Source organism: Agarivorans sp. 2_MG-2023 (assembly GCF_030548085.1).
GTDB lineage: Bacteria > Pseudomonadota > Gammaproteobacteria > Enterobacterales > Celerinatantimonadaceae > Agarivorans.
The window spans coordinates 57,672-115,342 of record NZ_JAUORQ010000002.1; the positions used below are offsets into that span (position 1 = coordinate 57,672).

Annotated in this window: 55 protein-coding genes and 1 other RNA gene (2 of these 56 cut by a window edge); 21 read left to right on the forward strand and 35 right to left on the reverse strand. The window is 44.0% G+C overall.

Features of this window, described 5'->3' with window-relative positions; all coding sequences use genetic code 11:
• Both Q4549_RS02970 and grpE read right to left on the reverse strand, forming a co-directional pair.
• Positions 1–200, reverse strand: the 5' portion of a protein-coding gene (locus Q4549_RS02970; RefSeq protein ID WP_137675254.1) for a DUF1289 domain-containing protein. It extends 52 nt beyond the left edge of the window; only the first 200 of its 252 coding nucleotides appear in the window; its start codon is at positions 198–200; its stop codon lies beyond the left edge, outside the window.
• 204 nt (positions 201–404) lie between these two features.
• Positions 405–1,028 (reverse strand): nucleotide exchange factor GrpE, encoded by a 624-nt coding sequence (gene grpE / locus Q4549_RS02975; RefSeq protein ID WP_303549645.1) that lies wholly within the window; start codon positions 1,026–1,028, stop codon positions 405–407.
• 153 nt (positions 1,029–1,181) lie between these two features.
• On the opposite strand from grpE, the gene nadK reads away from it, so the two are divergent.
• Positions 1,182–2,063 (forward strand): NAD(+) kinase, encoded by an 882-nt coding sequence (nadK, locus tag Q4549_RS02980; protein WP_137675271.1) that lies wholly within the window; start codon positions 1,182–1,184, stop codon positions 2,061–2,063.
• Positions 2,064–2,095: 32 nt separating this feature from the next.
• The gene (locus tag Q4549_RS02985) at positions 2,096–2,800 is read left to right on the forward strand and encodes a flagellar brake protein (protein WP_303549642.1); all 705 of its coding nucleotides are present in this window, start codon (positions 2,096–2,098) and stop codon (positions 2,798–2,800) included.
• A 15-nt stretch (positions 2,801–2,815) separates the two neighbouring features.
• Here the strand turns inward: Q4549_RS02985 and Q4549_RS02990 are convergent, their stop codons facing one another.
• The 7 genes from Q4549_RS02990 to Q4549_RS03020 form a co-directional block, all read right to left on the reverse strand.
• Positions 2,816–4,051, reverse strand: a complete 1,236-nt coding sequence (locus Q4549_RS02990) for a cysteine desulfurase-like protein (RefSeq protein ID WP_303549639.1) — start codon at positions 4,049–4,051, stop codon at positions 2,816–2,818.
• Entirely contained in the window at positions 4,051–4,689 is a 639-nt protein-coding gene (locus tag Q4549_RS02995) for a 2OG-Fe dioxygenase family protein (protein ID WP_303549636.1), read from the reverse strand. Before Q4549_RS02995 ends, Q4549_RS02990 begins: the two co-directional genes overlap by 1 nt.
• 287 nt (positions 4,690–4,976) lie before the next feature.
• On the reverse strand, positions 4,977–6,182 hold the full coding sequence (locus tag Q4549_RS03000) for a multidrug effflux MFS transporter (protein WP_303549633.1): 1,206 nt from the start codon (positions 6,180–6,182) through the stop codon (positions 4,977–4,979).
• 158 nt (positions 6,183–6,340) lie between these two features.
• On the reverse strand, positions 6,341–7,201 hold the full coding sequence (locus Q4549_RS03005; protein WP_303549630.1) for an ABC transporter permease: 861 nt from the start codon (positions 7,199–7,201) through the stop codon (positions 6,341–6,343).
• Between the two features lie 12 nt (positions 7,202–7,213).
• Complete coding sequence (locus Q4549_RS03010; RefSeq protein ID WP_303549627.1) at positions 7,214–8,071, reverse strand: ABC transporter permease; 858 nt, start codon at positions 8,069–8,071, stop codon at positions 7,214–7,216.
• A complete protein-coding gene (locus Q4549_RS03015) occupies positions 8,061–9,176 on the reverse strand; it encodes an ABC transporter ATP-binding protein (protein ID WP_303549624.1) in 1,116 nt (371 codons plus the stop codon). Before Q4549_RS03015 ends, Q4549_RS03010 begins: the two co-directional genes overlap by 11 nt.
• Before the next feature lie 59 nt (positions 9,177–9,235).
• Complete coding sequence (locus Q4549_RS03020; RefSeq protein WP_303549622.1) at positions 9,236–10,306, reverse strand: extracellular solute-binding protein; 1,071 nt, start codon at positions 10,304–10,306, stop codon at positions 9,236–9,238.
• A gap of 441 nt (positions 10,307–10,747) precedes the next feature.
• Between Q4549_RS03020 and recN the strand changes: the two genes are divergently transcribed.
• Positions 10,748–12,415, forward strand: a complete 1,668-nt coding sequence (gene recN / locus Q4549_RS03025; protein ID WP_303549619.1) for a DNA repair protein RecN — start codon at positions 10,748–10,750, stop codon at positions 12,413–12,415.
• Between the two features lie 76 nt (positions 12,416–12,491).
• Positions 12,492–12,851: an outer membrane protein assembly factor BamE gene (locus tag Q4549_RS03030; protein WP_137675265.1), complete on the forward strand. Its 360-nt coding sequence runs from the start codon at positions 12,492–12,494 to the stop codon at positions 12,849–12,851.
• A 52-nt stretch (positions 12,852–12,903) separates the two neighbouring features.
• Here Q4549_RS03030 and Q4549_RS03035 read toward each other — a convergent pair whose 3' ends face one another.
• Both Q4549_RS03035 and Q4549_RS03040 read right to left on the reverse strand, forming a co-directional pair.
• Complete coding sequence (locus Q4549_RS03035; RefSeq protein WP_137675266.1) at positions 12,904–13,248, reverse strand: RnfH family protein; 345 nt, start codon at positions 13,246–13,248, stop codon at positions 12,904–12,906.
• A gap of 2 nt (positions 13,249–13,250) precedes the next feature.
• Entirely contained in the window at positions 13,251–13,679 is a 429-nt protein-coding gene (locus Q4549_RS03040) for an SRPBCC family protein (protein ID WP_137675267.1), read from the reverse strand.
• A gap of 101 nt (positions 13,680–13,780) precedes the next feature.
• On the opposite strand from Q4549_RS03040, the gene smpB reads away from it, so the two are divergent.
• The 3 genes from smpB (at position 13,781) to Q4549_RS03055 (ending at position 15,988) form a co-directional block, all read left to right on the forward strand.
• A complete protein-coding gene (gene smpB, locus Q4549_RS03045; RefSeq protein ID WP_137675268.1) occupies positions 13,781–14,266 on the forward strand; it encodes an SsrA-binding protein SmpB in 486 nt (161 codons plus the stop codon).
• An 89-nt stretch (positions 14,267–14,355) separates the two neighbouring features.
• Positions 14,356–14,722: a transfer-messenger RNA gene (ssrA, locus tag Q4549_RS03050) on the forward strand.
• A 216-nt stretch (positions 14,723–14,938) separates the two neighbouring features.
• Entirely contained in the window at positions 14,939–15,988 is a 1,050-nt protein-coding gene (locus Q4549_RS03055; protein WP_303549616.1) for a CNNM domain-containing protein, read from the forward strand.
• 160 nt (positions 15,989–16,148) lie between these two features.
• Here Q4549_RS03055 and Q4549_RS03060 read toward each other — a convergent pair whose 3' ends face one another.
• The 4 genes from Q4549_RS03060 to Q4549_RS03075 all read right to left on the reverse strand — a co-directional run bounded on the left by Q4549_RS03060 (position 16,149) and on the right by Q4549_RS03075 (position 19,665).
• Positions 16,149–16,400 (reverse strand): DUF2999 family protein, encoded by a 252-nt coding sequence (locus Q4549_RS03060; protein WP_303510057.1) that lies wholly within the window; start codon positions 16,398–16,400, stop codon positions 16,149–16,151.
• Between the two features lie 174 nt (positions 16,401–16,574).
• On the reverse strand, positions 16,575–17,024 hold the full coding sequence (gene cynS, locus Q4549_RS03065; RefSeq protein ID WP_303549615.1) for a cyanase: 450 nt from the start codon (positions 17,022–17,024) through the stop codon (positions 16,575–16,577).
• 48 nt (positions 17,025–17,072) lie between these two features.
• Positions 17,073–18,794, reverse strand: a complete 1,722-nt coding sequence (locus Q4549_RS03070; protein WP_303549613.1) for a bifunctional protein-serine/threonine kinase/phosphatase — start codon at positions 18,792–18,794, stop codon at positions 17,073–17,075.
• Between the two features lie 13 nt (positions 18,795–18,807).
• On the reverse strand, positions 18,808–19,665 hold the full coding sequence (locus tag Q4549_RS03075; protein ID WP_137671959.1) for a formate/nitrite transporter family protein: 858 nt from the start codon (positions 19,663–19,665) through the stop codon (positions 18,808–18,810).
• A gap of 497 nt (positions 19,666–20,162) precedes the next feature.
• Between Q4549_RS03075 and Q4549_RS03080 the strand changes: the two genes are divergently transcribed.
• Positions 20,163–21,881: a sulfotransferase gene (locus Q4549_RS03080; RefSeq protein WP_303549611.1), complete on the forward strand. Its 1,719-nt coding sequence runs from the start codon at positions 20,163–20,165 to the stop codon at positions 21,879–21,881.
• 77 nt (positions 21,882–21,958) lie between these two features.
• Here Q4549_RS03080 and Q4549_RS03085 read toward each other — a convergent pair whose 3' ends face one another.
• Positions 21,959–22,978, reverse strand: coding sequence for an endonuclease/exonuclease/phosphatase family protein (locus Q4549_RS03085; RefSeq protein WP_303549609.1), 1,020 nt, complete (start codon positions 22,976–22,978; stop codon positions 21,959–21,961).
• A gap of 167 nt (positions 22,979–23,145) precedes the next feature.
• Positions 23,146–23,715, reverse strand: coding sequence for a phosphoribosyltransferase (locus Q4549_RS03090; protein ID WP_303549607.1), 570 nt, complete (start codon positions 23,713–23,715; stop codon positions 23,146–23,148).
• An 89-nt stretch (positions 23,716–23,804) separates the two neighbouring features.
• Between Q4549_RS03090 and Q4549_RS03095 the strand changes: the two genes are divergently transcribed.
• Positions 23,805–24,410, forward strand: coding sequence for a phosphoribosyltransferase (locus tag Q4549_RS03095; RefSeq protein WP_303549605.1), 606 nt, complete (start codon positions 23,805–23,807; stop codon positions 24,408–24,410).
• Between the two features lie 73 nt (positions 24,411–24,483).
• Here the strand turns inward: Q4549_RS03095 and Q4549_RS03100 are convergent, their stop codons facing one another.
• From Q4549_RS03100 to Q4549_RS03135, 8 genes are all read right to left on the reverse strand, one after another.
• Positions 24,484–25,575: a hypothetical protein gene (locus Q4549_RS03100; protein ID WP_303549603.1), complete on the reverse strand. Its 1,092-nt coding sequence runs from the start codon at positions 25,573–25,575 to the stop codon at positions 24,484–24,486.
• A 142-nt stretch (positions 25,576–25,717) separates the two neighbouring features.
• Positions 25,718–27,445 (reverse strand): DEAD/DEAH box helicase, encoded by a 1,728-nt coding sequence (locus Q4549_RS03105; protein ID WP_303549601.1) that lies wholly within the window; start codon positions 27,443–27,445, stop codon positions 25,718–25,720.
• Positions 27,446–27,598: 153 nt separating this feature from the next.
• The gene (locus Q4549_RS03110) at positions 27,599–30,421 is read right to left on the reverse strand and encodes a glycoside hydrolase family 9 protein (RefSeq protein WP_303549599.1); all 2,823 of its coding nucleotides are present in this window, start codon (positions 30,419–30,421) and stop codon (positions 27,599–27,601) included.
• Between the two features lie 447 nt (positions 30,422–30,868).
• A complete protein-coding gene (locus tag Q4549_RS03115; protein ID WP_303549597.1) occupies positions 30,869–33,031 on the reverse strand; it encodes a cellulase family glycosylhydrolase in 2,163 nt (720 codons plus the stop codon).
• Positions 33,032–33,093: 62 nt separating this feature from the next.
• The gene (locus Q4549_RS03120) at positions 33,094–36,027 is read right to left on the reverse strand and encodes a glycoside hydrolase family 9 protein (RefSeq protein ID WP_303549594.1); all 2,934 of its coding nucleotides are present in this window, start codon (positions 36,025–36,027) and stop codon (positions 33,094–33,096) included.
• Positions 36,028–36,317: 290 nt separating this feature from the next.
• The gene (locus Q4549_RS03125) at positions 36,318–36,506 is read right to left on the reverse strand and encodes a hypothetical protein (protein WP_137671968.1); all 189 of its coding nucleotides are present in this window, start codon (positions 36,504–36,506) and stop codon (positions 36,318–36,320) included.
• A 253-nt stretch (positions 36,507–36,759) separates the two neighbouring features.
• Complete coding sequence (locus tag Q4549_RS03130; RefSeq protein ID WP_303549590.1) at positions 36,760–37,725, reverse strand: sensor domain-containing diguanylate cyclase; 966 nt, start codon at positions 37,723–37,725, stop codon at positions 36,760–36,762.
• 264 nt (positions 37,726–37,989) lie between these two features.
• Positions 37,990–38,208, reverse strand: coding sequence for a hypothetical protein (locus tag Q4549_RS03135; protein WP_303549587.1), 219 nt, complete (start codon positions 38,206–38,208; stop codon positions 37,990–37,992).
• A gap of 244 nt (positions 38,209–38,452) precedes the next feature.
• On the opposite strand from Q4549_RS03135, the gene Q4549_RS03140 reads away from it, so the two are divergent.
• Positions 38,453–38,728: a nitrogen fixation protein NifW gene (locus Q4549_RS03140; RefSeq protein ID WP_137671971.1), complete on the forward strand. Its 276-nt coding sequence runs from the start codon at positions 38,453–38,455 to the stop codon at positions 38,726–38,728.
• Between the two features lie 21 nt (positions 38,729–38,749).
• Here the strand turns inward: Q4549_RS03140 and Q4549_RS03145 are convergent, their stop codons facing one another.
• Genes Q4549_RS03145 through Q4549_RS03155 form a run of 3 tightly spaced genes read right to left on the reverse strand, consistent with a single transcriptional unit; the run spans position 38,750 to position 40,184 of the window.
• Positions 38,750–38,899, reverse strand: a complete 150-nt coding sequence (locus tag Q4549_RS03145; RefSeq protein WP_154675869.1) for a hypothetical protein — start codon at positions 38,897–38,899, stop codon at positions 38,750–38,752.
• Positions 38,896–39,165 carry a hypothetical protein gene (locus tag Q4549_RS03150; protein WP_303549584.1) on the reverse strand — a complete coding sequence of 90 codons (270 nt, stop codon included), beginning with the start codon at positions 39,163–39,165 and terminating at the stop codon, positions 38,896–38,898. The genes Q4549_RS03145 and Q4549_RS03150 overlap by 4 nt, the downstream gene beginning before the upstream one ends.
• Entirely contained in the window at positions 39,162–40,184 is a 1,023-nt protein-coding gene (locus Q4549_RS03155; protein WP_303549581.1) for a pentapeptide repeat-containing protein, read from the reverse strand. Before Q4549_RS03155 ends, Q4549_RS03150 begins: the two co-directional genes overlap by 4 nt.
• 303 nt (positions 40,185–40,487) lie before the next feature.
• Here Q4549_RS03155 and malE point away from each other — a divergent pair, with 303 nt between their 5' ends.
• Positions 40,488–41,666 carry a maltose/maltodextrin ABC transporter substrate-binding protein MalE gene (gene malE, locus Q4549_RS03160; protein WP_303549580.1) on the forward strand — a complete coding sequence of 393 codons (1,179 nt, stop codon included), beginning with the start codon at positions 40,488–40,490 and terminating at the stop codon, positions 41,664–41,666.
• Positions 41,667–41,728: 62 nt separating this feature from the next.
• On the opposite strand, the gene Q4549_RS03165 is transcribed toward malE, so the two are convergent.
• The 4 genes from Q4549_RS03165 to Q4549_RS03180 form a co-directional block, all read right to left on the reverse strand.
• A complete protein-coding gene (locus Q4549_RS03165) occupies positions 41,729–42,742 on the reverse strand; it encodes a M48 family metallopeptidase (protein WP_303549578.1) in 1,014 nt (337 codons plus the stop codon).
• 5 nt (positions 42,743–42,747) lie between these two features.
• Positions 42,748–43,944: a YjgN family protein gene (locus tag Q4549_RS03170; protein ID WP_303549576.1), complete on the reverse strand. Its 1,197-nt coding sequence runs from the start codon at positions 43,942–43,944 to the stop codon at positions 42,748–42,750.
• 264 nt (positions 43,945–44,208) lie between these two features.
• Positions 44,209–45,027 carry a hypothetical protein gene (locus Q4549_RS03175; RefSeq protein ID WP_303549573.1) on the reverse strand — a complete coding sequence of 273 codons (819 nt, stop codon included), beginning with the start codon at positions 45,025–45,027 and terminating at the stop codon, positions 44,209–44,211.
• Positions 45,028–45,052: 25 nt separating this feature from the next.
• On the reverse strand, positions 45,053–46,069 hold the full coding sequence (locus Q4549_RS03180) for a DUF2860 family protein (protein WP_303549569.1): 1,017 nt from the start codon (positions 46,067–46,069) through the stop codon (positions 45,053–45,055).
• Between the two features lie 252 nt (positions 46,070–46,321).
• On the opposite strand from Q4549_RS03180, the gene Q4549_RS03185 reads away from it, so the two are divergent.
• The 4 genes from Q4549_RS03185 (at position 46,322) to Q4549_RS03200 (ending at position 49,511) form a co-directional block, all read left to right on the forward strand.
• Complete coding sequence (locus tag Q4549_RS03185; protein ID WP_303549567.1) at positions 46,322–47,071, forward strand: response regulator transcription factor; 750 nt, start codon at positions 46,322–46,324, stop codon at positions 47,069–47,071.
• Between the two features lie 15 nt (positions 47,072–47,086).
• Positions 47,087–48,409 (forward strand): cell wall metabolism sensor histidine kinase WalK, encoded by a 1,323-nt coding sequence (locus tag Q4549_RS03190; protein WP_303509993.1) that lies wholly within the window; start codon positions 47,087–47,089, stop codon positions 48,407–48,409.
• Between the two features lie 50 nt (positions 48,410–48,459).
• The gene (locus tag Q4549_RS03195) at positions 48,460–49,110 is read left to right on the forward strand and encodes a PolC-type DNA polymerase III (protein WP_303549730.1); all 651 of its coding nucleotides are present in this window, start codon (positions 48,460–48,462) and stop codon (positions 49,108–49,110) included.
• A gap of 110 nt (positions 49,111–49,220) precedes the next feature.
• On the forward strand, positions 49,221–49,511 hold the full coding sequence (locus Q4549_RS03200) for an RNA-binding protein (protein WP_303549564.1): 291 nt from the start codon (positions 49,221–49,223) through the stop codon (positions 49,509–49,511).
• Between the two features lie 29 nt (positions 49,512–49,540).
• Here the strand turns inward: Q4549_RS03200 and Q4549_RS03205 are convergent, their stop codons facing one another.
• The 3 genes from Q4549_RS03205 to Q4549_RS03215 are packed head-to-tail and all read right to left on the reverse strand — an operon-like array spanning position 49,541 to position 53,993.
• Positions 49,541–49,828 carry a hypothetical protein gene (locus Q4549_RS03205; protein ID WP_303557081.1) on the reverse strand — a complete coding sequence of 96 codons (288 nt, stop codon included), beginning with the start codon at positions 49,826–49,828 and terminating at the stop codon, positions 49,541–49,543.
• Positions 49,829–49,836: 8 nt separating this feature from the next.
• Positions 49,837–52,962: an efflux RND transporter permease subunit gene (locus Q4549_RS03210; protein ID WP_303549558.1), complete on the reverse strand. Its 3,126-nt coding sequence runs from the start codon at positions 52,960–52,962 to the stop codon at positions 49,837–49,839.
• On the reverse strand, positions 52,962–53,993 hold the full coding sequence (locus Q4549_RS03215; RefSeq protein ID WP_303549555.1) for an efflux RND transporter periplasmic adaptor subunit: 1,032 nt from the start codon (positions 53,991–53,993) through the stop codon (positions 52,962–52,964). Before Q4549_RS03215 ends, Q4549_RS03210 begins: the two co-directional genes overlap by 1 nt.
• A 405-nt stretch (positions 53,994–54,398) precedes the next feature.
• Between Q4549_RS03215 and gltS the strand changes: the two genes are divergently transcribed.
• From gltS to Q4549_RS03245, 6 genes are all read left to right on the forward strand, one after another.
• Positions 54,399–55,628 carry a sodium/glutamate symporter gene (gene gltS / locus Q4549_RS03220; RefSeq protein WP_201798686.1) on the forward strand — a complete coding sequence of 410 codons (1,230 nt, stop codon included), beginning with the start codon at positions 54,399–54,401 and terminating at the stop codon, positions 55,626–55,628.
• 182 nt (positions 55,629–55,810) lie between these two features.
• Positions 55,811–56,119: a hypothetical protein gene (locus tag Q4549_RS03225; RefSeq protein ID WP_137671985.1), complete on the forward strand. Its 309-nt coding sequence runs from the start codon at positions 55,811–55,813 to the stop codon at positions 56,117–56,119.
• Positions 56,120–56,231: 112 nt separating this feature from the next.
• Positions 56,232–56,663, forward strand: a complete 432-nt coding sequence (locus Q4549_RS03230) for a DUF3429 domain-containing protein (protein WP_303549552.1) — start codon at positions 56,232–56,234, stop codon at positions 56,661–56,663.
• A 12-nt stretch (positions 56,664–56,675) separates the two neighbouring features.
• Positions 56,676–57,077 (forward strand): thiol-disulfide oxidoreductase DCC family protein, encoded by a 402-nt coding sequence (locus Q4549_RS03235; protein ID WP_303549549.1) that lies wholly within the window; start codon positions 56,676–56,678, stop codon positions 57,075–57,077.
• A gap of 28 nt (positions 57,078–57,105) precedes the next feature.
• A complete protein-coding gene (locus Q4549_RS03240; RefSeq protein WP_303549546.1) occupies positions 57,106–57,360 on the forward strand; it encodes a DUF3081 family protein in 255 nt (84 codons plus the stop codon).
• Positions 57,361–57,491: 131 nt separating this feature from the next.
• Positions 57,492–57,671: the 5' end (the start) of a DUF962 domain-containing protein gene (locus Q4549_RS03245; protein WP_303549544.1), read on the forward strand. Its footprint extends 312 nt past the window's final position; only the first 180 of its 492 coding nucleotides appear in the window; it begins with the start codon at positions 57,492–57,494; the stop codon falls past the right edge of the window.

The window sequence follows — 57,671 nt, forward strand, 5'->3', positions numbered from 1 at the left end:
TTCTTACGTTGTAACCTAATAAAACGCATTCGACGCTGTTTCGTTAAGCGTAATATGTTTTGTTGTTCGGCAGGCTGAAGCGTTTGCCAAGCAAAGCGTTCGTCGCGATTTCGAAAACATCCCATGCACAAACCGCGGCTATTGGTTTGGCAAATTCCGCGACACGGATTGGGAATATCGAAAATCTCTAACTGTTCCATTTGCTCGCTTTGCTCACCCTTTGGTCAATACGAATAATTTTTATTCATAACTTAACAATGGCATAAGCAAACTAACTAGGTCAAAGATTTCAAACAAAACAGCAACAATTCTGCGCCTTAAGCCTGTCTGGCAAGCTGTACATTGCAAACCAAATTTGCGGCACAAAAAAAGGGCCGATCGGCCCTTTAAGAATAATGTGTTAACTAAGCGCTGGTATCTACTGATGCCGCTTTAGAAATCATCACCATTGCTGGACGCAATAAGCGACCATTTAATTCGTAGCCTTTTTGTAACACTGCAACTACCGTATTTGGCGCAACACCTTCTACTTCTTGCATACCCATTGCTTGATGCTTTTCTGGATCAAAGGCTTGGTCTTGCGGTGCAACAACCTCGATGCCGAACTTTTTCACTGCATCGATCAGTGTTTTTAGGGTTAACTCAACACCTTCAATCATTGATGCTAGCGCTTCGTCTTCACGGTTGGCATGTTGCAAAGCCATTTCCATGTTGTCGATAACCGGTAGCAACTCGTTTGCAAACTTCTCTAAAGCGAACTTGCGCGCTTTTTCTACTTCTTGTGCTGAACGACGACGAATATTTTCCATTTCAGCTTTAGCGCGTACTACACCGTCTTTTTGATCGGCAACGGTTTGCTCTGCAGTGGCTAGGCGCTCTAATAGCTCCGCCACGCTAATTTCTTCAGCTGCAGGTTCAGCTTGCTCAGCGGCCGCCTCTAACTCAGCTTCAATCGCGTCAACTTGCTGTTCTACTTCATTTTCTACTACAACTTCTTCAGGCTGCGCTTTATTTTGCTCACTGCTCATGCAGGGTCTCCGTAATTCTTCACAAATAACTCTAATCTGTTGCATATTATGGGGATCAAACAGCCGCTTTCAAGTGATACTCACGATAAAACTGGCTGAGTACTAAAAGCACACGTTATAATCATCGGTAACACAATGTTAAATCAACACATTATGACTCAAGTTTTCTCTACCATTGGTTTAATTGGCAAACCTCATCATGAAGGTGCCAACAACACACTTACTGCCCTATTTCATTGGCTGGCGGATCAATCTTATACCGTATTGGTAGAAGAACTCACCGGCCAACAACTGCAGATTGATAATCTCAACTTGGTGAGCATTAACGATTTAGGTGAGCAGGCTGATTTAGCCATTGTTGTGGGTGGTGATGGCAATATGTTGGGCGCAGCGCGAGTATTGTCGCGTTACGACATTGCGGTGCTGGGAGTCAACCGCGGTAATTTGGGGTTTTTGACCGACTTAGACCCGTTTAACTTTGAGCACCCACTGAAAGAAGTATTACAAGGCCACTACGTGACTGAGAAACGCGGCCTGTTAGAAGCTAAGGTTATGCGTCATAACGCGGTAAAAAGCCATAACAGCGCGGTGAATGAAGTTGTACTTCACCTCGATAAAGTCGCTACCATGCTTGAGTTTGAGGTGTATATCGATGATCACTTCATGCTAAGCCAACGCGCCGATGGCCTGATTGTCACCACTCCCACAGGCTCTACCGCCTATTCTTTATCTGCTGGCGGCCCTATTTTAACGCCAAATTTAGATGCGATAGCGTTAGTCCCAATGTTTCCACATACCTTGAGCTCTCGGCCGATAGTGGTTGATAGCCAAAGTGAGATTAAGCTTAAGCTATCTCATGAAAACAGCGACCACATGCACATTAGTTGCGACAGCCATGTATCACTGCCTGTATTGCCAGGTGACGAAGTGATTATTCGTAAGCAACAACATCCATTGCGCTTAGTTCATCCAAAGAGCTATGATTACTTTAAGATTTTACGAACAAAGTTAGGCTGGGGAAGCCGTTTGTTTTAAGTCTCGAGCAAACAATAACAAGGAAGCCTACATTGACAACAACGCCAAGCCCACTCGTAAAACAGCGTAAAGAAGTGGTAGATATTATGCGCCAAATGCGCTTTGGCGATGTACTAGACGTGCAATTTATCAAAGAAGGTAATGTACGGATTAAGTGCAAACTAATTGGTGTAGATGACGCAAACTTCCTTATTTTTGCAGTGCCTAAATCTGCTCAGCAAGGTCATCACGATGTATTAATTGAAGGTATGGCCTGTATTGTACGCTCAATTATTGAAGGTGAAGCGGGTCAATGCATCGCCTTTCGTAGCATCATCACCGACATATTCAAAAGCCCTAAACACTTACTGTTTGTAAAATATCCTACTGAAATAGAACGGTTTAGCTTACGTAAACAACAGCGAGCAACCACTCGTATTCCAGCAACAGTGACTCACCGTTCATCGGTTAGCGACCAACAAATAGAGAATGATTTAAGCTTCGACGGGGTCATTCTTGATTTATCAGCTGGCGGCTGTCGATTTAAATTAGCTTGGCCCGAGAGTTACGGTAAGTTTTTACTTAACGATGTATTTGTACATATTCGGGTTGCTGGTAAACCAGAAAGCGACACCATTATAGAAGGCACAGTGAAAAGCCAAAGCAAAGATGGCCACGATCAGCTAGCGATTGGCATTAAGTTTGATGGCCAAAGCGAGCTAGAGCAGCTGCTGGCTCATCTCGCTCTCGACGTCTAAAAAAGTAGCATCTAGCTACAAACAATATTGATCGAGTAAATCCCACAATTGGTCAATTTCTTGATGGGTGTTGTAGTGCATAAAACCAATACGCAATACGCCGCCCTTATCCAATATATCTAGCTGCTGCATCATACCTTGGGCATAAAAGTGACCATGCCAAGTCGCGATATTATGATCGGCTAGCATGCCCGCAATTTGCTCTGGTGCATGATTTGGCCAACGCGACGAAAACGTAGCGGTACGATTAGCTAAACGCTGATTACTGCTTTCCCCATAAAGCTGCGCATGCGGATGTTTTGAAAAACGCTCTAAAAAGTGGTGACTAAGTGCTTGCTCATGAGCATTAAATTGCTGATAGCTTTTCACCAAGGCACTGCGTAAATCGTCGCTATCGCTATTCCAATATGCTAAGTACTCAACGGCTGCACTCATTCCGGCAATAGCTTCAAAACTTTGGGTACCAGTTTCAAAACGCCCGGGGCCAATATTGGTGGCTGGCTCGACTTTATAGGGCGCTAGATGCTCTAACCAAGGGTCGGCTACATAAGCGATGCCTAGGTGCGGGCCAAAAAACTTGTAAGCCGAACACACTAAAAAATCACAACCAAGCGCTTGTACATCTACTAAGCCATGGGGCACGTAATGCACAGCATCAACATACACCATTGCACCTACAGATTTGGCCTTTGCTATAACCCGCTGCAAATCAACAATACTGCCACTGGTATTTGAGGCGTAAGTGATGGCAACAAGGCGGGTATTTGGGTTAATCAGTGATTCAAAATGCTGGTAGTCAAGGTTACAGTTTTGCGGATCAATATTCACATTATGAACCCGAGCGCCTTTATCTGCGGCTGCGTGTTGCCAGCTAGATACATTTGAATAATGATCGAGACGGCTAACAATCACTTCGTCATCACTTTTCCAATCGCGGCTAATAGCACGACTCAATTTGAAAGTCAGTGAAGTCATATTGGCGTCAAACACAATATTGTTTGCACTAGGAGCATTTAACAAGGCTTGCGCTGATTCTCTGCCTGTTTGCAAAACTTGCTCTGTGCGTTTACTAACACTAAAAGCGCCGCCTAAATTGGAGTTGCCACCCAGTAAATAGTCAGCCATAGCTTGAATCACTGAGCTGGGGACTTGTGAGCCACCTGGGCCGTCTAGAAATACCGGTGTGTGCCCTGCTCCATTAGCCGCTAGAGCAGGGAAAAGCAGGCGCGCTTGTTCAACAGAAAAACTCATTACTGATCCTTCGCGGTTAATACAAATACATCCATAAAGCCAGGCTCACTGGGGCGATGGGCTCGAATAGGCCGCGCGTAATGCCAAAGTTTACTGTCATCTAACAAAGCTACTTCACCACTGTCTAAAGCTAACGTCATAATCGGAGCCTGATGTTTATCTTTAAACACCATAAAGTCACCACCATCAATGTTATGCCGACGGATCCCCACCACCGCAATGTGATTAAAACCATCTTGATGGACACCTTCTGGCGCAACAGGAGTATCACTCTGCTGAGCAGCTATACGAATTTGGTGGATCTCGATATCTTGTTGTTCATCTAAGGAGTTAGCCTCAAGGAACAAAGAACACATTTCATACATGCCTTTTGAGGCAATAATCGCATCTTCAATATCTTCAAATTGGCGAACAACATCCCCTTGAAAATGGTTCACTTGTTCACTTTGTACAAAGGCCCTTCCCGCTAAACGCTGCACGCCTCCTTTGGCAAGCCTAACCACAGAGTAACGACGCAGGCGATACTGACCATCGGCATGTTGAGTATGCGGCAAGTTATCAAAAGAAGAGGACAAATCATGCACGGCAGAGCCGCTCAGGTGATTAAGTTGCAGTAAACAATCAGCGTGGGTATTCATAACTAAGGCCTAGTTAACAAAGTGATAACAACAACCTTAATACTGAAGTACTATAAAAACCAAGAAAAACAGCCGGATGATTCAACCCCAACTAAAAATTAAGAGTTAAATACCAATTTATATAATCAAAGCAGATCGTTAGCACCAAAAATTAACAAGCTAAAGACCATTTTAAGCAAGCTCAACCAACTTATCTATAAGCTGTTGATTTAATAAAAATTAATTTCGATATTTTATACTACAAGCAAAAATATCGGTACTTATCTCACTCAGTGAGGTGCTAGCACTTAAGCCTTGGTCTGCGCTAAAGGATCGAATATTTTAATCAGCGTTAAGCTACTTAAGCCAACAAATAAAAAGCCCAACACAATGGGATAACAAGTACCGTTAAAACTTAAGCCAATTAGGCTCCCAATCGGAATGGCGATTAAGGTAGAAAGGCAAGCGACAAAAGCTGAGCCCATACCAGCAATAGCACCAAGAGGCTCCATGGCGAGTGAGTTGAGGTTGCCAAATAAAATACCTATACAGAAAAACGCTGGTACCAAATACAACATCAACATCAATAGATGGGGCACACCATTACTAGCGAGCAATACCACACAAAACAAGCTAGTTAAAACAACGAGCCCCAGCAGAGCGTAAATAATCATTTTACGCATCCCCATTTTTAATACCATTCGTCCATTCACTAAAGACGCTACACCCACTGCACAGGCAGCAGCGGCAAACAATAATGCAAAGTTATCTTGTTGGTCATAAAGCTCAATAAACACCAAAGGTGCACTGTTCAAATAACCCAAAAAACTGCCAAACACTAGCCCGGAAATAACCGTATAAACCAGTGCTGCTTTCTCTGCCAATAAAAACCTTAAGCCTTCAATAAAGCTTTTCACTGTTAGTGGGCGACGCTGTTCTTCTTGTAAGGTTTCTTCTTGGTAACGCCAAAACCAAAACCCGGTTGATACAGCCATAATCAGCAGCATGCCAAAGATCCACCGCCAGTGAGCAACACTAATAATCAACTGACCAATGGCTGGCGCTAAAATTGGCACCACAATAAACACCGAAAAAACCACCGACATAATGCGCGCCATTTCTGCACCCTTTAGCTTGTCGCGTACTAACGCCATGGTAATGATTCGTGGTGCAGCTGCTCCCATGCCTTGTAAAACACGGCCAGCAATTAACCAACTAAATGATTCAGAAAACACGCATATTAAGGTGCCAACTATAAACAGCGAATAGCCCCAGTAGATAGGAGGTTTACGCCCTACAGCGTCTGACCATGGGCCGTAAATAAGCTGGCCAATAGATAGGCCGATAAACAAAGAGGTGATTGTCCATTGAGCTTGCGCGGTTTGCGCTAGGTCGAAGTCGTTAGCAATGGTAACCAGTGCTGGCAACATAGCATCTACTGAGAGAGCAACTAAAGACATCATGCCAGCCAACAGCAAAATAAAAGCTTTAGTTTCCGTGTTCGCTTTGTTCACCTGCTACTCCTTAATTCTACAGACAACAAAGCCTTATAACACGCACACCCAGCAATAGCGATAAGTAACTAAGTTCTGCCCATGTATCCGACATAGCACCTAATAACAGTAACTTAAATAGCGGTTAACACTAAGTAAACGCTTGTACTTCGAAGATACTATTTACTGGAAATATCTTTATCACCACTAAATAACATGGAGGTGAGAGCAATCACAGCAGAACCAAGCATCAATAATAACGAAACAGCATTTAGCACTGGCGTGGAGCCTTCACGTAAGCGGTCGTACATAGCAATGGTTAAGGGGGCATCAGAGCCCACTAACATTAAGGTAGTATTGAAGTTCTCAAAAGACATTAGAAAACTCACTACTGCTGCGCCAATCAAAGCTGGTGTGAGAAAAGGCAACACCACAGTAACAAAGGCGACCCATGGCCCGGCACCTAAATTTAGCGCGGCTTCTTCTAAACTAAAATCAAACTTTCTTAAGCGAGCTAATACCACCAAGGTTGATATCGTTGTAATAAATGCAACTTGACCAATAACCACCAAAATAAAGCCAGGGCGTAACCACTCCAACTCCCAGCCCCAAACATCCTCGACACTATTAGCTAAGCTGCTGCTTGCGACCAAAATTGCCACACCCAAAATGACGCCGGGGATCACCAAAGGTAATAACAAACCAATGTATAACCAGTTTTTCCCGGGGAAATCAAAACGAATAAACAGCCATGCGTTGGCAGTTGCTAATACCAAAGAAAGTAGTGTGACCAAGCAAGCAATTGAAGCGCTCACTCCAATACTAGAAAGCAGCCCTTCATCATAAAAAATACCTAGCTTTGGCTCGGTTTCGCCAACAAACCAATCCAAAGTGAATCCTTGCCAAGGCAAGGCTGCAAATAAGCTGTCGTTAAAGGCGAATACTGCAACAATACTTAGCGGCAGTGCTAAAAATACTAAAAAGCCCACCATATAAAATTGATACAGTGATTTGGCCGGTCCACGTAGTTGATGCAACATTATTCGGCTCCGTTAACGACCAAGCGTGCGGCTAAAAGACTGCCCGCTGAGTTTTAAGCCTAATGACACTACCAGTGAAGACACCACCAGTAACACCACCCCAAACGCTGCACCTAGCTCCCAATTAAAACGGGTAATAAACTGGGTAAAGATTTGTTCGGTAAACCATAAGCTGTCTTTACCGCCTAACAATCGCGGCGTAAGGTAGTTACCCAAGCACAGCATAAATACCATGATGCAACCGGAAACAATGCCTGGCATGGCATAAGGCACAATAATAGAATGAGTCACATTCCAACCATTGCCACCAAGATCGTAACCCGCCTCAATTAAACTTTGGTCAAGCCCTTCTAATGTGCTCACCAGAGGTACAACCATAAACAGCATTGAGGTATACACCAGTCCAATTAGCATACTGATATCGTTATACAAAAACTCTATGGGCTGGTCGGTAAGGCCTAAGGCTAATAAGCCTTGGCTAATCACTCCCGATTCGCGTAGCAGTATCATCCAACCGTAAGTACGTACTAACTCACTGACCCAAAATGGCAATAAACAACTGAGCAGTAACAAGCGTTTACTTTTACCTTTAGCGACTTTGGCAATAAAAAACGCGACAGGAAAACTCACTAACAGGGTAATAAAGGTCGCCAATAACGACATCCACACCGTTCGAACTAAGGTTCGCCAGTACAACGGCTCTTCAAAAAACTGTTGATATTGATACATTCCAATACTGTCGCCAGCGGCGGAATCACGCTTAATCAGCGACAGCTCAAACATTTGCAAGTGAGGTAACACAATCAGCAGCACAAACCACAAAACAAATGGCAGCAATAACAGATAAAAACCTAGGCCTTTAGCTTTCACTACTTACCTCGCTGTGTATGCACATAGCTTGCTTAGCGTCCCAAAAAATCCTTAAGGTGCTTCCTACCACAACATTGTGTAGCGAGAAGCTCGCTCCCGGGGCTACTCGGTATAGGTCATTATGGTGAATATCACGCACGACCAAGGTAGAGCTTGCGCCGTCAAACAAACACTCCTCTACTTTTACATCAAATTGGTTGTCGGCTTTTAGCTCTTGGCCAGCCTCAGCAATACCAATAGCCTCCGGCCGAACAAATACATCTACTGTGGACTTGGCCGACTGATTAATACTCGTTGCCACAATCAAATGCCTACCATGAGCCGTTTTTACCAAGGCTACATCTTGGCGTTGTTCGCATACCACTGCCGATAAAGCATTTGTTTGGCCAACAAACTTAGCCACAAAAGCACTACTTGGCTGATAGTAAAGTTGCTGGGGGCTGGCAAGTTGTTCAAAGCGACCATTATTCATCACCGCCACTTTATCTGACATTACCAAGGCTTCAGATTGGTCGTGAGTGATGTAAATAAATGTGGTACCAAACTCCCGCTGTAGGTGTTTTAGCTCCACTTTCATTTTCTCGCGAAGCTTTAAGTCTAATGCGCCCAAAGGTTCATCTAACAACAATAATCTGGGTTCTAATACTAAACTGCGGGCAATCGCAATTCGTTGTTTTTGCCCACCAGAAAGCTGAGCAATTTGCTTAGTTTGGCTGCCATCTAATCCTACCCGCTCTAATACATCTTTAATTTTACTGGCACGCTCTGGTCCTTTTATACCTCGGCGCTTTAAGCCATAAGCAATGTTTTCAGCCACATTCATATTTGGGAATAAGGCTAGGTGCTGAAACACCATGTTCACCGGGCGTTTATTCGGCGCTAATTCATTCACTCGCTTTTGATGAATTCTTATTTCTCCCTTTGAGGGCGATTCAAAGCCAGCCAACATGCGCAACAACGTAGTTTTGCCACAGCCTGATGGGCCAAGAATAGAGAAAAACGAGCCAGCTTCTACCGAAAAGTTAAGTTGGTCTACCGCAGTAAAGTCTGCAAAGTGCTTTGAGAGTTGTTCACATTCAAGATCAAAGTTAGCGTTAGCCGCCATATAGGGTCCAAGATTTTACGAAGAGGTAACAAGATTTGGGGCACAAGGCCCCATCTTAGCTATTTGGCCGCTTGAACGCGGTCGAGTACTTTGCCTTCCATGGCTTCTAGGCCGGCTGGAACAGCTGGATACCACTTAATATTATCGATATCGTCACTGCTAAAGCTGGTATTAAATTGGGCTTTAGCCAACTCATTTACGTAAGCATCAGAGCCTTTAGACGCAGTAAAATTACCTGCTGATTCAGTAATTTTAGCGGCAACTTCTGGGCGCATAACAAAGTTGATCCACTTGTAGGCTGCATCAATCGCTTTCGACTTTTTAGGAATAGCAAAGGTATCAATCCAACCTAATGCTCCAGATTTAGGCGCCACAAACTGAATGATTTGCTGCTCACGATTGAGTTTCCAACCGCCAGCATCCCAAGCCATAGCGGCTACCACTTCGTTAGAACGCATCAAGTTCATTAGCTCATCGCCGCCCGACCAGTACGTTTTTACCAGTGGCTTACAGTCAACCAAAGCTGTTTCAACTTTATTAAGTATTTGCTGGTATTTAACAGGGTCAGCATAAGCAGCAAATGGGTCTTCACCCAATGCAAAAGCAAAACCAATTAAGGTTGGGCGCTTCAAGCGGTAAGAGATCTTACCTTCATATTGCTTTTGGCAAAGGTCGGTGTAATCGGCCACATCTTTGGCCATTTCACCATTAACCACTAAACCACTGGTACCCCATACATGAGGAACTCCAAATACCTGGTCGCCTACCGCAGTATTTTTCTTGGTAGCATCAAGCATAGAGGTAATCATTTGTTGTTGCTCAATACGGCTCAAATCAATCGGCTGATAAATGCCAAACTGTTGCTGTACGCCAGTAATACGATCTTGGCTAGGTTGAGCTAAATCAAACCCCGAACCACCAGTGGCTCGAAGCTTCGAAATCATGTCTTCATTGTTTGATTTAGTCACTTTTACTTCAATGCCCGTTTCCTTTTCGAACATATCAATCACTTCCTGAGGCGCATAGCCACCCCACGTTAATAAGCGAAGCGTTTCAGCACTCGTTTGCGCACTAACCATTGCGCCCATACTAAGTACCAAAGCACTCAGTGTTAAACGTTTATTCAACATAATCTCTTCCATGTGGTTCAAGGTGAATTGGTCTACCGACTTATGCGGCACAGATACAACAACTGTTTGATAAACATGCACGAATTTAATGACACTAATGTGACAGCTAAAAGCGTAGTAGCTAATTCCGAGAGCGTGTAGTGAGTTGAAATATTTTTTTATTAGAAAGTATATGAAAAGCACAAACCAGCCAAAATAGACAGCATAAGCAGCGGCTTCAACTAGTTTACCAACTAAGTAAGCTCTACCTCTTGTTCCTTACCTAGACAAAAAGTTGCAGCTATCCAGTGGCTAAATAAATGCTGAACTAGCTCAGTAAACTAAGGCCAAAAAAACAATAGCTTCCTCATAATTTAGCAAAATCTTTAAAAATGTCGCTTGCTTGAATAAAACTTGCACTATATATTTACACAGTTACTGTATGAATAAACAGGTATTGAAATGCTCACTCAATTAAGCGTACAAAATTTTGCCATTGTTCGATTTCTTGAACTCGATTTGAATCAAGGAATGACCACGATAACGGGTGAAACCGGAGCGGGTAAATCTATTGCCATTGACGCCCTTGGTTTATGTTTGGGCAATCGAGCAGAAGCCTCAATGGTGCGACAAGAAGCCGATAAGGCTGAAATTAGCGCACAATTTGACGTAAGCAATAACCAACGGGCTCAATTGTGGTTGCAGCAAAATGAGTTACTGAGTGATGACGAATGCATACTGCGCCGAGTGGTAACAAAAGAAGGCCGTTCCAAGGCCTATATTAATGGCACAGCAGTACCGCTGGCTCAATTAAAAAGCCTTGGCCAATACTTAGTAAGTATTCATGGCCAACATGCTCATCAGCTATTATTAAAGCCCAACCAACAGCTATCAATTGTCGACCAATATGCTGCCCATCCTCAGCTAATCGGTGACGTAAAACAAGCTTACCAAGGCTGGAAAGCGCTCTGTAACGAGCTAGAACTTGCTGAACAACAGCAAAAAGAGCTAGCCGCTCAGCGCCAGTTGCTTGATTACCAAGTAAAAGAGCTGGATGCTTTCTCCCTTCAAGAAGGCGAGTATCAGGATATCGAGCAACAACATCAATGCTTATCACACAGTACTGAATTACAGCAAAGCAGCCACCAACTCACGCAATTACTGGGTCATGACGATCAAGTAAATGTTACGGATATGCTCAGCCAAGCTTGCAAAACAACCAGCCAACTACTTGAGCTAGACCCCAAATTAGAAACCATTAATAATCTCTTGCATGACGCGCAAATTCAGGTTGAAGAGGCAACTCAGCAGTTAGGACACTATAGTGAGCAACTAGACTACGATCCTGAGTTATTTGCAGAGCTAGAAGAAAGGATGAGCCTTGCTTTGGAGCTGGCAAGGAAGCACCATACTTCACCAGAGCAGCTTCCTGCTTTGCATCAAGATTTACTGGCGCAATTAACTCAGCTAAGCCAACAAAGTGAACGTTTTGAACACCTCGCGGATGAGATTGAAAGTGCTTGGCAGCATTATTTAAACAAAGCTAATAAGTTGTCGAAAAGTCGAGAACGTGCAGCCAATAGTTTAAGTAAGCAAATTACCAAAGAGATCCACAAGCTGAGCATGGCTAAAGCCCAGTGTGAGTTTTCACTGCAAAGTGATGCACAGCAATTTACCAACGCTAACGGCATTGACCGAGTTGAACTGCTAGTACGAACTAACCCAGGGCAACCTATGCAAGCCATTGAAAAAGTAGCCTCTGGTGGTGAGTTGTCACGTATAGGCTTAGCGATTCAAGTTATTTGCTCTGCCAGCATTCTCACCCCCACTCTAATTTTTGATGAAGTAGATGTAGGTATTAGCGGACCAACAGCAGCGGTTGTGGGTGGCATGCTTCGCCAGCTGGGTAAACAATGCCAAGTAATGTGTGTCACTCACTTACCGCAAGTAGCAGGCCATGGTCACCAGCAAATGTTAGTTAGTAAGCAGCAAAAGAAAAATGAAACGATCACCAACATGCAAACTCTCAACGGTAAACAACGCTTAGAAGAGCTGGCACGCTTACTGGCAGGTGATGCAATTACTCCTTCAGCACTGGCAAACGCACAAGAATTGTTGATTGAGGACTAATTTCTTAGTAATCGATACTTCTTTTTAGGGCGGGGCTTAGTTATGATGCTTGCCTTAACAAGGAGCTTCCATTCCCATGCGTTTTTCAGCAAAAATTTTCGTTTTACTGGCCAGCTTAGGCCTTAGTGCCTGTTCAGCCTTCGACTGGATGGTATATAAAATTGATATCCCCCAAGGCAACTACATTGATGATGCCAAAGTTGAGCAGCTCCGAATTAACATGAGTAAAGAACAAGTACGCTTTGTTCTTGGTACCCCAATGTTAATTGATGCTTTTGACAAAGAACGCTGGTATTACCTGTATAGCTATCAAAGCGGTAATGGCGATTTTGAGAAACGTAACTTAGTGATTCAGTTTGTTAACGATCATTTAGCCTTTGTGGAAGGTGATTACGAAGTGAGTGATGAATTTATGCAGCCACTAGACGCTGGGTAAGTACTCCAATAAATAGTAAAAAGCCAGATAATCACATCTGGCTTTTTTGTCTCTAACTTTCGCTCACTTTAGCTATTGGCCTACCACCCGTGACTTTACTGGCTCGCCCTTCCGCCTTTGCTCGCTCAGCACGAATTTTCCGTAACTCTTTGGGGTCGGCAATCAGTGGACGGTAAATTTCAATTCGATCACCATCTCTCAACGCTTGAGATAACTTAGCGGCTCTGCTAAATATGCCCACTGATGCGCTTTCTGGTTCAATTTCGGGAAAATGCTGCACAATACCAGATTGCTGAATGCCACTGAGAATGTCACAGCCCAGTTCAACTTTTAGCGCGAGTAATACTTGGTGATCAGGTAAGCCGTATACCACTTCAATATTAATTTGTTCAGCCACTACTAATATACCTGCTTTGCGCGTTCAACAAAGGCTTGTACCATGTTGCCCGCTAACTCATTAAATACCCGGCCAAAAGCTGCAGCAATTAACCGATTACTAAATTCAAAATTTAAATCTAGCATCACCTTACAAGCTTGTTCGTCCAGCGCAACAAAATGCCATACACCGGAGAGCGACTTAAATGGGCCATCAACTAAATTCATATGAATAGACTGGTCTTCGGTAAGAGTGTTCTCGGTAACAAACTTGTTTTTTATTCCAGCTTTTGCCACTCCTACTTCGGCCACCATTGATGATGGGCCTTCCTGTAAGATCTCGCTATTAACACAACCAGGCAAAAATTCTGGATAAGCATGTACATCGTTAACTAACTGGTACATTTGCTTGGCACTAAACATAACCAACGCACTACGGTTTACTTGCGGCATGAACCCACTCTTTCTTCAAATCTGCCAGCATTTTAACATTAGCTTGGCCTTTGCGCACATTATCAGTTTTAAAGCCCCGCAGCATGCGTATAATAGCCGCCATGAGCAAGAATAAATCAAAATCAAAAGTTGGTTCTAACACCATCGCGCAAAACAAAAAAGCGCGCCATGAGTACCGTATCGAAGACAAATTCGAATCGGGAATAGAACTACAAGGCTGGGAAGTAAAATCCATGCGGACCGGTAAGGTCAACATCGCAGAAAGTTATGTTTATGTTCGCGATGGTGAAGCCTTTATCTCGGGTCTAAATATTCAACCTTTGTTGTCAGCATCGACCCATGTTGTTGCTGACCCAACTCGAATTCGTAAGCTGCTGCTTAATCGTCGTGAACTCGACAAATTAATTGGAGCAGTAGAACGTCAAGGTTATACCATTGTGGCTACGGCCCTTTACTGGAAAGGCTCTTGGGCCAAACTAGAAATTGGCTTAGCCAAAGGTAAAAAAGACCAAGACAAACGAGAAGACGAAAAAGATCGTGAATGGCAACGCACTAAAGACCGAGTGATGAAGCATAGCTTTAGGTAAGCAAACTGCGATTGAGTAAATAAACAGCGTTTAAACACTCCTGTATATCAGTATGTATACGGCTTGTGTTAGAATGTTCTAGAAATTCCGGGGCTGAATTGGATTCGACAGGATCAGGAAGGCTTGTGGAGCATGTCGTGGGGCGGTTTGCCACGTAAAAAGCCGCAAAAAAATAGTCGCAAACGACGAAAACTACGCACTAGCAGCTTAATAACCTGTTAGAGCACTTCTACCCTAGCTTCCGCTTGTAAGACGGGGAATCATAGAAGTTCAAACCCAAACAAGATAGCGAGGGATGCTTTGACTAGAGAGCTGAACCGCGAAATAGAATTCTGGTGTGTTATTCAGTGGCGTGTTTGTTCGCAGCTGTCTAACGAGATTAAAGACAAACTAAGCATGTAGCGCCATTGGTTAGAATGGTTTTGGACGCGGGTTCGAAACCCGCCAGCTCCACCAATTCTACAAAAAGGACACCTTAGGGTGTCTTTTTTTGTGCCTAGCATTTATCGACGATAATCGCCCACACATCCAAGGCTTCAAGTCGTTTTAATATTCTGCTGCCCTTTTGTTGATATTAATTGGTAAACTGCAGCTAACTTAGCACTCATACCAATAGCGCTAGGTTTACTGAACGCCCAACAGTGTCTTTGGGTTAATATAATGGTGGATTACGTGTTTCTTTTAGTAAGTTTTCTATGTCTTGCTATTTTTGTTTCTTTTCTATGTTCAATTTTAGAGGCGGTGTTACTCAGTGTCTCCCCTAGTTATATTCACCTTCAGCAGCAACACAACCCAAATGCTGCTGCACGCTTAGCCAAATTAAAAGCCAGTATCGACAAACCACTGGCGGCCATTCTCACTCTTAATACCATTGCCCATACAGCTGGTGCTGCTGGCGTAGGGGCTCAAGTCGCGTCTCTTTATGGATCCCAGTATCTCGCCGTTTCTTCGGCCATTATGACGATACTAGTGCTGGTACTATCAGAGATTGTGCCAAAAACTCTAGGAGTTACCTACTGGCGAAAACTCGCCCCTTTTGCCTCTTGGTTATTGCCAATAATGATTAAGATTTTTTACCCTTTTGTGTGGTTAAGTGATCGCATTACCGCGCGTATTGGTAAACACGAAGAAGACTTTTCTAGCCTACGAGAAGAGATCAGTGCACTTGCCGAGTTAGGCCACCAGCAAGGTGTTATTGAACAAGGCGAATCTCAAGTACTGCGTAATTTGTTGCAATTAGAGAAGTTAAAAATAACTGAAGTGATGACACCACGCGCGGTGGTTCATCGCATTGAGCATAGCAGTAGCGTAGACGAGTTTATTGAGTCACATCTCGTCAAACCGTTTTCTAGGATCCCGGTTTATCAAGGTGATCGCGATAACATTGTGTCTTATGTACATAAACAAGACATTATGAGCGCAGCTCTTAAAAAAGAAGGTAGTCGGCAAGTTGGTGAGTTTTCTAGAGAATTACTCATGCTCCCCGCCAGCGTAAGCATACGCCATGCTTATCAACGCCTGCTGCAAGCTCGAGACTTAATTGCAGCAGTAGTCAATGAATACGGCGAGGTTCAGGGCTTGCTCACCATGGAAGACATCATTGAAACCCTGCTAGGCCAAGAAATTACTGATGAAAGCGATGCAATTGAAGATATGCAGCGTTTGGCGCGTTTTCAATGGATACGTCGATTGCGCAGTAAAAAACAACGTTATAGTCGTTAATTATTAGCCTAAAGTTATCATTCGAGTTGAGTCTAGTGTCTGATTACCCTGTAAGTGAATTTGGACCTTAGACTCACCCGTTTGTTAGCACTCAAACCACAATAAGAGCTGTCACACTTTAGTGCTTAGCATTGCCTGCTAACCTAGTCCATCGCTAGCGTTATTTCTTAAGCTGCTCTTTGGCTGCCTCTACTTTTGAAAAGTCTAAACCTAACTCATCTACGGCTTCTTTAATCAAAGCAGGATTTTGCATCACTTGCCCCATTAACATTTGAAGCTGTTCTTGTGGCAAACCTAATTGGCTAATGGTAGCCATAGCCGCAAGAGGGTTTTGCGTCAGCACTTCAAAAAGCTCGCTAATCTGTTGGTCGCTAATATTGTTCTCTCTCAACATCGCAAGAATCGGGTTCATCACACTACCTTTAAACTAAATAAAATAAGCCGACAGTTTAGCGTTTCAGATTGGGGATTGACTAGTGCTATCAGCAATAAGTGCATGGGAGGGCTGTTAAAGCATAAACTAGTCACGTAACACATGTAAAAAAGCCAGCAACTCGCTGGCTTTTTTAGTTATCTTACATAGCGCTTAGTAGGTTTTATAAGGTAAGAACTTACCCGATAACACCACGTTTACTCGGTCACCATTGGGGTTTTCTTCACGCTTAATATCCATAGAAAAATCAATCGCGCTCATAATGCCATCGCCAAACTCTTCGTGAATAAGTTCTTTAATGGTGCTGCCATACACATTGACCACTTCGTACCAACGATAGATAAGTGGATCAGTTGGCACCGCAGTAGGCAGTGAGCCTTTATAAGGCGCTATTTGTAGCCAAGCGATAGCTTCATCAGTTAACTCGAACATATCACCAACGGTCTCAGCTTGCGCTTTATCAAAAGTCATTTGCCCTAAACAAGCGGCAGTAGTCCACTCTTTAGATAAGCCAATAGCGGTCGCAACTTCACTCCACTTAATGCCTTTTCTTACCTTGGTTGCCACAATTAGCTGAGTGACGTCTTCTCTACTAGTAATCATTTGCGTTTCCTTCCCTTTTCAGTAAATGAAGTCTATTTGCACGACGCGCTAACGGCTTAACAAGTAAACCACTAGCGCAGCCAGAATGGCTGATATGCCCTGCCATACGGCCACTGGATTTCGCTCCACTAGCGGCGCGCGAGTTTTGTTTAAAAAAGCTTTATTGGGCTGGCGTAAATCGCACAAAAACTCGGTAATTTGCTCATACCGCTTAAGGCGATTCACCTGCAACGCTTTTTCTAAAGCATCATCAATCCAAACGGGTATTTCACTGTCGGTGTCGAGTACCGACTGATAAACCAAGCGCCTTTGCGCGGCCTGGCTTTTTGCGCCCGCCACTTTGGTGCCATAAGGGTAGCGCCCACACAGCATGAAATAGGTAATAACGGCTAATGAAAACAGCTCGGCACGCGTGCTACCGCCCTCACCTAAGAACAGTTCTGGTGCCGAGTAAAGTGCGGTGCCGAGTAAATGCTGCTGAGTTAAATCATGGGTTTGCTCAGCCAAACCTGCCGCCCACACTGAGCCAAAGTCGATAATTTTTATGGTGCCGGTGCTATCTATCATGATGTTGTCAGGTTTAAGATCTTGATGCAGCATATCCATGCGGTGAAAAGCGCGTAGCCCCTTAGCAATTTGCTCAACTATTTCTCTCACCCTGCTTAACTCAGGCTTTGGGTTGTCGGTTATCCACTGCGCTAGAGTTTGCCCTTCAACATACTCAAATACGGTATATAGGTAATTGCGCTCGCGCGGGTCGAGATTGGCTTTTAGTACATAGGCGCTATTAATGCGGCGAGCTATCCATTCTTCAGTGAGAAAGCGCTCTAAGTATTCAGGGTCATCGCGTAAATCTATTGAGGGGGCTTTTAGTATTACCTGTTGCCCCGATTGTTCGTCTAAGGCTAAGTAAACATGGCTGCGGCTGCTGGCATGAAGTTGGCGAACGATGGTGTAACCATCAAACTGCATTCGCGCTTCTAACATGGGCGGAAAGGGCAGCCTATCTACTTGCTGCTTTAAGTGCTGAGCACTATTTTCTGCCAATTGGTCAACGCGAATAATCTGTAAACTTAAATTATCGTCGCTGCCTGCTTCATAAGCTAACTCTACAATCTTGCTGGCTGCTGCTTCTAATTCATTGGGATACCGTTCAATAGTGCTGTTGACCAGTGCAGCATCAATAAACTCGTAAACGCCATCGGTGGCTAATAAAAAGATGTCACCGGATTCTACGCGCAAGCTTTGGTAGTCAAATTCACAATATTCATCTATGCCTAAAGCTCGGCTTAGGTAGCTTTTATTTTCATTCACCCATAGGCGGTGATCTTTAGTGAGTTGTTCTAAACCGTTTTGATTTAAACGGTAAACGCGGGTATCCCCCACATGAAAAATGTGTGCGGTATTGCCTTTTATAACTAAGGCACTAAAAGTACAAACGTAACCCTTGTCTTTGTCGTAATGGTAAGGGCTTTGCTGTGACTGGGAATACAGCCAAGCATTGGTGGCATCTAATACTTTTTCGGCTGAGTGCTGAACCGACCAAACTTCAGAGGTGCAGTAGTAATCATCTAGAAAGCTTTTCACTGCGGTTTCGCTGGCTACTTGGCTTACTTCGCTGCTGCTAATGCCGTCGGCCATCACAGCAGCAAAGCCTTTATGGTTTAACTGCGAGCCTCGCGGAGTGGATACACCGTAACAGTCTTGATTAATGGCCTTGCGGCCTTTATCAGAACATTGACCAATGGAAACACTCAGTTGGCTCGTCATATAATTTCCGTGATTAAGCGTTAGCCGAAGCGGTTTTACTTGGCGCTTCTACAGCAGATTTAGCCACTTTACGCTTAGGCGCGGTTCTCACGTGTGTGGTGTACAGTGTTAAACCAGTAAAGGCTAAACCACCCACTAGGTTACCTAATGCCGTTGGGATTTCATTCCATAGGAAGTAATCCATTACAGAGAAGTCACCACCCATAATTAAACCAAATGGGAATAAAAACATGTTCACTACCGAGTGTTCAAAACCCATGTAGAAGAACAAGAATATTGGCATCCACATAGCGATAACTTTACCGCTAACGTTGGTAGAAATCATCGCTCCTACTACACCCATAGATACCATCCAGTTACACAACATGCCGCGAACAAAAATAGTAAACCAACCTGCCACACCGTGTTCTGCATAACCTACGGTACGCGCTTCACCAATGGCTGCTGCTTTAGCACCCACCGCACCAGCTTCGATGTTAAAGCCGTAAGTGAAAATGAAGGCCATCATCACCGCAACGGTTAAGGCTCCACCAAAGTTACCTAAAAATACTAAGCCCCAGTTACGCAACAAGCCAGGTACATCTACGCCGGGCCGTTTATCTAACAGCGCTAATGGCACTAAAACAAACACTCCAGTTAATAAGTCAAAACCCATCAAATAAAGCATACAGAAACCCACAGGGAACAAGATTGCTCCAATTAAAAAGTTTCCGGTGTTTACAGCAATGGTAATAGCAAAAATAGCGGCTAGGGCCAAAATGGCACCGGCCATAAATGCACGAATTACCGTATCGCGGGTAGACATGAATACTTTAGATTCACCCGCATCCACCATTTTTGTAACAAACTCTGAAGGAGCTAGATATGACATAATATTTCCCTATATTGCTTAGTAGTAAATTGAATCCTACGGCTTGGAGCAGTGTTATCGGCGGTAACTACCGCAGCGTACCTTTCACAAGTAGAGCTCTAGGCTCTTTGTCAACTTGCTGCTTGGGTCTGTCCTTGACCATCAATAGGGAAATAGCAATTGTTGCGCCAAACGGCCCACAAAAACACACAAAGCCTTAACAATTGGGCAACTCAGCGTTATTTATCATTAATATTTGGCATGCTCTTTAACTGAGCCGGTTAAGGATTTGCACTGTATTAGTCTATAAATGCACCATTGCATAGCGCTTACAGTTATATGCATCAATTAGGGGCAACGACAAAGTGCCTAAGTAAAAAGGTAAATCCACCTTGCCTTAACGTTTTGTTATGAAACTACTGCGTTTTTTTGCAATGAGATAAATCACGCATCAAATCTCCCGGCCTTGCTATACAGTAAAGATTGGAAGAGGTATAAAGTGAGTAATAGGAAGTAGTATGAAGCCCGAGCAACGGCACAGCATTATGGAAAAAGCCGTAAAGGCCTTACAAGCTGGCAAGTTTAGCCAAGCTATTTCTACCGTAAGTAAAATTAACAAGCTTAAATCTCAACAAGACTATAAAAGCCTTGAGCTAGAAGCTTATGCGCTATTTCATATGCAAAAGTTAGAAAAATCACTAGAGAGTTACCAGCAACTGCTAGGGTTTTGCCAAGACAATGAACAGCGTAACAGCACCTATCGCAATATCGCTAAAACACAAAAAACACTGGGCTTAACTCGAGTTGCTATCAGCTCCTTTGAACAATGTTTTACACTAGATAACAGTATCAATAATGCGCCAATCGCGGCTCAGTTAGGTGAATGCTACCTAGATGAAGACTGCTATGGCGAACTCGATACGTTGACTACGCTTATGCAAGGCTGGCCAGGGTATTACGCCCCCGCTCAAGCCCTATTGATTTCAGCTGCGAAAAAACAAGGTAACAAACAGCTTACTCTAGAAAGAATTGACGCTTTTCTAGCGCATTCAAGCTTTATAGAAGAGTGGCAGCTGGAGTTTGCTATAGACACCTTGATGTTTATACGAGAACACCAGGGTGCAATTAAATTACTTAAACAAGCCGAAATAGACTTTGTTAACAAGCCTTGGATTCGTTACTACCAAGCAGAAGTAAAAGCGCGCCAAGGAGAACACGAGAGTGTAACGCTATTACTGAGTAATGAGCTTATAGAGCGCTTAGATTTTATGCGCCAAAAGGCCGCTTATAAGCTTCGAGCGGAAGCATTTGATAAACAACAGCGTTACTCCGACGCCTTTATTGATTTCACCGCTATGGCTAATTTGAATCACCAACGGGCAAAGGCGTCTAGTCATACAGACAATGTAGCCAGCTTACAAAAACTCGATTTGTCATTTCTACATAATGTAAAAAACACTCACGCGAAAGAGCATCAACCAGTGTTTATGATGGGCTTTAATCGCTCTGGCACCACCTTATTAGAGAACATACTCGATACCCAAGAACAGGTTATTGCACTTAGCGAAACCCGCTCACTGTTTAACGTTACCGAGGCCTTTAGCAACAAACTAAACAAACGCTATCCGCAAGACTTACCTAAATTAAACGAGCAAGACTTAAACATATTGCGCCAAGAGTACTTTGATTACTTTACGCGTAACGGGATTCAGCTAAAAGATAACAGTGTCGTCGTCGATAAGTTTCCTTTATACACCATAGACTTGCCCTTAATACTAAGCTTATTCCCTAAAACAAAAATCATTTTTTGCTTACGCCACCCAGCAGATACTTGTTTGAGTAACTTCCAGCAAAACTCAGCAAACAATCAACAACAAGCTAAGTTGAACCGCTTGGAAGACTGCTTTAAACGCTACCAACAAGTCTTCTCTCTATTTCAGCGCTACCAAACAGAGTTAGATTTAAATATTCATTTTGTACGGTATGAAGACTTAGTCAGCGATCTGGAAAAAGAAGCGAAGAAGGTATTTGAATTTTTAGAGATTGATGCCAACAACGATTATCTAAATTTTAATCAACATGCTCAACAAAAAGTGGTGCTATCTGCTTCCAGCAATCAAGTGGTTAAACCTATTTACACCGAGTCATGTTACAAATGGCGCAACTACCAAGAGTTTATAACGCCACACCTTGCTATGGTTGAGCCCTTTATCAAAGCCTTTGGCTACAGCGACTAATAACTTACCTGATGGTGGATAAGTGAGAGTGCCCACTCTCACTTATCCGTAACTCACAAGCTGCAATGCTGTTAGCTTTAATCAAAAGGCCGATAAACAAACTTCGCTTTAATAATGCCGTGATCAGTAGCACCCAACGACTCGTAGTGCTCATCGTTTAAATGGTCGTTAATCACCTCTAAGCCTTTAAAGGCCCAAACCCTATCTCGGCTTCTGTCGTAGAACTGCTCACTCACTAAAATGTGGTCTAACGACTCTAAATGGTTATTGTGAATATGGGTGTAATACACGTCGCGCCTGCTACGATATTGCTGCATCACTCCCGCAGAATATAAAGCGTTATCCGCCCCTCCTCTGGCATCGCCATCTAACAAAAAGCGCGGCTGCTCGGTAAGAATGTTTAAAGTATTACTGCCTTGTCCATCATTAAAATCACCCAATACAATCACAGGCGTATCAGTGTGCTTCATTTGTTCGGTGAGTATCATTCGCAATGCCACTGCCTCAGCGGTGCGGCGCAACGTGGAAATAGCATAACCCAGAGCATTTGCATGTACCTTATGTTGCGCTGGGTCGTACCAATCTTCTCGGCCGATCCAAGTGGGACGTTTTGATTTAAAATGACATACATAAACATGCACATTTTCTTCATCGGCATGAGGCTTGATTTGAAAATGTAAAATAGGTCGAGAGAAACTATCGATATCTAAGTCTAACGCGCCAGTTTGCGCGTCGTCACCTTGGCTAGCAAGCTTGAAACTACTGGGGAAATTTTTGATCCACTCAGGCTGCCCTACCATCAGCTCACTACGTACCGCAGCTGCACAAGCAATTTTACCTTGGTGGCCACTTGGCACTAACAATTGGTATTGATTGTCTAAGCCTGCGAGTTCAAACACATCATGCAAGGCTTGCTCATGCCAGAGCTCTTGAAAGCCCCACACATCGGCTTGTACTGCATTTAGTTGACTAACCAACCACTTTACTTTTTGATCGTATTCATTGGGTAGCCACCCTTCTCGATTACGATACATAGGCAAATTGGGTCGATTAAGATTGAGGGTGTTTGCTGTCGCAATCGAGAGTTTTACCGCCATAACTTGCTCCGCTTAATTATTGGTCACTCATTAAGCAAGTATGGTTCAAATTGACTATTTTATTATTGTAAATTTATGACTAGTCATCGCCCAGTTTATTTAAATGTTACCCAGTGGTGTTCACTCAAGTTACAGCATGCATATTAAAATGAGCGACCAACATCCACCTACTTAGGCAGGTGCGCTTTAATGATGTGGTAAAGCTCTGGTCTATGTTCAGCAATCTCTGCCGGACTTAGGCCTTCTAGTGAATGCGGATACTTTAACCACTGCGTCGTTTCATGCAAAAAGTAATCAGGCATCCGGCTGGTTTTGTTTCGCTCTGGTTTGAAATACGGCACAGCAACACGAATATCACTGGGCGTATTTAGTCTGGCCAGGCGACTTAACTCATTAATAATCGCTTCAATAGAGCGGCCAGTATCAAACACATCATCCACTATCAGTAAGCTATCGTGCTGCTGCACATGTTTAACTAAATAGTTAAGCCCGAAAACCTGTACCTGCTTGGCTTGCTGGTCAATGCCTGCGGCATAGGAGGCGGTGCGTATTGCAATGTTGTCGGTATCTATTCCGTGATAAGCCAAAAACTCCTGTACCGCAATACCAATAGGTGCGCCACCACGCCAAACAGCTATGATAAACGTAGGTTTAAAGCCGCTTACCAATATCTTTTCTGCGAGGCGAAATGAGTCTTCTAACAACTCCTGCCCAGTGATATAACGTTTATCACTCATTAATCCCCCCCTTAGCATTGCCGAGATCTTCATAATAGATATAGTATAAAATTAACACTGTAGAAGCCTTTAACTCAAGGATGTTGTTTATGCCAATGAGCCAGCCTACCGCACAACTTAAAAAGCACTATTTAGATGAAGATACGCTTATTCAAGACTCGTTTCGTTTAGCGGTAAATATTTTTGAAAGCGGCTTTCGCCCTACCTTTATTGTTGGGCTATGGCGTGGTGGCAGTGCAGTGGGTATTTATGTGCAAGAGTGTTTGCAAACCTTAGGCGTGAAAACCGACCATATCTCGCTGCGCACTTCTTACCAAGGACAAGCTAACTATCATCAAATACTCGAAGCACCAGAGTCAATTAGGGTACACGGCATTCAATATCTATTAGAAAACCTAAATGTCGATGACAGCCTGCTAATTGTTGATGACGTATTTAGTAGCGGCCACAACATTGAAGCGGTGTTAAATCGCTTACAAAGCAAGCTAAAACGAAACATGCCTAGCCAAGTAAAAATAGCCACTCTATGGCAGAGACCGGCGTTTAATCAAACTCAGCTAAAACCTGATTATTGCCTTCACCAAACCGAAAATTGGTTAGTATTCCCCTATGAGTTAACTGGCTTAAGTTATGAAGAAATACAGCAACATAAGAGCTTTGTAGCGCCGTTGGTCACACCGCCATCACAAGGCTAATTTCACTTAAAAGGTGAAATTAGAAAAGGCTTGTAACAATACAAGCCTTTTACAGTTTCGAATATGAAAAGCCTTAGTTTCTATCGAACATGTCGTAGTTTTCAGGCACTTCAAAATTACTATTATGTGCCAGTTTATTCTCTACCGTTTTCACTTCGTAGATATAACGTATACGAGCATCTTTCATCCACTCATCAACTTTTTCGTCAACCATATCATCAGCGGCATTTTTAACAATATTCCCCAACAAATTAGTTGCAGCGTCTTCTAAGCCACCAGAAAAGTCGATGCTAGTATCACGCTTTTCTTTCTTTTTGTTGTCAGCACATGCTTGCATGTTCTGAAACCATTCCAGCTTTATCGACAAAGGATAACCTTTAATTTTTGCCAGTTCTTGCTGAAACGCGTTTAAGCCTAGATGATCAGCTTGTTCAGTATCACCAGTAAATGCACTGATCGCTTTAAACCCTTCTCGCCCTAAAAGACGTACTAGAGGGTTATTCTCGCCAACCGAATCCAAGTATTTATTAGTTGCAATTTCATGCACACGCCATGCTTCTTTCATTTCAGCATTAGGATCGGCGGTCCAGAATACAAACTGAAGTAAGTTTAGATCTTTTTTGCCTTTCTCATCAGTGAATTCAGTTGACCATTTTACCTTATACTCTTCACTTGCTTGGCCACCAATTTGACGTTTATGACCTGTAGACAATACTTCAAACTCATTTTTGGTAAGCTCGACTTTACAACCTAAGTCTTCGTAGCTTTCATACTCTTCTGAACCTTCATCTGATTCAAGCATATCGGCATAGCCACTTACGCAGCCTGATAAAGCACATTCTTGGTATGTTTTATTTTTATGGTCCAGTTGCCATAGCAAATTTTTGTCCATACGAAAAATACCGCTAGCATCAATACTCGCCCACTTCATATAAAAGCTATCAGGCTTCAATCTGTCATGAATAGTTCGCATATTTTCACGAGTATATACAACTTGTTCACCTTGAGCATCTGGCACATACAGACCATTTAGGACAACTTTTGCCGTGACAACAGCGGTTTGCTCTTTAGGCGTTTCATCTATCGGGGTGGATGCGCATGCACCTAACAATAATGCGCTAGACAGCAAGGTTAACTTAGGGTTTATTGAATAACAGCGTTTCACAATGAATCCTTTCACCAAAAAACAAACGAGTCTATCAATAAAGTACCGCCATAGATATAAACAGAATTATAAATAATAACGGTAAGCCACTGTTTTTGATAAGTAGTTTCACCTTAATGAGCCTTCAGAACTTTCAGCCTAACTAATACTGCTGATTGGCTTTGCGGTAATGTCCTTGATAATCAAAAATACGATGCTCAACTTGCCAGTAGTGCTTTAGTTTTTTGGCAATTACAAAATCTGGAGCGACGATTTTCTGAAGTAGTTGTTCTGCTTGTTCAGCACTGGTAATCGTTTTGCTTTCCCCCTCCACTCTACGAGAAAACAAAGCATTAAATTGCTGCTTAGCTTTTGAATAAGCAAAGTTAAAATGTTCACTAAGCTCAGCACCATCTTCATCGTGGTAGATGAGCTTTAATTTGTCACCCTCACAGCTTGCCGACATGCCGCTACACCTCAGTACTTTTCGATCTTTTAGCTGCAAGGCATCTTTCAGTTGGTTGTCAGGGTCAATTAACTGAAAACCACAACTATGGCATTGGCGAGCCGCAATATCATTCTCAGCGTTACATTGTGAGCACTGCTTATATTTATAGCGGTAACTGCATTGCACTTGCTTGGTTTGGTCACTTGGGTCTTCAACCAAACCTTGGCAACGACGACCATAATGTTCGAGAATGTCACCGTCTTTATCGGTGATTCCCCAAAACATGTTGGCAAATTCACATTGCGGGCAACTCACTTGTACTAAAGTGCTATTGGGGTTGGGTTTAGTTTCGCCAATTTCTGGTTGGTACAGGTCGTAATTATTACCCGCGTAGTCAACAATTAAACAATCGCTTTTCCCTTCATACAGTCGTAGTCCACGGCCAGCAATTTGTTGATATAAACTGACCGAGGCAGTGCGTCGTAATATCGCAATTAAATCGACATGGGGAGCGTCAAAGCCAGTAGTTAATACCGATACATTCACCAAAAATTTAAGCTGTTGGCGCTTAAACTGTTCAATTAGCGAGTCACGCTGTTGGTTAGGCGTTTCAGCCGTCACTACTGCTGTTTGGTCCTCTGGTAAATAGTGAGCTATCTCTTGAGCGTGCTTTACTGTTGCTGCAAACACCATCACGCCTTTACGGTCTTCGGCTAGCTGAACTAACTGCTTACATATGGCCTGAGTCACTCGTGGGCAGCCCGCTAAAAATTGGTCTAGCTGCGCCTCACTGTACTGAGTCGGCAACTCATCAAACTGATATCGTGCCGCTGGAGCATCAACTAACAATGGCTGAGTGAGATAGCCTTTACTAATCAAGTGACGTAAAGGCAGCTCGTAAATACATTTTTTAAACCAAGCATTTTCATTACCTCGCGCATAACCGTGGTAATGCTGCTGATAAATCCACCCCTTATCTAAGCGATAAGGCGTGGCGGTTAAACCGAGTACTTTTAGCTGAGGGTTTTGCTGCTTTAGGTGATTAATAATTACCTGGTATTGGCTATCACTATCATCATTTACGCGGTGGCATTCATCAATTACCACCAAAGAATAGTAGCCCAAAAACTGGTCAAGATTACGGCTGAGCGATTGCACGCTAGCAAAGGTGACTGAATACTGGTTTTGTTTAAGCCCTAAGCCTGCAGCAAATACGCCTGACTCAAAGCCATAGGTGGTAAATTTACTTTGGTTTTGCTCCACTAACTCTTTTACATGGGCTAATACCAAAATGGGGTGTTTAGCTAAGCGCGCTAGTTCAGCAATGACTATGCTTTTACCCGCCCCTGTGGGTAATACAACTACTGCAGCGTCATCACTTTGTCGAAAGTGCGCTAGTACGGAATCAACCGAAGCTTGCTGGTAATCTCGCAGCTGTAACATGTTTTCTAAAAGCCCAGACCCTATTTATAAAGCTGCATTATGCCACAATTGCACAGAGGTAAATAAGCCAAGCACAATCCAAAACTCACTTTATGACTCGAATTTTGCCAATAAAAAAGGCGACCGAAGTCGCCTTAAATATTTATGGATTACTTATGGAAGCACTTCACACGTAGGTGCTTCAAAGTTGCCACTGTAGCCACCTTGCATACCAAACGAAGTACTCGCATTCGGACCTAAGTTGCCGTTATATACTTCATTTACAGCAGTAAGTCCTAAGCCATCACTAGCAGCTTGATACTTAGCGTTCCAACCGTTTACCAAACTAATCGGTTGAGGGAAGCTTAAATGAACCTTCCACCCACTTACATCTTCGCCACCAGCATTAGTCACTTTAATATTGCCTAATACAAAGCCGCTATTCCACACGTTAGCTTCACCTACGGTACAAGTAAGCTCAGATTCGCCACCAACTGGAGGCTGTTCACCCGCTTTAACGGTTAAGGCTAAAACAGCTTCAGCAGACAACTCTGCTGCTTGCTCATCTGTAGCAATAACCAGTACCACTACTTCACCTTCACTCTCCGGCATAGTGATACTGACATTACCGCTACCTACTCGGCTCGTCACTAAAGCACCATCAAGGTAAACATTTGCGCCATAAGCGTTGGCTAAGTCTAAGCGAACTTGTAGGTCGCTACCTGGGCTAACTTCACTGCCATTTGTAGGCGAACTGATCGCCACAGCAGGAACAATAGGCGCCGCTACATTCACGGTTACTTTTGCTTCAGTGGAGTTTGCACCTTGGTTATCTGTAGCAAAATAAGTGAAGCTATCAACACCAAACGAACCAGAATTAGGTACATAGTCCGCTACGCTGCCATTTAAGCTAACAATACCGTTAGCAGGCTGACTCGCAATAGTGAAACTAGTGACTTGACCGTCGGAATCTGTTGCGGTTAATTCAATAGATACGGGCGTATCAGAAGCCGTGTTTACACTTTTATTTTGCGCCACAGGTGCACAGTTTATGCCTGTATCTGCGCCACATGCCGCACTTGGCTCAGTTCCCCACACTAACTCGCCGTTATCGTATAATGCGATTTTACCCGCAAGCTTGTAGGCATTGTTGTAGTTATCCCACGACGGGTCGTTAGCATTATCCCAATCTGGATTGTTGGTATTAGTTGGTAGTGACAAACGGAACTGCACTTCCTTTTTAGAGGCCGATTGACCACCAGGATAAATATCTATGCCATCAAAACTAATTTCCGCGTAATAGATGTTATCCGCTTCGTCACCCCAAGCGTGTAAACCACTAAAACCGGAACCTTGGCTGTAAGCGGTTGATAGTTTTACATCATTTAGAGAGTAGCCTGCGTCAAACACTTCACTCAAATCAACCCAGTAACGGTAGCTTAATTGATCAGTTACGCGAGATGGCCAAGCCGTATGGTTATGCACTCTGGTCGCTAACTCAATATGACGCGTACCTTGCGAGTTGATTTTAGCTTCTACAAATAACTCCGTATCACGCTGCTCTTTAGCCGGGAAACTAGCCTCGGCAATAGGATCTCCACCATGATCGAGCCACAAGCGCGCTAACGCCGAAGTAAAGCCTGCGTTGTAGTCGGTAGCCACTTCGTTTTTAACGTAATCGCCGCGATCATCAACCCAAGAATCATCTAACCCAGGGCCGCCCACTAATGCGCCGACCAATAAGTGGCGGTTTTCTACAGGGTCACCCGAGTTATCATTCCATGTTCCGTGAGCGGTACGGTGGTGAGGCTTCGTTGGGTGGTAATCACCGTAGCCAATTTGGTAAGAAATATTTAGCGGATTATCTCCCAAAATATAATCTAACTGGCCTTTAGCAAAGTTATAGTAAATTTCGGCCTTAGCATCTTTATCGGTATTTTCTCTTAAGTAATCTGAGTATACCAAGGCTAAGAACGAGGTATTAGAACTGTAACGGGCTGCGCCCCATGTATCTAAAAAGGCTAAGCCACCAGGCGTATAACGAATTTTTTCACCGTTGTAACCTACCGTCCAGTAATCAAGCCAACGCTCTGCATCAGCTTGGTAGCTAGCTTCACCGGTAAGGCTAGCCATTAATACATAAGCGCCGTAAGACTTATCATCCCAGGCTTGGCCCCACTTGTAAGAGCGTGTATCCGTTTGTGGTTCGGTACCTAAAGAGCCATATTCCGTTTTAGCTTTATCTAAATAGCTAGCGTCTTCAGTGGCGCGGTACAACCAAATGGCGCCCCACACTAACTCATCTTGATAACCACTCCATGAGTTATAAAACGCTTTGGCATCGGTAATGGCGTCTGAATATTTACCACGGTATTTATCGGCAAATGAATATAGCTGTTTGGCGTGTTCAAGTAACATTGCTGCATAACTTGGATCGCTGTCTTTAAACACCATAGAGATAGCGGCTAAAGCTGCAGCAGTTTCACCAGCCAAATCAGAGCCTGGGTTAGCGGAATCAACCTTGTAAGAAGGGCGCTCCATTTGCATCACTTCAGCCGACCCCCACCAAGCATGGTCCACAGAGCCTTTACCTACTTGGCCATAAAGCTCGTTTGGCGCAGTATGAGCGCTAACAAAGTAGTCAGCCACAAAACGCAGGTTATTTTTGATGTGAGTGAGTTGGTTGGTTTGCTCGTAAGCTTGCGGGTAATCTACTACGCCCCACGCTAACATGGTGGCAGTGGCTGCCATTGGGAAGCCAAATTTAACGTGGTCGCCGGCATCATACCAACCGCCAGTTAAATCAACATTGTTGTCAGCGCCGTCTTGTAATGCCGAGTCACCTCGCCACTCATTTCGGTTCCAACTAGGAATTACGCCCGATTGTTGGGCTTCGTAAAAATAAATAGATTTTTGTAAGGCTTCGCCATAATTTGCGGCTTGCGCCGACATTGCACTGGTAATTACTGCGGTCGCGAGTAAAGTTTTCCTTAACATCTTTGCTGTCTCATCATTTAGTCAAAAGTATTAAGCCTTCTTCTGCCATTCTATGTAGCGGTAAGAAGTACTGCTGTTTACAGAAACAGACACCCTTTGCAAAAGATCCCAACCACGTTGTGCAAGTCCGCGTTGGTAACTTTCAAGCCTTTGCTTCCTGCGATGGCCGCTATAAATAACACATCCATCAGTAAACGAGCGCAAGCTTACCTTAGTTCTGATAAAACTGTTTATTAATAAATAAAAAATTAATAAAAAAGGACTTAACCTTTGATATACATAACAAAAATGGAATTATTTACTGAAGCAAACATCACCAATCGGCACTAACAGAGAAATAATCTAAATCGAAGTAGCAGATTGCCCCCAAAAACAAAAAGCCCTTAATAAAGTGTATTAAGGGCTTTACAGTTAAGCGCGTTCTTAGCGCGATGACTTATTTATACATTAGCGCATAGTACATGTAGGTGCGCCAAAGTTACCTGAATGCCCCCCTTGCAGACCAAACGACAGGCTGCTACCTGGGGCAATGTCGGTATTGTAAGCTTCATTGGTCACTTCAATACTCTGGGCAGTCGCTGTAAAAACGCCACCCCAACCACCCACTAAGCTAACCGCACTAGGAAAATCAAGTACTGCCGTCCAACCAGAGATAGTTTCGGTACCCGTATTGCTAACCGTAATGCTGTTAATCACAAAACCACTGCCCCATGAATCTGCAGGCCCAACCGTACAACTTAAGTTAGCTGCTGCCGGCTCAACAACATTAAGCGCCACACTGTCTGAGACACTCAGGTTTTGGCCTTGTTCGTCTTGCGCTGTCACTTTCAAGGTGTAGGCGCCTACAACACTAGGTGCTGTTAGTTCGGCACTGGTGCCAGTAAACGACAGCACTTGCCCCGCTAAATTGGTTTCAAAACCAGTGGCATCTTTAAGGTTCACGCTCACCGTAAAGGTACTCGCGGCTTCTATACGGCTACTGGCATTTGGCGAGCTTACGCTAATTTCAGGCTGTAACGGTACTTCGTTTAACGCACTGAGCGTAATACTATCGCTCACCGCCATTTCACTGCCGGCACTGTTTACTGCCACAAGTGAAACCGTAAAGTCGCCTTCAGCGCTTGGCGCGGTTAAGTTCACCCCACCAGAAACCGGCCCGGTTTTCACAAAACTACCATCTAGATAAACGTTCACCGATGCCGCTTTGTTCACCGAATAGCTCACGCTAAAGCTAGAGCCAGTTAGCACGATGCTGTTTGCAGCGGGTGAGCTAATACTTACCGACGGATTTAATCCTTGATAGTAATCATTCAAGCTAATACCGGTAGCACTGTTTGCGCCCCCTAAGGCTACTTCGTGATCCAAGCTAATAAATTTACCTGCATCATTAACCCAAAGAGATGGCAAAAATAAGGCGTATTTCTCTTCATCCCAAGTCGTCCAGTCGTGACCGAGTAAGCCACCAGTGTCTCCTGAGTTAGGATTAATACACCAGAAGGTGTGGTGAAGTTGGTGTTCGATAATTAAGTCACGAATCGCCACCATCCAGGCCTCATTAGGTCCGCCATCCATAAAGCCGCCCCACTCGCCAATCAGCAGCGGTGATATGCCTTCTTCATGAATAAACATCCAGTTATCTTTCCACACATCTTGGTACAAAGTGTCTTTATTAAAGCCTGGATAAAACCACTCTTGTTCAAATACCAATGGGCCGTAATCATGCGGTGAGTACATAAACTGCTGTTGCCGCGCCCCTAAATCAATAGGGAATTCGCGCACGCCGCGTAAGTTTCCGCCCCACCAGTTAAAGTGAAAATCGTCTTTGCCTTTGCTTTCCCAGTTTTTACCCTCTACCGGATAGGCTTCAATCCCTTCACACATCACCAACATATTGGGGTTAATATCTAACACGCGGTTAGACACCACCTCACAAGCATGTTTCCAGTTGTTCTCGTCGGTTGAATTATCCCATTTAGCAAACTCACCAGCAGCGCTTTGTTTAGGGTTGCCATGTGGTTCATTTTCTAAATCAAATGCGATAATAGTGTCATCGTTTTTGTAACGCTCAGTCACCCACTCCCAAGTAGAGAAGAAGTCTTCTGAGGTAATGTCGCCTTTGTACCAAAGCGGCGCGATGTGCCCCATGTTATCCGCTTCAGCGCCGTGCACATCTAGTAGGATTTTCATGCCACTGGCCTTGGCAGCAGCGATCATTGCATCAAATACTTCTAAGGAAGTGGCCGAGGCTAAATCAGGATTAGCCGAAGCATTCACTTGAATCGCCACAAACTGGCCATTTTTCCATTCTTTTAGCAGTTCGGTTGAAATCGGCACTCGCAGTAAGTTCACCCCACGTGAGGCGATATCTTGAATGGTATTTTCCAAATTCACCGACCACAAACCATGCAATACCCGCTCGGTAGTATTAAAGCCAAACCAATTTGCGCCGGTTAGCCACACGGTATTACCTTGCATATCTTTAATTTGGTTACCTTCAACATGTAACCAATCATCTCCCGGTAAGGGAGCGGCCATTAAACTAGCGCTTACCAGTGAAGCAGCGGTAAACCCTAAACATTTAGTGAGAAAGCTTTTTTTAGTATTCATCATAATTCTCCGTACATATTCCCTATGAAAAAAGCGGCCGAAGCCGCTTTAAATGGAGTTAAGTATTAAGGTAAAACCACACAAGTTGGTGCTACAAAGTTGCCTGAATGCTCGCCTTGCAAGCCAAACGAAGCACTAGCACTCGGCGCTAGCTGCCCGTTATGAGCCACATTGCTAGCACTAATACCTAAGCCGTCACTGGCAAGATTTAGCTCTGCATTCCAGCCATTGGCCAAAGATACTGCTTCGCTGAATACTAGGTTAACTTTCCAACCGGATACCGCTTCAGTCCCACCATTCGTCACCGTGATAGCGTTGATAACAAAACCGGTAGACCATGAGTCAGCTTTACCAACTTCACAAGTAAGGTCTCCAACAGGAGTCACCGCACCTTGCTTAACCACCAAGCTTAAGCTGGCTTCGGCACTTATTTCTGTACCTTGTTCATCAGTGGCAATCACCACGATGGCAACCGTGCCTTCGGTATCCGGCATGGTTAAGGTCACTGCTCCGCTACCGACACGGCTAGTGGCAAGCGCGCCATCTAAGTACACATTAGCACCATGAGCATTTGCTACATCGAGCTGCAAGTTCACATCACTCGATGGGCTCACTTCAGTGCCATTGGTTGGCGAACTAATGGTTACTGCGGGAATGATCGGCGCTGCTACTTCTACGGTTACTGTAGCCGCTTGCGATACTGCAGCTTGATCGTCACTGGCGGTAAAGCTAAAGCTGTCACTCCCAAAGTAACCAGCAGTAGGCACGTAACTGGCAACATCACCACTTAAGGTGACAGAGCCATGTGCTGGCTGGCTAGCAATGGCATAGCTGGCAATTGTGCCATCACTATCAGTTGCGGCAAGGGTAATTGAAGCTGGGGTATCAAACGGTGTAGCCACTGTTTGACTTTGCGCGATTGGCGCACAATTTATACCGGTTGCTCCGCCACACGCGGCACTAGGCTCCGCTCCCCATACCAATAAACCTGCGTCGTACATGGCAATTTTAGGTGCTAGTTCATGCGCATTACTGTAGCTATCCCAAGAAGGGTCGTTAGCATTATCCCAATCAGGATTGTTGGTATTGGTTGGCAAGGCTAAGCGGAACTGTACTTCTTTTTTCGACGGAGACTGGCCGCCAGGGTAAATGTCTACACCATCAAAGCTAATCTCCGCGTAGTAAATGTTATCGCCTTCATTGCCCCATTGGTGTAAACCACTAAAACCAGTACCTTGTGAGTACGCAGTGCTTACTGTTACGTCATTTGCGGTATAACCTGCAGCAACGACTTCTGTTAAATCAACCCAGTAACGTAGGCTTAGTTTATCGGTAACACGTGATGGCCAAGCAGTATGGTTATGCACTCGCGCGCTAATCTCTATATGGCGCGGCCCTTCGGAGTTAACTTTGGCGTCTATGTAGAGTTCGGTATCGCGCACTTCTTTAGGCGGGAAATCCGCTTCAGCAATCGGTGCACCGCCATGATCTAACCACAAGCGGGCCAAGGCTGAAGTAAAGCCCGCATTGTAATCGGTGGCCACTTCATTTTTGTAATAATCACCGCGATCGTCTGCGTATGAATCATCTTTACCTGGCCCACCCACTAGTGCGCCAATCAGTAAGTGACGATTCTCAACGGGGTGGCTGGATAAACTGTCTGCCCAAGCACCATGTGCGGTACGGTGATGCGGCTTAGTCGGGTGGTAAGAACCATAGCCAATTTGGTAAGAAATGTTGAGTGGGTTATCCCCTAAAATGTAATCTAGCTGACTTTTCGCAAAATCGTAGTAAGTAGCAGCCTTGGTTGGTGCCAATGCATTCGCTTTAAGAAAATCAGAATAGATAAGCGCTAAGAATGAAGTATTAGAGGTGTAACGGGCTGCGCCCCATACATCTAAAAAGGCTAAGCCGCCTGGTGTGTAGGCAATTTTCTCGCCATTAAAGCCAGTGGTCCAGTAATCCAACCAGCGCTCGGCATCATCTTGATAGACTTGCTCACCAGTAAGTTTGGCCAACAATACATAAGAGCCATAAGATTTATCATCCCAAGCTTGGCCCCATTTGTAGGCACGGTATTCAGTTTGACCTTCGTTGCCGAGGTTAGGGTATTCCAGCTTAGCTTTATCTAAATACGCAACATCATTAGTGGCGCGGTATAACCAAATTGCCCCCCATACTAACTCATCTTGATAGCCACTCCAGGAGTTGTAAAAGGCTTTAGCGTCGGTAATGGCATCTGAATATTTACCACGATAATTGTCAGCAAAACTATAAAGCTGCTTAGCGTGATCTAACAACGTGGCCGAGTATACTGGGTCACTTTCTGCAAATACCATTGAAATGGCGGCCAGCGCTGCAGCGGTTTCACCGGCTAAATCTGAGCCAGGGTTGGCGGCATCAATTTTGTAAGAAGGACGCTCCATTTGCATCACTTCTGCAGATCCCCACCAAGCATGGTCGATACTACCACCGCCCACTTGGCCATATAATTCATTAGGTGCGGTATGCGCTTTTAGAAAATAATCGGCCACAAAGCGCAGGTTATTTTTAATATGTTCAAGCTGATTAGTTTGAGAATAGGCTTCTGGATATTCAATTACCCCCCACGCCAACATGGTCGCGGTAGAGGCCATTGGGAAGCCGAATTTAACGTGGTCACCGGCGTCATACCAACCACCAGTGAGATCTACATTGTTATCGCTACCATCATTTAAGGCTGAATCGCCGCGCCATTCGGTGCGGTTCCAATCAGGAATAACACCCGATTGCTGAGCTTCGTAAAAGTAGATGGATTTTTGCAAGGCTTCACCATAATTGGCCGCTTGCGCCGACATTGCACTCGTTACTATCGCCGTGGCGAGAAGTGTTTTCCTTAACATCATGTCTTGTCTCTCTTTGTTTGCAAAATTAGCTATTTTCTTCCTCGCCATCTTTGTGGCGGTAGAAAGTACACTGGCGTATTTACCAATTACAAACAGAGAACTTGACCATGCCATGCTAACTCATGGCGGTTCTCATTAGGCCATACACCTTTTTGGTAAACCTTCTATTGAGGTTTGACTCATTTAAGAAACTAGCAAGCCCGTTTAAGTTCTCAAGGCGATTATTGACAAACTTGAAACCAATCAAGAAAAATATTTTAATGATGAAACTAACAGGAAACTTTGAGAGCCTTTTCATAAGAAAAACTGCTTAAGGTCGCTAATAGGATCTGCTAAGACCAGCGACCTTTTACCGATAAAATAGCTAATTGTGCTTGAAAGTGAGGCTTTCAAGCATAATCAAATCAGGCACTTAAAGCCTCGATAGAGGCTGTATCACGATACTTGAGGCGTTTATACACCAATACCGACACCATGGTGAGATTGGCGGCTAACACTAGAGAAGTAGTAACAGATAACAGTGGGTCACCCACTACAAACACCGTATAAGTCCATGCAAGTACGGCATTACACTGAAACATAATCCAGCTCATAAATGAGATATCTTTTGCCGGTCCTTTGATTCGCATTAAGCGGATAATCTGCGGGCTGAAAGACAAAATAGAAATAAGCCAACTGAAGGGATATAAAAATTGTATAAACTGTTCCAAGTAGTTCTCCGATAGCCAAAACGCGCCATCCGAGGCGAACAGTCATACCTTTAGTGCAGGCGAAAAAGTAAGCAAGTTAAAATCTGCGGCGATGATACACCAGCGTTGTGTACCGGTCAAAACTTAAACAGCTATTTTAAGGTGTTTTATGCTGATACATATCTTGATCGGCTAAAGCAAGTATGTTTTCTACTTCCATGGTTAAATCTACGTCAGCGTAACCAATGGTCACGGTGTACAAAGGCAGGTCTGATTCCGAATATTGGGCAAACTGTTCGGTAAAGCGAGTGGCTATTGCCTCAAAATCAGAATCTTGCTCAATCAAGACTAATGCAACAAACTCATCGCCCCCCATTCGACCAATAACGTCAGAGCTGCGCACGCAATGGCGCATTGCTTTAGCCATATCGATTAACACATTGTCTCCAACTGCATGGCCATGGGTATCGTTGATTTGCTTGAACTTATCAATATCTAAGTAAAATACACCTAAGCGTGAACCCATTCGTTTGGCCAAACGGATCCTTTGCTGCGCTAACGAGCTGAAACCTCGACGATTATTTAATTCAGTAAGGGGATCGGTCACTGCCAGCTTTTGCATTTGTAAGTACAACTCAAGCAAAGATAAATCCGCTTCTAGGATGTCTTTGAGCTGCTCTATCAGCTCAAAGTAAGTATCGTCGTAATTAGTCTCGCGGTAATCTAAAACACAAAAAGTGCCAAAGGCTTTGCCGTTGGGCCAAAACACTGGAACACCGAGATAAGACCGAAACCCGTCCTTATGCACTTCAGGGTTTGAATCCCAGCAAGGGTCTATCGTAGCGTTAGCAACATAAAGGCTTTGGCGAGTTTCAACAATTTTGCGGCAAAAAATATTCGCTTCTGGCTCTACCACCATACCCGCGCTGTAAGGGTTAGTTTGCTGCTCACTGGCAATAGCGACTTGGTAACCCGAAGAAGTATGTTGAACTAAAAACCCTGCTGGAGCGTCAAACAATTTGGCTAGCAAGTTTACCGTGCGCTGCCACTTAGTAAGTGAAATGAGATCGTTGGGGCTATCCAGAATCCATTGTTCGGGATCAATTGCAGGTTTTAGTGGCATCTGCACCTCCATGCTAGACTTTATGTCTTCAAGCCTTACTCACAGCCATCATACAAATTCTAAGAAAGAAGTACTTGTAGCGCTCGTTATCAATTGCCGCTATTAAATGCATACTAAGATTTTAAGTGGCAACATTTATTTACTTAACCTCACCTCACTAGCGTTAATCGGCTAACCCTATCGAGCAAAATAGACTTAGCTTTATAGCTCGCTAGTATTTTAAAAGCCAACAGAAATCAGCTTAAACCTAAAGCTTAGACAAACTTAATGGCCACCACCGCAACTCATGTTTTGCCACATATAAAGCTGCTCTGCGGTTAAACCGGAATTTTTAGTCGAATCTGAAGACTGCTGAATAGACGCCAGTAAATCGTCATCTGTAGCGCCAGCTTGTTCTATGTTTGTTGGTGCAGAACTAACGATAGGTTGATTGGAACAAGCGGCTAAATAAACAGCCGCAAATAATACCGATATGGTTTTCATCACTAACACCTCAAAATGCAACATAATGGTAACAATTTAGTATTGTTTACGTTAAATGTCACTCGGTAACTGAGTTAAAGCCCGCAGGATGAAGACGCGTATACAAACACGCCCCATACCGAATAGGCATCAATCCACGACTCTACCGCTTAACAGCATCAAAAATTGGCACCTTGGCTATGTTATATCAATATGTGAGCTACAAAGCTTTGCTAGCCTCTAGCTAACGTTCAAGAGGCGATTTATGAGTAAAACAGACATACATGCGGTGATACAAAGCTTTACCTGTATGGAAGAAGCGCTGCGCTATTTTGAGATTGATTTTGATAATGGCTTTATCGACGAATATCGAGAACTTCTCACTAAACGCTTTGGTGGTAACTTGATCATGAGCAAAGCCAATGATTGGTTCTCTGCGCGTCGCGCATTAAAAAATGCCTACTGCAAAACCCAACGAGAACGTTTAGACAAACACACTCGCTCGGCCTGCCGAGGTTGTACGTCTTGCGAGCGACGCTAAAAATAGTCCTAACTACCCTTTTTATTGCCCCACCCAAGAACCATTTACGCATTTATAGCTACCAATGGTCGCCCCTTCCGGGTAAACATTTCCGCCATGCACGCAATCGGCAATGCTTGGCAAACTAAGAGCAAGCCCAATAATAGCCACTAACATCGGTAATTTTTTCATTGCTCTTCTCCTAAAGCATGCTGCTCACTGTTGTCTGTTTGTGGTGTTAATGATGCGCTTACATGGATGCCATTTCGGCTTACCAAATCACCCTCACCATTAGGCGTAGTTGTACTTCGGCTGGCTTTATCCGCCGATGTAAAACTTCCATTTAGGCAAACTAAATTACCTAATTTCGCACCTTCATCGTAAATATCTCCCTGTAAGGTACAGTTAGCATTTACCGATACACTGAAAGGCAAAAGACAAATCAACCATTTGTTCATTTTTCGCACCATCGTTTAAGTTTTGCTTCCCACGCTTTTTTCCAACTGTGCTCTAGCGCTACCTTTTTAGCCTGCTCTCTATAATCTTTTCTGCGTTGTACTAAATCCGCTTTCGCCACAGAGTCGAGCACGAGTAAATGTTCTAAATCGACTAATCGCTTAAACTGTTCCGTATCCTTTTGGCTCATGTATTGCCGCAAATCATCATCGATCACCGAACCATAAAGCGTATTCGTTTTAAATAGCATTTCAGACAATTGACCTAACTCAACTTGCCTCTGCGCCTTTAACTCATTCACAGTTAAAGACTCAGCTTGTGAGTTAGATTTATTGATACGTAAACCGCTTAGATTAGAAAATATAAAACTTGATCGTGAAAAGGTATCAGCGCGCTCGTCTTTAGTACCAGACAACTCAATAGATACATCTTTGAAGTTACCCCAATACGCTCGCGCGCCATGAAACAGACTTTGACTAAAGTTAACGTTGCGAAAATTCACGTAACTAGACTCTGGCATATCAAACGCCACTTTAGCCAAATAGCTGTTTTCCAGATTGACACAATACAGCGTGGTTGTTTGAAAAGTAATGTCTTTAAGCTGCACTCCACTTAAATCTTTACCCGCCAAAGAAAGCGACTTTTTACTCACAAAGCTGCGTGTAGTGTCGAACAAATACGCTAGCTCGTTACTTGCTAAAAACTGAATAACTTGGGCAACCAAAGAAGGGTAATTTAAACTTTCAAACAGCAGTTGAGAGCGAGAGACAATAAAACGTTCTAAGCGCGCCTCATCAGTATTAGATAAAACAATGGCATCACTCACAGCCGACACAAAATAAGCAACATTTGCCACCTGCGCAGCACGTTTTTGTTCATCTAATTGTCTAGTGAAATTGTCAGCTGAACTCTTAAGCGATACGTACGCTAAAACAACCGCAATGATAGTGGCAGCAGAACTCAATACACCATGGTGTGATGATACCCAATCCCATGCTTTCTTAAGCCAGATAATTAACATTGCACTGCCACGCTGTTGTCCACGCTAGTGATAAATCAATCTAATGACTTAATGCATAACGAGTACCCAAAATGACAAACATAATAAAATCAATCTGTTCAATATTTGAGCGAAATCGTTTGTGTGAAAAATGTAAAGAAAAGCGACATTTTTAAGCGAAATACAAGTGATTACGTTTTGTATCTCATTTATTAAAAACGCCTGAGATTGATTGTGATAAACCTCAATTGCCCAAAGTCGCCTGCTTGCAAAGGACTGTCATTTTCTCAATGCTACATTCGCAAGTAATAGGGAATATAAAAAATGATAACTAGAATAAGCGGCCTCGCGGCCACGTTATTAGTGCTGGGTATAGCCTGCGCAAAGGCCGATCAAGTCGATGCGCCTAGCATTACCATATGGACAGGTAAAAGCCATGCTCAAATGCAACAAATTGCGCAAGATTTTACCACCGATACAGGGGTAAACGTTGAAGTAAAGCGCCCCGTTGATATTACCGGAAATTTTGAAATACAAGCCCGAAATGGCGAAGGCCCTGATGTTATTTTTTGGCCACATGACCGAATAGGTGATTGGGCTAAAGCAGGATTAATCAGTGAATTGAAACCCAGTGAGTCACTAAAGGCTTCTGCGGTAGATTACGCCTGGGATGCTGTGAGCGTAGAAGGGAAAACCTACGGTTACCCAATTGGAATAGAAGCCATTAGCCTTATTTATAACAAGGCTTTAATTAGCCAAGTACCGACTTCTTTTGAAGAGATTTTTCAATTAGATCAACAATTACAAGAGCAACACAAAGCCAAGGCCATTTTGTGGGACTACAACAATACCTATTACACTTGGCCGTTGCTAGCGGCCGACGGCGCTTACGTTTTCGCTAAACAAAACCAGCGTTATAACGTTAAAGATACTGGAGTAAACCACCCTAGCGCCATGTATGCCGCAAACTTACTAAAACGGATGCTTGATGAGCAAGTAATGCCCCGCAACGCCGATTATTCAATTATGGATGTACAGTTTATTAAAGGCGAAGTGGCCATGGTGATAAATGGCCCGTGGTATTGGGATGAGCTCAACAGTGTAGGAATGGATTTTGGGGTTACTCCACTCCCTAGCGTCAATGGCAAGCCGGCAAAAGCATTTGTAGGCATTTGGAGCGCTGTGGTCAATAGCGCCACTAAACACCCAGCCCTAGTGGACGAGTTTTTAAACTATTACCTAATGACGGTAGAAAACCAACGTTTGCTATTCAGCAGTGGCGACATTGGCGCAATGGCTAACCTCGAACTAGAAAAAGAACTCGCAAACGACCCTAAAGTTCAAGCGGTTTACGCAAGTGCAGCACAAGGTGAACCCATGCCAAACGCTGCCGCCATGGGCAAATTTTGGGCTGCAATGGCAACCACATTGACTAACATCACCACCGGAAGGCAACCAGTAGAAAAAGCGCTTAATGCTGCCGCTAAGCGGATTACACGTTAATAACAAAAAAGCCGAAGAATCACTTCGGCTTTCCATCTTCTTAATTTAGCTCTAAGTAACCTTTAATCAATAGAGGGTGAACACTGAATTAACTGCTCTAGCCGCTCTTCATCGCCTGGATGGCTACTTATCCAAGAGGGAATATCTGCGTCGGCATACTCAAAAAGATGTTGGTAGCCACTTAACAAGTGCAGTTCAGATAAGCCCAGTTTTTGGCTCCATTGGCAGGCAAAAAGATCCGCGCTTGCTTCTGCTTCTCTGGAGTATCCCATACTTAGTCCTAGCACTGCTGCGCTCACCAAGCCATCCACCAGCAAGCTGCTGTCTCCTACCAGCAAAACCACAGCGGTACTAACAAGTGCCGAACGCACTAACCCTGCCATGACATCGTTATGTGCAACATGAGCGAGTTCGTGCAGTAATATGCCATTCAACTGTTCAGGTTGTTGCATCAATTCGACCAATTTATCGGTCACTATGATGGAACCATTCGCCAACGCAAAAGCGTTAGCTTGGTCGGACAGTTTGTAGAACAGCAATTGCGGGCTTGGGTGTAAGTCGTCAATACTACTAACCAACTGCTGGAAATTACCCTGAATAAGCTGCTGAGTTTCTGTATCAATCTCGGTGGGTTCAAAGCCTACAGATTCGAGCTGCTCTAACGTTTGTTCTTCGAGCTCCACCGCAACCACATCGGGAATGTGTTTTGCTAGAGACTGAGACAAGCGAGGCAAGCCTTGCTCTATGCTCACGTATACCACCATGGCACTGACCCAAATAGCCACCGCAATAACCAAAAAGTTTTTTTCAAAGCTTTTAAGCAGCGATGATTGGCCGTGCCTGTCTAACCAAGCATTTAATTCCAATGGCTGATCCGCTACAAAGCGGTCACCGTTACTGAAACTAATAGCTCGCGGCTGGTTGCCTATCGCGGCTGAAATATCCAGTTCATCAAACCTAGCGCGGGTAGCCCCTTGTTCATCACTCAGCTCTAACCAGCCCTCGTCAGAGCAGTGCAAACGCGCTGCTCTAGACAAAGAGCCATTGGCTACAAATACTTTGCCCTTAAAATTCATATGGCTTAAATAACACCCACCTCAATACTAAAGGCGTCGGCCACTTCATCAGAAATAGCCGTAGTACTATCACTCACTTGGTTTTGGTTAGCCACCGTGTCAATTTCGCCCATTACCGCAGTGGCATCGGCCATAAAACTAGCCATACGGACTTTAGCCAACGGAATAGCTAAACCGAGTGAAAAAACAGTGAGCAGCATATTGCTTAACATCACCCCTAAAAAAGCCATTGGTTTAACGTTTGAATCCATATATAGCTTGCTTTCTAAATCAGTTTGGCCGAATTGATAGTTTCTTATGCATGCTTGTAAATAAGCAGTAACAAACCAACCAAGTAAGAAAAAGCTCAAATATATAACGCCAATAACACCAAAGATTAATCCATTAGAAGCTAAGTCTTGCATGCCACCCTCGCCTATATTGGCAAACATCATGGCTATTTGGCCTAGGTCAGTACTAAAGGCAACAAATGCAATCAAAACAAGTATTAGCATTAAGCCAATAAATCCACCTAAACCCATAGCGGCTACTTTTAAGAATATTTTGAATACTGCACGCGAGTCGATGTCGGCAGCAAACTGTAAGTTACCCCAGCGGTAATTGTTTAGAATGTAAGTGCTCATTTGAGTAGCAATCATTGCATTTACATAGGTAATGCCTAAACCAAACAACACCACACTAATAATGCCGCCCAATACGCTAGAAATAAGTGTAAATACGTAACTTACGACAACTAAAATTAAGATAAAACTCAGCATGTACGCAAACGGCAATACTAAAAACGTTTTGTAAGCCTCACCGTAAGAGCCGGCAAAATCAAAGCGCACATTACGATAGCGAGTGACTCTAGAGTCAAAGCGCAAGTTTTTCACCATTAATACCGGCATTAGGGCGACAAACGCCAAGCCCAGTATTGCGCTAGCAGCTTCGCTCACAGCCGGCAACGCTACCCAAGCAATCACACATACCAGTGCAATAACTCGACCAATAAGAATCTGTAAAGGCTTAGCCAAATACTCAAAGTTTTCTCCGGCTAGCTCGGTGTTGCCATAAAAATATTGCTTGTTACGAACCTTAGCCCAGGCGGAATATATGCCTAGAGTAAGAATGGTGAGAAGTACATTTACAATCCAAATACCAAAGAACTCTCCGGCTCTTCCATTAAAGCTAAAAGGATTATTTTGCGGTTTATAGTCTTCCATGTTAACGCTTCCTAATTTGTGCTAATTAATTGATATTACTAATGTGTTATTATTTTTTGGCTATAATAACCAAATAATTATTAGATTTGTTAGTAAAAGTTAAAATATTGCGTTAATTCAGGAAGAAAGTGATGCGATAGCGCTTTCAATCACGCTTTTAGAAATGATAAAAACAAAAAGAATAACGATAGCAAAGTGCTAGCATCATTCTTTTTATAAATAAAATGTATTTTGTTAATTAAAATCGTCACTCATTAAGTGGGGCTAAAACAAATACTGCTGCATATTCACTTTAAAACTGTCGCCGTCATCAACCCCTGACTGCTCAACGATAAACGCCCCCAACTTATCTTTACTCACCCAAATTTCAGTATTCGAGGTATTATTCGCTAACTCAAAACCATGGCTAACATATACTCGCTTAGCGGCACTTAAGGGTTTTTCACCTAAGTATTTAACCTGATATGAGATGATATCGAATTCATCTAAATCCAGTACTTTCAGGGTATGAGTATTTTTATGGTCAATGGATGTAACTAAGTGATCTGCTAAGCTGGCGGAATTAGTATCAAAATCGACTTGCTGAACAATAGCATCGGGTGCATCAGAAAAAGCACTTAATGCTAATGGAACCCCACTATCCGCCCCTTTGCGGTCAATAGATTTCGCCAGCTGTTTTACCCTAGCGGGGTTCTGTTCCGCCTTGTGCTCTACGGCATTAATGTGTAAACCTTGTTCAAGCTTATCACTACCAAAAATCAGGTATTGCGCCTCCTCATCGCTGACCTTATAGGCGAAGTGCTTTAGCTTTCCGCCTTCCAACATTACTTTACCGTTTCGTTGATACTGTTCGTTAAACCATAAAAAGCTAAAATCGAGATTCACTTGCTCTTGAATAGTCATCGCGGTTGGCTGCAAATCGTTAACCATTCGTGTAAGTTGATAACTACCAACCACATCCCCCTCCACTTCTATTTGGTAAATTACCGTTCTAGATTGATGCGCAGCTAAAGCAACGTTAGCTACAAACATGCTCGATAACGCCAACAGCACCAATACTCTTATGCTCATAGACACCGACATAGCAAACCTCCTTAAGCCTTGAGCCCTAAAACTCGTAAGCAACACCCACTAACATGCCCAAAGACTTACTCTCGTAAAACGAAATGTTACTACTGCCTTTCTCGTAAGATGCCATCACATACAGTGAGCTATTATCAAAATCAAAGGGGCGCATATAGCCATAAATGGCATTTATACCAACATCATCATCATCTTGAGTTTGACTAAAAATCGGGTTCCGCCCTTTATAATCGCGCTTGGCGTAATTCATAAATAAACTGGTAAAGTGGCGCTCAGCAAATGAATAAGTGGCTTCTAGGCCAACACCATAGCCATCAAACGCCATCGCATCACCGTCAGTATCTGCTTTGGTGTAGGTCAATTGTGGGGTAATCATTAACCCACCTTCGTCATAAACCATGACCTCAGCCGCCAATCGATGATACGAACCGTCACGCTGCATTAACTGTTGCTCGGCGGCATCTAAACCAAAGGCCACGCCACTGCGTTCGTTTTCAATATCCGCTTTAGCAAAGCCATAACGCAAAGTAACAGGGGTATCAAAAATATAGCGCCAAGCCATTCTAAAGCCGCTGCTATCGGCATCGGTTTTTTGACGTGCTGAGCCTGTTAAATATGGGTCTTGCCAAGTTTCACTAAAACCCGGAATACGCGGAAAGTAGGCTAACTCAAGCTCTGAGTACTCACCCACCATTTGGGTTATGCCTAGCTCAATTTGGTCTTGACCTCGAACAATGTTTTCATCTTGTTGACCTAAGAAAATCTGAGTTTTTCGGTTGGCAAAAGTATAATTAAGTTCACCTAACACGGCTGGGCCTACACCAGAACTTTTATTCCCTGAGTTGTTTAAATCTGCAGTAGTGGCGTTGTCATCGTCGGTATCAAACTGCGATTGCTGTTGGCCTACGGTAGCGCCTAATAGCAGTTCGAAGCCAAACCCTGCTTCATCATCAATGTAACCCGTGGCATTTGCATGGCTAACTGCGCCTAATAAAGTAGTGATAGCGGCAGCTATTGAAACGGCCTGTTGAGATTTTTTCATCCTGTTCCCTGTCCTATATAACGCTAGCGAAAGCAATTAGCGCTCATCGCTCAATCAGTTGTTGAGAAGATTGTAAAATGCGACAAATTCTCAATCAGTCAGTCTTTCGTCAGGGATAGTCAATCTTTCACAGAATCCTTAACCAGATCGTGAGGTAAAATTTACAATTAAATGATATTTGTCGTATTTTTGTAAGAGGTAATTGCATCGTCTTAGGCGCTCTCTAAAATGAGCCAGCTAGGGGAGTTGTCTATGCAGGGAAACAAATTGAGCCAAGAACATAAAAGAATCGTATTAATCGAGGATGATTCACGTCAACAACAGTTGGTGGCAACATTTTTGCGTAGTGAAGGTTTTGAAGTTATTTCTAGTGAGCGTGGAGACCAAGCACCCGCGCTTATCGCTAAACATTCCCCAGATGCCGTATTGTTAGATTTAATGCTACCAGGTATGGATGGCATTCAAGTATGCCAAGTAGTGCGTGACTTTTATTCCGGCCCTATTCTTATGGTTACCGCCCAAGGCGACGATGTAACCGAAGTGTCGGCGTTGAATTTGGGCGTGGATGACTTTTTAAGTAAACCATTACGCCCGCATGTTTTGCTTGCGCGCTTACGCTCGGCGCTGCGCCGCAGTGACCGCACTTCAGCGTTAGACAATCAGCACTCCAACCAAGCTGAACAGCCGCGCAATGCTCACCGAATTATTTGCCAAGACTTAGATGCCGACAAAACCCAACGCCGTATTTGGTTAGGCGAACAATTATTAGAGCTTACTGACGCAGAGTTTGATTTGCTTTATTTCTTAATGGACAACGCTGGCCATGTATTACCTCGCGACGTATTATTTAAAGAAATGCGCGGCATTGACTACGATGGATTAGATCGCTCACTCGATATGCGTGTATCCACTATTCGCAAAAAGCTTAACGACAATACCCCCCCCTACCGCTACATTAAGTCGGTACGTGGTAAAGGCTATTTATTTGTTAAAGCCGCTTAGGTCAGCAACGCAACCATGATTACGCTATTTCTACGATTATTCCTGTCGTCGGTGTTTGCTATTGTGGCGGCCACTTTTATTTATGGAGTCATCATTGAAGAGCGGGTTCAACAAATTGAGCGAGACCAAATAGGCACAATAACCCTACCAATATATTACTTGTTAGAACGCGACTTATTACACGCCGAAAACCCAGATGTAGACGCAGTACTCACTCGCTACCAAGAAGAATTCCCTTTCTTTATTCGCATTTATCCCATCACTGATATGGACGCCGAAAAACGGTTACATGTTATGCGGCATGGCCAACATATTGCCGTACACTCTAACTTTTTGGATGATGACGACATCACCCTTTTTTACCAATGGCCAAATCAACAAGTGTTGGAGCTAGATCTCGATGAAGAGTTTATTGACCACGGCGACTGGTTATTCTGGTATATGGTTGCTCTTATTGGAGGGTGTTTAGCCGCAACGGTAATGTGGTTCTCGTTCTCGATTACTCGCCATACCTACCGCCTTGCTAAGGTGACCAAATCTTTGGGTGAAGGTAACTTTGATGTAAGCGCAAACGAAAAAGCCCCTTCGCCAATCAACCACATGGCCCGCAGCCTAAATGCGATGGCCTATAAACTTAAGACGCTAATTCAAGAACAAGATGCCATGACAATGGCAGCCTCACACGAGCTAAAGACGCCGATAAACAATCTGCGTTTTGCCTTGGACATGACCCGTTCAATTACCGATATGCAAACCATGCATGAGCACATTCAAGAAATGGATGAAGATTTGGACAGCTTGGAAGATCTTACTCACGAGCTAATTACCTTCTCTCAGCTCACTAAGGCTACCGGTATTCACCCCGAATCACTCAACCCCTACCCGCTGCTTTACAATATGTGTGAACGTTTATCTAAACTAAGCCCTAACTTAAAACTACAAATCGAATGTCCAGTGGGTTTATCGCTGATGGCAGATGAAAAACTACTGCGCCGCGCCTTAAATAACCTGATAGTGAATGCCCAAAAATATGCTGAAAAGCTGATCCTTATTCGCGCTTACTTATCCAATAAGTCAGTATTTTTTGAAGTGCATGATGACGGTATCGGAGTGCCAGAACAGTATCGCGAATCCATATTCTTACCCTTTGCTCGAGTAGACGATAGCCGCAGCAGACAAAGTGGCGGTCACGGTTTAGGCTTATCTATTGTAGAGCGTATTGTGGCTAACCATGGCGGCAACGCACAAGTTAGCGATAGCCCAATTGGTGGTGCATTGTTCACCTTAGAACTACCCCTGTTTCAACATCAAGATGAAAAAAACAAAACCAGCAAATAAGAGTTGAACACTTGGCCTGGTTGCCACACAGCGGTATTATTGGCCCCTTGATGCAATCCTTAAAAAGAATATGGCCTTTGAACCCTTCTTCACCCGCTAATACTGTTATTGTTCTCGATTTCGAAACCACTGGGCTGTCACCGAACCAAGGTGACCGAGCCATAGAAATTGGCGCAGTACTGCTAGAAAATGGTCAAGCCACTCAGCGCTTTCAAGAATTAATGAACCCGGGGTTTAGGGTTAACTCGTTTATTGAAAACTACACTGGCATTAGTAATACCATGTTACGCGACGCCCCGCCTTGTGAAGAGGTGATGGAACGTTTCTATCAATTTGTGGGGTCTCATAACCTTGTGGCGCACAACGCCTCATTTGATCAACGTTTTTTAGAGGCCGAATTTGCCCAAATAGGCCGAAGGCTTCAAGGCCAATTTGCCTGCTCTATGTTGCTGTCACGCCGTTTATTTCCCGACGCCCCCAACCATAAACTGGGGAGTTTAGTGGCTTACAACGATATTGAGAACGACGGTGTATTTCACCGAGCGTTAGCCGATTCAGAAATGACAGCCAAGCTATGGAACTGTCTGCTAGAGCAACTCGCTAATCAATACCATCTAGACCAACCAAGCTTTAGCTTAATGCAACAGATAAGCAGTAAGAGTAAAGCAAATGTCGCGAGCTTTTTACGTAAAATTGCGTAACAATGAGCGATATATAATAAAAGCTATTGAATAGCTGATTTCCGGTGGTATGCCTCAAGATGATGTGGCACAATCGCCGCCCTTTTTTCTCCGCCAACAGTGGGTACACCATGAAATTATTAGTCCGCAACCTAACTCGCACCATTACCGAAACCGAGTTGTTAGCCTTATTTGAAGCCCACGGAGAAGTACAGAGTTGCGACTTGGTGATGGATCAAGAAAGTGGCAAATCAAAAGGTTTTGGCTTTGTTGAAATGGCCGACGATAGCGCCGCTCAAGCAGCGATTGACGCACTCAACGGCACTAAGCAAGCGGGTAACAAAATTCGCGTAAAAGCGGCCGACGAAAAGCCAGAAGCGCCAGCTGAAGAGCAAATATGGCCAGAGCAAGAAGGCGAATAATCTCGCGCTGTTTTAGTAGCGACTAATCGCTATTCTTCGCTACTAAAACGAACTTGTCGTTTAAGGTTGTTCAACTGAATACCTTTAGCATTTAAACCTAGGTTAATTTGCTCGATGATCTTCTTCAGTTCACCCGCCCGCTCCGCACTCTGCAGTGCATCTTGGTGAGCGTAAACACACTGCACTTCTAAACTATCGGGAAAGCGCAGATAGTTCACTCGGTGACTTATCCAGCTAAAGTCCGCGTTATCTAGCTTAGCCGCTTCACACACCGTTGTTAAAGCCGCCACGATATCCTTATCGCGTTTTTTATCCATTTTTCGCATTAGTTCTCACATCTGTTGTCGCGATTTGATATTGCGCCATTTCCTTGTAACTGTTGATTAAGCTGTTCGGCACGCGCTTCCGGTGAGCCACTTAAGCCCCCCAATAAATGATACAAACACGGTACCACAAACAGCGTCACAAAAGTGGCCAGTAACATGCCACTAAATATTACAATACCAATCGCAAAGCGGGTTTCCGAACCGGCGCCAGTGGCAAGCAACATAGGCACCGCCCCTAGCAAGGTGGTCATGGCCGTCATAATAATCGGCCGTAAGCGATTGGTAGACGCTTTAATAATGGCCTCTTTCACTGCCAAACCTTGGTCGCGTAATTGATTGGCAAACTCTACAATTAAAATACCGTTTTTGGTTGCCATACCTATAAGCATTAATAAACCTAACTGGCTGTATATGTTAAAAGTTTCACCAGTAATAAGGATGCCGAGCAATCCTCCTAGCAGCCCCAGCGGTACGGTTAGCATGACAATGGCGGGGCTAATAAAGCTTTCAAATTGCGCTGCTAACACCAAATAACAAACCAATAAAGCCATGGCAAACAACAACCAAATTTCTCGCTGGTTATCGTAAAACTCTTTTGATTCTCCAGCGTAATCTACGGTATAGCCGCTAGGCAAAATTTCGCTAGAAGCCTGGTTCAAAAAGCTCAGTGCTTCGCCCAAGCTCACATCGTCACTTAAGTTAGCTTTAAGGTTTATCGACTTTTTCCGTTGATAATGAAACAAGCCTCGAGCCGATGCCACATCATTCGCTTCCACCAAAGTGTCTAAAGACACTAAGGCGCCACTAGCACTGCGCAGATACACCTTGCTCAAATCACTGGGCGATTGGAACTGACTTTCATCGGCCTTTAAGTAAACATCATACTCTTCGCCAAACTCTTCGAATCGGGTTTGAGCTCGTCCTCCAAGCAGTACTTCTAAGGTGCTGGCAATATCGTCGATGCTAATACCCAGCTCGCGGGCAGCTAAGCGATTTACCTGTAGCAGTATCTCTGGCGTAGTGGGATTGTAATCAAGCTGAACCCCGTGCATTAAGCCGCTATCGTTGGCTTCTTTCTCTAGCATTTGTGCGTATTGATAAAGACTTTCATAATCATCGCCCTGTAATACAAATTGCACTGGCTCGCCCATTCCACCGCCAAAACCGGGTTGATAGGGGTAGACCTTTACGTCACTGACATCATGAGCAGCATCGCGGATCATCTCTACTACTTCAGCGGCATTTTGAGTTCGCTGGCTCCAATCTTTTAAGCGAACAATGAAAAAGCCCTGGTGGTCGGCCCAACTGCCAAAAGCAGGGGCAGAATAATTAAGGGTGTCGATAGGGCCGTCTTGATCCATCATTGGCAATAAACGCTGCTCAATTTGCGCCATGCTTTCTACCATGCGATCGTAACTGGTCGCCTCCACGCCACCAACGTATACGTTAACAACCCCGCGGTCTTCTTTAGGTGCAAAGGCCGGATTTTGCTGCTGATAAGCCCACACAAGCAAGGCCATACACGCCACAACCACCAGCACAGCGCTCACTTTAAAATGCACCACTTTTTCCAACAAAGCCGCATACCTGTTCTGCAGCGCTGTCATTGCTCGGCCTACAGAGCGATTGAGCCAAGTCACCTTAGTGGGATCTTTCTCAAATAGCTTACCCGCCATTACGGGTGCAAGAGTCAGCGCCACTAAAGAAGAGAAAATCACCGCAGCCGACAGCAATACCGCAAATTCGCTAAACAAGTCGCCAATTTTTCCCTGCATAAATACCAGCGGCAAAAACACCATGACCAATACAACGGTGGTAGCAATAACAGCAAAATTTAGCTCTTTTGCACCGCGAAACGCCGCAACCAAAGGCGGTGCGCCCGCGGCTCTATGGCGAATAATATTCTCCACCACCACAATCGCATCATCCACCACCAAACCAATGGCTAAAATGAGAGCCATCAGAGTCACTAAGTTGATGCTGTAACCCAGCATATAAGCCACCGAGAAAGCAGCCACTAAAGATACTGGTACGGTTACCGCAGGAATAATGGTTGCGCTTAGTCGTCCCAAAAATAGGTACAACACTGCCACCACTAACAAGGCACAAATCGCTAGGGTTGAATACACCTCGTTAATCGCCTGGCGGATAAAAATAGTGCTATCGTAATCAACACTTAACTCAGCGCCTTCAGGCAAGAAACGCTGCAGAGAAGCCAGTTCTTTGTTAACCGTATCTGCCACTTCCAAAGGATTAGCTTTAGACATAGCAACAATGCCCAAGCCCATGCTGTCTACGCCGTTGCTTTTAAAGGTAGTGGTGTCTTTTTTAGCGCCAATGTAGATGTGGGCAATGTCATCTAGGGTAACGCTGTCGCCATTTAGGTTAGCAATTTGTAGCTCAGCAAAATCGTCGGCTTGCTGATACATGCGCTCCATGCGCACCACAATATTTAGGCTGTCATTTCGAACATAACCGGCCGGCAACTGCAGGTTTTCTCGATTAAGCGCATCAATAACATCATTGGTGGTGAGCCCGCGCCCGGCCATCGCAATGGGATCTAACTCCACGTACATTACCCGCTCAACCAAACCAGAGGTATTTACCGCACTCACTCCGGGTAGTAGGCTTAAACGTTCAATCAGTATCCGTTCGGCAAAGTCACTTAACTCAACGCGATCTTGCAAGGTAGCGGTAAGATTTAGCCACATAAATGGCGCTTCTTCACTGTCGTTTTTACGCACCACCGGTTCATCTACGTCATCAGGCAGGCGATTACGCGCACGGCTTACCGCATCTCGCACATCGCTCACCGCCGCCAGCATGTCAGAGCCTTGTTTGAAGGTGATAGTAATGCCAGACCAGCCATCCCAAGACGATGACCAGATGTAATCAATACCATCAATGCCGCTAAGTTCATCTTCTATCGGGTTGGTGATTTGCGATTCGACGATGGAGGAAGCACTGCCACGATATGGCGTACCAATAGAGACGACAGGGCTTTCAATGTCGGGCATTTCGCGCACCGGCAGTTGGCTGTAGCCAACAACCCCAAATAACATCAATAATATGCTTAGTACTATCGCCGCTACCGGGCGATACATCGACAGGTCTGAAATTTTCATTAGTTTAGTACGTCAACCTCAATCCCATCGTGAAGCTTCACTAATCCGCGATACACCACTTTATCGCCTGCTTCCAAACCACTCAGTACTTCCACTACATTATTGCCACGCACGCCCAGCTCTAGTTCAACTTTGTCCACCTGCTGCTGGTTTATTCGGTAAGCAAAACGGCGGTCACCGTCGTAGGCCACCGCTTGCAAGGGCAACAGTAAACGCTCTGGAGCGCTTAATGCTAACTCACCAGTAACCAGAGCACCCGGTGCCAAGCCCGCTTGTTTATTATCAATAGACAACTGAATGTAAACATTGAGGCTTTCGCCACGCACTCGGCTATCAATACTACTCACCGTGGCATCAAACACTTGATGTTGAAGCCCAGCTTGATGCACTTGCGCTTGTTGGCCAACGGCAACTCGCCCTAAATAGCGGGCTGCCACCGGTACATTGAGGCGTAAAGTATCAGCATTATCTAACGTCGTAAGAGTGGTGTCGGTATTCACCAATTGGCCGGGGCTTAAGTCAACCAGCCCCAGTTTGCCGCTAAAAGGCGCTCGAATAGCTCTATCTTGCAAAGCCGCTGTGGCAATCGCTAACTCAGCTTGCTGCATCGCCACTTGTGACTCATAACGATCTACTTCAGCCTGAGTAGTGGCACCTTTGGGTAACAGTTGTAGTAAATTTTTATGTTGGCGAAGTATGTCGTCTAAACGGGCTTGTTCACGCTGTAACACCGCCTGTTGATGGCGGTTATCAAGCTGCACCAATAACTGGCCTTGGCTAACTGCTTGGCTAGATTTAACTGCCACAGTGGCAATACGGCCATCAACCTCAGGGTTAATATTCACCGAGCTTGCGGAGAATACATTGCCTAACAAATGCACTTGTTCGCGCAGCTGGCCTTTCTCTATGGTCACCACTTCTACGGTAACGGGTTTATTCGGAGTGGCTGCCGAATCAGCAGCGTCGTTACTGTAAAACTTCCATGTAGCAACAGTAATCAACGCCGCCATAATCAAAATGATGCGTCGCATTATTGCTTACCTTTACAAACTGAACACCGACTCTATCGCAAGCCAAGCTAAATGGTCTATCTTTAGTTTGTGACAGAAGTGATAAATGCGAATTTGGCAGGATTAGTTCCTAAAAAAACATAATTGGCGAGATTAACAGCCTATAAATAGCCCTTTGATACTAACAAGCTCTGCAGAATAATTTTATTTCCTTAGGCTTTTCTCCAAGCAACAAACCTCATCAAAGCCCCACGACCTAATGCGTTTACATACCTTGGTTTACTCTGATTAGAACTATCTCTACACTAAATGGCGAAATATTCGCAGCATTCACTGCAACTATTTCGCCACTTATCACCCTAAGTAGGATGGATCCTACTCAGCAAGCCCAGCTTGCTTAATAACATTTAGCTAATAGGAAATTGTATGGGCATTGAGTTCAATGACGGAGTTTTAGTATTTGACTCCTTTTTTACCGCCACCATCGGCATATTGGTGTTGTTTATTGGCCGACGAATTAACAGAGCGGTTAATTTTTTAAGAGAGTTCAGTATTCCTGAACCGGTTACCGGAGGCATTTTGTTCTCGGTAATCATTGGTCTTATTTACGCCCTCACCTCGGTAGAGATTGAGTTCACCTTAATCGCTCGCGATATTTTGCTGGTCTACTTCTTCACCACCATTGGTATCAACTCCAGTTTAAAAGATTTGTTAAAAGGTGGGATGCCCTTAGTGATTTTACTCGGCATTACCATTGGTTACATGATTCTTCAAAATCTCACCGGTATCACTGTGGCGAAAATTTTCGGTCTAGACTCTGCCGTGGGCCTCTTAGGAGGAAGTGTATCGCTAATTGGTGGACACGGCACAGCCATTGCGTGGGCACCACGAATTGCCGAAGATTTTGGCGTAACAAACGCCATGGAAATTGGTATTGCCAGTGCAACCTTCGGGCTAATACTTGCCAGTTTAATGGGTGGCCCAATTGCTCAGTTCTTAGTGAACCGACATAACCTAAGCCCTAAAAAAGATGAGCCGCTAGACGTTGGTGTGGCAGAAGAAAACAAAGATAAAGGGATCACTGGTTTTGACTTTTTAGATGCCATTTTAGCGATTCATATCTGTGTAATTTTAGGTTTCATACTGAATGAAATCATTGCCAACGTGGGCTTACAACTACCGCTATTTGTAACCTGTTTATTTGCCGGTATTGTAATGACTAACTTGGTACCGTCTTCGCTGCCACGTATAACGGGTACCCAATGGCCAACCCGTAAACCCGCCATTGCATTAATTGCCGATATTTCCCTAGGTACTTTTTTAGCGATGTCGCTAATGAGCATGCAATTGTGGACGCTGATTGATTTAGCGGGTCCTATTTTTGCCATCCTCAGCGCCCAGTTTGTGATTGCCATTCTAGTGAACATTTTTATCGTATTCCCGGCAATGGGCAAAAGCTACGACGCCGCAGTAATTTGTTCAGGCTTTGGTGGTATATCGCTAGGCTCTACGCCTACTGCAATGGCAAATATGTCAGCGGTATCGCAGCGCTATGGTAACTCACACCTCGCCTTTATTATTGTGCCTTTGGTCTGTGCCTTCTTCATTGACTTGGTGAATGCCTTATTGATTCCATTCTTCTTAGCTAACTTCTAGCATTACTCAGAGGGGATGCATTTACTGCATTCCCTCTAAATAGTAAGCCTCTGTTTTATCTGGTCATTTACAGCAAAAAAAACAAACTGACATAAATACTTATAAAAAAAAGGCTGTTTCATCTGCTATACCTTAACTATTCAACTGACTAAAAAACACTCAATATTTAGGAGGCGCTTGCAATGACTATGATCAGCGCTAAACAATTTTCAGAATGGTTATGCGACCGTTTCGCCGAAGACAAAAAAGGGGTTTGTTTGTCGCGAGAAGACATTAACCACCTTACTGGCCGCCAAAGCTTTTCTCTGGGTTTTGTGCACGATATTCACTATGAACTAATGCCTCGTGGTATGGCGTTTGTTACCGACACTAGCCGTGAAACCTTTTATTTGGTTCCCATTCAGAAACGCAATTGGCGTGATCACCTAGAAAAACAATACGAGCGAGAGCTGTTTTGCAATGTACTCCCCTTGGATAAATCGGGTACCTGAGGCTTTGCTTAGTTGTAACCATATACCCCACTAAGCGTGCAGCTTTAACAAGGTCGATCCAAATGCCTGCTTACTACGTTTAATAAAGTAGTAAATCGTTAAGGACGGTATTTTGGACAAACTACAGCGCACAATCACTTTTTTAGGATACGCAGGGTTAAGTGTTTTCATCGCTTTATGTTTGGCCACACTAATGCAAATAAAGTTGTTCACTCACAGCCCCCTGCAATTGTTTGTTGGATATAGCGCTGTCATCTTAAGCTTCCTTTGTGGAAGCTTGTGGGCACAATCATTAAACGGCGAAAGCCATAGCAGTAAGCAACTGATTATTAGCAACCTACTGAGTGTACTCAGCTTTGTATGTTTAATGCTAAATTCCACCAGCAGTGCACTCATTTTACTGGCCGGTGCTTATATAGTTATTTATTACCGTGAATGGCATAGCCAACCTCCTAGCCGCTTTAGTCCGTCTTACCAACGTTTACGCTTAATTTTAACCTGCGTAGTGGTGAGCACTCACCTACTAATACTTGCCTACCAATAAACCGGAGTACTTATGCAATTACGAATTTTTTATGACGGCCAATGTCCTTTATGTGCAGAAGAAATGCGTCAACTTAAGTTTTTTGATCACCGAGAGCTAATAGAGCTACAAGACATCAACCAAGCTGAGTTTACCGACAAATTTCCACACATAGACCGAACAGAGGCCAGCGATATACTGCATGCAGAAACCGAAACTGGAACTTTGTTACTAGGCTTAGATGTTACCGCTCAAGCTTGGGGGCTGGTGAATCAAAAGCCATGGATACAACTGCTACGCACCCCGCTATTGCGTGGAGTATCTGACAAAGCCTATTTGGTGTTTGCTAAGAATCGCTTCAAAATATCGCGTTTGTTAACTGGCAAAGCCCGTTGCGATGAACAAAGCTGTGGCGTAGATAAGCAGTTTGACTAAACCATGCCAAACATTTTAGGGGAAAGTGATGCAACGCGTTGTTGATGTAAACCTAGCGCTTCGAGTATATGAAAAAATTACCCGCCTAGGCATAAAGCAAGGTGAAGGCTACCTGTATCAAGGTTTGCAGGCTAGCTCCGATTGGGATGGCTACACCATTGTGCTCAGTAACCAACAATTGGATCTTAGTGTATTTTTTCACAATAAATACCAGTTTTCCGTGCATGACGATAAAGCGATAGATAGCTTTATAAAACAACTAAAACACCTCGACCAAGACTAATTACTTGGCCACGGTATACGCTTCTCCATTGCCACATGAGATCTTGATCTCAAGTTCTAGCCTTCGGCTAACTGGTCAGAGCTGCAACTGTTATGGTAACAAACTGTTAACACTTAGCAGGATGCAAAGTTATGCCAAAACCCGTGCAGCAATGGTTTAATGAATATGCCGTTAGCCATAAAAATCCAACCAACAAAGCCATTCATTGGTTTATGGTGCCTGCCATCTATTTCAGTATTGTTGGCCTTTTATGGTCTCTGCCTTTATCAGCAGTTGTCAGTGACCAACAACTTTCCCCTTGGATAAATGCC

What these genes read in the sequence shown, in the direction of transcription:
- Q4549_RS03190 (WP_303509993.1), top strand. Translation starts at nt 47,087, where the DNA reads ATGATTACGCTATTTCTACGATTATTCCTGTCGTCGGTGTTTGCTATT.
- Q4549_RS03195 (WP_303549730.1), top strand. Translation starts at nt 48,460, where the DNA reads ATGCAATCCTTAAAAAGAATATGGCCTTTGAACCCTTCTTCACCCGCT.
- Q4549_RS03115 (WP_303549597.1), bottom strand. Translation starts at nt 33,031, where the DNA reads ATGATGAATACTAAAAAAAGCTTTCTCACTAAATGTTTAGGGTTTACC.
- Q4549_RS03170 (WP_303549576.1), bottom strand. Translation starts at nt 43,944, where the DNA reads ATGGAAGACTATAAACCGCAAAATAATCCTTTTAGCTTTAATGGAAGA.
- Q4549_RS03080 (WP_303549611.1), top strand. Translation starts at nt 20,163, where the DNA reads ATGAAGCCCGAGCAACGGCACAGCATTATGGAAAAAGCCGTAAAGGCC.
- Q4549_RS03020 (WP_303549622.1), bottom strand. Translation starts at nt 10,306, where the DNA reads ATGTTGAATAAACGTTTAACACTGAGTGCTTTGGTACTTAGTATGGGC.
- Q4549_RS03030 (WP_137675265.1), top strand. Translation starts at nt 12,492, where the DNA reads ATGCGTTTTTCAGCAAAAATTTTCGTTTTACTGGCCAGCTTAGGCCTT.
- Q4549_RS03075 (WP_137671959.1), bottom strand. Translation starts at nt 19,665, where the DNA reads ATGTCATATCTAGCTCCTTCAGAGTTTGTTACAAAAATGGTGGATGCG.
- Q4549_RS03090 (WP_303549607.1), bottom strand. Translation starts at nt 23,715, where the DNA reads ATGAGTGATAAACGTTATATCACTGGGCAGGAGTTGTTAGAAGACTCA.
- Q4549_RS03060 (WP_303510057.1), bottom strand. Translation starts at nt 16,400, where the DNA reads ATGAACCCGATTCTTGCGATGTTGAGAGAGAACAATATTAGCGACCAA.
- smpB (WP_137675268.1), top strand. Translation starts at nt 13,781, where the DNA reads ATGAGCAAGAATAAATCAAAATCAAAAGTTGGTTCTAACACCATCGCG.
- Q4549_RS03135 (WP_303549587.1), bottom strand. Translation starts at nt 38,208, where the DNA reads ATGAAAACCATATCGGTATTATTTGCGGCTGTTTATTTAGCCGCTTGT.
- Q4549_RS03105 (WP_303549601.1), bottom strand. Translation starts at nt 27,445, where the DNA reads ATGTTACAGCTGCGAGATTACCAGCAAGCTTCGGTTGATTCCGTACTA.
- Q4549_RS03095 (WP_303549605.1), top strand. Translation starts at nt 23,805, where the DNA reads ATGCCAATGAGCCAGCCTACCGCACAACTTAAAAAGCACTATTTAGAT.
- gltS (WP_201798686.1), top strand. Translation starts at nt 54,399, where the DNA reads ATGGGCATTGAGTTCAATGACGGAGTTTTAGTATTTGACTCCTTTTTT.
- Q4549_RS03225 (WP_137671985.1), top strand. Translation starts at nt 55,811, where the DNA reads ATGACTATGATCAGCGCTAAACAATTTTCAGAATGGTTATGCGACCGT.
- Q4549_RS03240 (WP_303549546.1), top strand. Translation starts at nt 57,106, where the DNA reads ATGCAACGCGTTGTTGATGTAAACCTAGCGCTTCGAGTATATGAAAAA.
- Q4549_RS03130 (WP_303549590.1), bottom strand. Translation starts at nt 37,725, where the DNA reads ATGCCACTAAAACCTGCAATTGATCCCGAACAATGGATTCTGGATAGC.
- Q4549_RS02990 (WP_303549639.1), bottom strand. Translation starts at nt 4,051, where the DNA reads ATGAGTTTTTCTGTTGAACAAGCGCGCCTGCTTTTCCCTGCTCTAGCG.
- Q4549_RS03200 (WP_303549564.1), top strand. Translation starts at nt 49,221, where the DNA reads ATGAAATTATTAGTCCGCAACCTAACTCGCACCATTACCGAAACCGAG.
- Q4549_RS03145 (WP_154675869.1), bottom strand. Translation starts at nt 38,899, where the DNA reads ATGAAAAAATTACCGATGTTAGTGGCTATTATTGGGCTTGCTCTTAGT.
- Q4549_RS03005 (WP_303549630.1), bottom strand. Translation starts at nt 7,201, where the DNA reads ATGTTGCATCAACTACGTGGACCGGCCAAATCACTGTATCAATTTTAT.
- Q4549_RS03215 (WP_303549555.1), bottom strand. Translation starts at nt 53,993, where the DNA reads ATGCGACGCATCATTTTGATTATGGCGGCGTTGATTACTGTTGCTACA.
- Q4549_RS03125 (WP_137671968.1), bottom strand. Translation starts at nt 36,506, where the DNA reads ATGAGCTGGATTATGTTTCAGTGTAATGCCGTACTTGCATGGACTTAT.
- Q4549_RS03205 (WP_303557081.1), bottom strand. Translation starts at nt 49,828, where the DNA reads ATGGATAAAAAACGCGATAAGGATATCGTGGCGGCTTTAACAACGGTG.
- Q4549_RS03120 (WP_303549594.1), bottom strand. Translation starts at nt 36,027, where the DNA reads ATGGCATGGTCAAGTTCTCTGTTTGTAATTGGTAAATACGCCAGTGTA.
- malE (WP_303549580.1), top strand. Translation starts at nt 40,488, where the DNA reads ATGATAACTAGAATAAGCGGCCTCGCGGCCACGTTATTAGTGCTGGGT.
- Q4549_RS03175 (WP_303549573.1), bottom strand. Translation starts at nt 45,027, where the DNA reads ATGTCGGTGTCTATGAGCATAAGAGTATTGGTGCTGTTGGCGTTATCG.
- grpE (WP_303549645.1), bottom strand. Translation starts at nt 1,028, where the DNA reads ATGAGCAGTGAGCAAAATAAAGCGCAGCCTGAAGAAGTTGTAGTAGAA.
- Q4549_RS03150 (WP_303549584.1), bottom strand. Translation starts at nt 39,165, where the DNA reads ATGAACAAATGGTTGATTTGTCTTTTGCCTTTCAGTGTATCGGTAAAT.
- Q4549_RS03070 (WP_303549613.1), bottom strand. Translation starts at nt 18,794, where the DNA reads ATGACGAGCCAACTGAGTGTTTCCATTGGTCAATGTTCTGATAAAGGC.
- Q4549_RS03015 (WP_303549624.1), bottom strand. Translation starts at nt 9,176, where the DNA reads ATGGCGGCTAACGCTAACTTTGATCTTGAATGTGAACAACTCTCAAAG.
- Q4549_RS03140 (WP_137671971.1), top strand. Translation starts at nt 38,453, where the DNA reads ATGAGTAAAACAGACATACATGCGGTGATACAAAGCTTTACCTGTATG.
- Q4549_RS03155 (WP_303549581.1), bottom strand. Translation starts at nt 40,184, where the DNA reads ATGTTAATTATCTGGCTTAAGAAAGCATGGGATTGGGTATCATCACAC.
- Q4549_RS03210 (WP_303549558.1), bottom strand. Translation starts at nt 52,962, where the DNA reads ATGAAAATTTCAGACCTGTCGATGTATCGCCCGGTAGCGGCGATAGTA.
- Q4549_RS03180 (WP_303549569.1), bottom strand. Translation starts at nt 46,069, where the DNA reads ATGAAAAAATCTCAACAGGCCGTTTCAATAGCTGCCGCTATCACTACT.
- Q4549_RS03110 (WP_303549599.1), bottom strand. Translation starts at nt 30,421, where the DNA reads ATGTTAAGGAAAACTTTACTCGCGACCGCAGTAATTACCAGTGCAATG.
- Q4549_RS03165 (WP_303549578.1), bottom strand. Translation starts at nt 42,742, where the DNA reads ATGAATTTTAAGGGCAAAGTATTTGTAGCCAATGGCTCTTTGTCTAGA.
- Q4549_RS03185 (WP_303549567.1), top strand. Translation starts at nt 46,322, where the DNA reads ATGCAGGGAAACAAATTGAGCCAAGAACATAAAAGAATCGTATTAATC.
- nadK (WP_137675271.1), top strand. Translation starts at nt 1,182, where the DNA reads ATGACTCAAGTTTTCTCTACCATTGGTTTAATTGGCAAACCTCATCAT.
- Q4549_RS03235 (WP_303549549.1), top strand. Translation starts at nt 56,676, where the DNA reads ATGCAATTACGAATTTTTTATGACGGCCAATGTCCTTTATGTGCAGAA.
- recN (WP_303549619.1), top strand. Translation starts at nt 10,748, where the DNA reads ATGCTCACTCAATTAAGCGTACAAAATTTTGCCATTGTTCGATTTCTT.
- Q4549_RS02995 (WP_303549636.1), bottom strand. Translation starts at nt 4,689, where the DNA reads ATGAATACCCACGCTGATTGTTTACTGCAACTTAATCACCTGAGCGGC.
- Q4549_RS03040 (WP_137675267.1), bottom strand. Translation starts at nt 13,679, where the DNA reads ATGCCGCAAGTAAACCGTAGTGCGTTGGTTATGTTTAGTGCCAAGCAA.
- Q4549_RS03085 (WP_303549609.1), bottom strand. Translation starts at nt 22,978, where the DNA reads ATGGCGGTAAAACTCTCGATTGCGACAGCAAACACCCTCAATCTTAAT.
- cynS (WP_303549615.1), bottom strand. Translation starts at nt 17,024, where the DNA reads ATGATTACTAGTAGAGAAGACGTCACTCAGCTAATTGTGGCAACCAAG.